The organism is Nocardia sp. AB354, assembly GCF_049538315.1.
In the GTDB taxonomy this organism is placed as follows: domain Bacteria; phylum Actinomycetota; class Actinomycetes; order Mycobacteriales; family Mycobacteriaceae; genus Nocardia; species Nocardia nova.
In genome coordinates this window covers 1-54243 of the sequence record NZ_JBMVFU010000005.1, presented here as the reverse complement: position 1 = coordinate 54243, position 54243 = coordinate 1, and the positions used below count along the sequence as shown (strand labels likewise).

At 69.3% G+C, this 54243-nt stretch carries 61 protein-coding genes and 1 riboswitch (1 of these 62 only partly in view); of the genes, 27 read left to right on the top strand and 34 right to left on the bottom strand.

Going from position 1 to position 54243, the window contains the following annotated elements; translation table 11 throughout:
- The 3 genes from ACPCUW_RS09090 to ACPCUW_RS09080 all read right to left on the bottom strand — a co-directional run.
- Window positions 1-243, bottom strand: partial view of an ABC transporter permease gene (locus ACPCUW_RS09090; protein WP_063015547.1) — the beginning only. Its footprint begins 402 nt before the window's first position; 243 of the gene's 645 nt are visible here — the first part of the coding sequence; its start codon is at window positions 241-243; its stop codon lies beyond the left edge, outside the window.
- A 110-nt stretch (window positions 244-353) separates the two neighbouring features.
- On the bottom strand, window positions 354-1286 hold the full coding sequence (locus ACPCUW_RS09085) for a TauD/TfdA dioxygenase family protein (RefSeq protein ID WP_423424301.1): 933 nt from the start codon (window positions 1284-1286) through the stop codon (window positions 354-356).
- A 100-nt stretch (window positions 1287-1386) separates the two neighbouring features.
- Window positions 1387-2058 carry a TetR/AcrR family transcriptional regulator C-terminal domain-containing protein gene (locus ACPCUW_RS09080; protein WP_423424300.1) on the bottom strand — a complete coding sequence of 224 codons (672 nt, stop codon included), beginning with the start codon at window positions 2056-2058 and terminating at the stop codon, window positions 1387-1389.
- A 213-nt stretch (window positions 2059-2271) separates the two neighbouring features.
- On the opposite strand from ACPCUW_RS09080, the gene ACPCUW_RS09075 reads away from it, so the two are divergent.
- Window positions 2272-2871, top strand: a complete 600-nt coding sequence (locus tag ACPCUW_RS09075; protein ID WP_423424299.1) for a hypothetical protein — start codon at window positions 2272-2274, stop codon at window positions 2869-2871.
- Window positions 2872-2877: 6 nt separating this feature from the next.
- Here ACPCUW_RS09075 and ACPCUW_RS09070 read toward each other — a convergent pair whose 3' ends face one another.
- On the bottom strand, window positions 2878-3639 hold the full coding sequence (locus ACPCUW_RS09070) for a 1-acyl-sn-glycerol-3-phosphate acyltransferase (RefSeq protein ID WP_423424298.1): 762 nt from the start codon (window positions 3637-3639) through the stop codon (window positions 2878-2880).
- Window positions 3640-3811: 172 nt separating this feature from the next.
- Here ACPCUW_RS09070 and ACPCUW_RS09065 point away from each other — a divergent pair, with 172 nt between their 5' ends.
- Window positions 3812-4192, top strand: coding sequence for a DUF488 domain-containing protein (locus ACPCUW_RS09065; RefSeq protein ID WP_423424297.1), 381 nt, complete (start codon window positions 3812-3814; stop codon window positions 4190-4192).
- A gap of 25 nt (window positions 4193-4217) precedes the next feature.
- Here the strand turns inward: ACPCUW_RS09065 and ACPCUW_RS09060 are convergent, their stop codons facing one another.
- From ACPCUW_RS09060 to ACPCUW_RS09050, 3 genes are read right to left on the bottom strand one after another with little or no spacing between them, the layout of a single operon-like run.
- Complete coding sequence (locus tag ACPCUW_RS09060) at window positions 4218-4775, bottom strand: histidine phosphatase family protein (protein ID WP_423424296.1); 558 nt, start codon at window positions 4773-4775, stop codon at window positions 4218-4220.
- On the bottom strand, window positions 4772-5626 hold the full coding sequence (locus ACPCUW_RS09055; protein ID WP_423424295.1) for a CbtA family protein: 855 nt from the start codon (window positions 5624-5626) through the stop codon (window positions 4772-4774). The genes ACPCUW_RS09060 and ACPCUW_RS09055 overlap by 4 nt, the downstream gene beginning before the upstream one ends.
- A gap of 21 nt (window positions 5627-5647) precedes the next feature.
- Entirely contained in the window at window positions 5648-5863 is a 216-nt protein-coding gene (locus tag ACPCUW_RS09050; protein ID WP_423424294.1) for a CbtB domain-containing protein, read from the bottom strand.
- A 56-nt stretch (window positions 5864-5919) separates the two neighbouring features.
- Window positions 5920-5994, bottom strand: a riboswitch (cobalamin riboswitch).
- 160 nt (window positions 5995-6154) lie between these two features.
- Between ACPCUW_RS09050 and ligD the strand changes: the two genes are divergently transcribed.
- Complete coding sequence (gene ligD, locus ACPCUW_RS09045) at window positions 6155-7111, top strand: non-homologous end-joining DNA ligase (RefSeq protein ID WP_423424293.1); 957 nt, start codon at window positions 6155-6157, stop codon at window positions 7109-7111.
- A 360-nt stretch (window positions 7112-7471) separates the two neighbouring features.
- On the opposite strand, the gene ACPCUW_RS09040 is transcribed toward ligD, so the two are convergent.
- On the bottom strand, window positions 7472-8551 hold the full coding sequence (locus ACPCUW_RS09040) for an NAD-dependent epimerase/dehydratase family protein (protein ID WP_064901387.1): 1080 nt from the start codon (window positions 8549-8551) through the stop codon (window positions 7472-7474).
- Window positions 8552-8556: 5 nt separating this feature from the next.
- Window positions 8557-9909 carry a cytochrome P450 gene (locus ACPCUW_RS09035; protein ID WP_423424493.1) on the bottom strand — a complete coding sequence of 451 codons (1353 nt, stop codon included), beginning with the start codon at window positions 9907-9909 and terminating at the stop codon, window positions 8557-8559.
- Window positions 9910-10164: 255 nt separating this feature from the next.
- Here ACPCUW_RS09035 and ACPCUW_RS09030 point away from each other — a divergent pair, with 255 nt between their 5' ends.
- The 4 genes from ACPCUW_RS09030 to ACPCUW_RS09015 all read left to right on the top strand — a co-directional run bounded on the left by ACPCUW_RS09030 (window position 10165) and on the right by ACPCUW_RS09015 (window position 12457).
- Window positions 10165-10515 carry a hypothetical protein gene (locus tag ACPCUW_RS09030; protein ID WP_423424292.1) on the top strand — a complete coding sequence of 117 codons (351 nt, stop codon included), beginning with the start codon at window positions 10165-10167 and terminating at the stop codon, window positions 10513-10515.
- Window positions 10516-10608: 93 nt separating this feature from the next.
- Window positions 10609-11100 carry a Dps family protein gene (locus ACPCUW_RS09025; protein ID WP_063015554.1) on the top strand — a complete coding sequence of 164 codons (492 nt, stop codon included), beginning with the start codon at window positions 10609-10611 and terminating at the stop codon, window positions 11098-11100.
- On the top strand, window positions 11079-12119 hold the full coding sequence (locus tag ACPCUW_RS09020) for a hypothetical protein (RefSeq protein WP_423424291.1): 1041 nt from the start codon (window positions 11079-11081) through the stop codon (window positions 12117-12119). Before ACPCUW_RS09025 ends, ACPCUW_RS09020 begins: the two co-directional genes overlap by 22 nt.
- Window positions 12120-12130: 11 nt before the next feature.
- On the top strand, window positions 12131-12457 hold the full coding sequence (locus ACPCUW_RS09015) for a hypothetical protein (RefSeq protein WP_423424290.1): 327 nt from the start codon (window positions 12131-12133) through the stop codon (window positions 12455-12457).
- Here ACPCUW_RS09015 and ACPCUW_RS09010 read toward each other — a convergent pair.
- Genes ACPCUW_RS09010 through ACPCUW_RS08995 form a run of 4 tightly spaced genes read right to left on the bottom strand, consistent with a single transcriptional unit; the run spans window position 12454 to window position 14823 of the window.
- Window positions 12454-12744 (bottom strand): hypothetical protein, encoded by a 291-nt coding sequence (locus ACPCUW_RS09010; RefSeq protein WP_030513829.1) that lies wholly within the window; start codon window positions 12742-12744, stop codon window positions 12454-12456. The genes ACPCUW_RS09015 and ACPCUW_RS09010 overlap by 4 nt on opposite strands.
- Window positions 12741-14231: a molybdopterin-dependent oxidoreductase gene (locus ACPCUW_RS09005; RefSeq protein ID WP_104362693.1), complete on the bottom strand. Its 1491-nt coding sequence runs from the start codon at window positions 14229-14231 to the stop codon at window positions 12741-12743. Before ACPCUW_RS09005 ends, ACPCUW_RS09010 begins: the two co-directional genes overlap by 4 nt.
- Window positions 14232-14251: 20 nt before the next feature.
- Window positions 14252-14674 (bottom strand): hypothetical protein, encoded by a 423-nt coding sequence (locus tag ACPCUW_RS09000; protein WP_063015558.1) that lies wholly within the window; start codon window positions 14672-14674, stop codon window positions 14252-14254.
- Window positions 14675-14676: 2 nt separating this feature from the next.
- Complete coding sequence (locus ACPCUW_RS08995; RefSeq protein ID WP_082857141.1) at window positions 14677-14823, bottom strand: SDR family NAD(P)-dependent oxidoreductase; 147 nt, start codon at window positions 14821-14823, stop codon at window positions 14677-14679.
- A 191-nt stretch (window positions 14824-15014) separates the two neighbouring features.
- On the opposite strand from ACPCUW_RS08995, the gene ACPCUW_RS08990 reads away from it, so the two are divergent.
- Window positions 15015-15245, top strand: a complete 231-nt coding sequence (locus tag ACPCUW_RS08990; protein WP_030513833.1) for a DUF6480 family protein — start codon at window positions 15015-15017, stop codon at window positions 15243-15245.
- 363 nt (window positions 15246-15608) lie between these two features.
- Here the strand turns inward: ACPCUW_RS08990 and ACPCUW_RS08985 are convergent, their stop codons facing one another.
- Window positions 15609-15815: a hypothetical protein gene (locus ACPCUW_RS08985; protein WP_423424289.1), complete on the bottom strand. Its 207-nt coding sequence runs from the start codon at window positions 15813-15815 to the stop codon at window positions 15609-15611.
- A gap of 19 nt (window positions 15816-15834) precedes the next feature.
- Window positions 15835-16905: a Vms1/Ankzf1 family peptidyl-tRNA hydrolase gene (locus ACPCUW_RS08980; protein WP_423424288.1), complete on the bottom strand. Its 1071-nt coding sequence runs from the start codon at window positions 16903-16905 to the stop codon at window positions 15835-15837.
- 113 nt (window positions 16906-17018) lie between these two features.
- Between ACPCUW_RS08980 and ACPCUW_RS08975 the strand changes: the two genes are divergently transcribed.
- Both ACPCUW_RS08975 and ACPCUW_RS08970 read left to right on the top strand, forming a co-directional pair.
- Complete coding sequence (locus ACPCUW_RS08975; protein ID WP_423424287.1) at window positions 17019-18125, top strand: glutamate--cysteine ligase 2; 1107 nt, start codon at window positions 17019-17021, stop codon at window positions 18123-18125.
- Between the two features lie 12 nt (window positions 18126-18137).
- Entirely contained in the window at window positions 18138-19202 is a 1065-nt protein-coding gene (locus ACPCUW_RS08970) for an NAD-dependent epimerase/dehydratase family protein (protein WP_423424286.1), read from the top strand.
- Between the two features lie 27 nt (window positions 19203-19229).
- Here ACPCUW_RS08970 and ACPCUW_RS08965 read toward each other — a convergent pair whose 3' ends face one another.
- The 7 genes from ACPCUW_RS08965 to ACPCUW_RS08935 form a co-directional block, all read right to left on the bottom strand.
- Entirely contained in the window at window positions 19230-19730 is a 501-nt protein-coding gene (locus ACPCUW_RS08965) for an SRPBCC family protein (RefSeq protein WP_082857147.1), read from the bottom strand.
- Window positions 19730-20254 (bottom strand): DUF4142 domain-containing protein, encoded by a 525-nt coding sequence (locus ACPCUW_RS08960; RefSeq protein ID WP_146098665.1) that lies wholly within the window; start codon window positions 20252-20254, stop codon window positions 19730-19732. The genes ACPCUW_RS08965 and ACPCUW_RS08960 overlap by 1 nt, the downstream gene beginning before the upstream one ends.
- On the bottom strand, window positions 20251-20688 hold the full coding sequence (locus ACPCUW_RS08955) for a hypothetical protein (protein WP_423424285.1): 438 nt from the start codon (window positions 20686-20688) through the stop codon (window positions 20251-20253). The genes ACPCUW_RS08960 and ACPCUW_RS08955 overlap by 4 nt, the downstream gene beginning before the upstream one ends.
- Before the next feature lie 16 nt (window positions 20689-20704).
- Complete coding sequence (locus tag ACPCUW_RS08950) at window positions 20705-22339, bottom strand: phytoene desaturase family protein (RefSeq protein ID WP_423424284.1); 1635 nt, start codon at window positions 22337-22339, stop codon at window positions 20705-20707.
- 9 nt (window positions 22340-22348) lie between these two features.
- On the bottom strand, window positions 22349-22810 hold the full coding sequence (locus tag ACPCUW_RS08945; protein WP_423424283.1) for an SRPBCC family protein: 462 nt from the start codon (window positions 22808-22810) through the stop codon (window positions 22349-22351).
- A gap of 113 nt (window positions 22811-22923) precedes the next feature.
- On the bottom strand, window positions 22924-24015 hold the full coding sequence (locus ACPCUW_RS08940) for an NAD(P)-dependent alcohol dehydrogenase (RefSeq protein WP_423424282.1): 1092 nt from the start codon (window positions 24013-24015) through the stop codon (window positions 22924-22926).
- Between the two features lie 3 nt (window positions 24016-24018).
- Window positions 24019-24486: a DUF4334 domain-containing protein gene (locus ACPCUW_RS08935; RefSeq protein ID WP_030513843.1), complete on the bottom strand. Its 468-nt coding sequence runs from the start codon at window positions 24484-24486 to the stop codon at window positions 24019-24021.
- Between the two features lie 82 nt (window positions 24487-24568).
- Here ACPCUW_RS08935 and ACPCUW_RS08930 point away from each other — a divergent pair, with 82 nt between their 5' ends.
- Both ACPCUW_RS08930 and ACPCUW_RS08925 read left to right on the top strand, forming a co-directional pair.
- On the top strand, window positions 24569-25117 hold the full coding sequence (locus tag ACPCUW_RS08930) for a TetR family transcriptional regulator (RefSeq protein ID WP_030513844.1): 549 nt from the start codon (window positions 24569-24571) through the stop codon (window positions 25115-25117).
- 101 nt (window positions 25118-25218) lie between these two features.
- A complete protein-coding gene (locus ACPCUW_RS08925) occupies window positions 25219-26058 on the top strand; it encodes an SDR family oxidoreductase (protein ID WP_423424281.1) in 840 nt (279 codons plus the stop codon).
- A gap of 8 nt (window positions 26059-26066) precedes the next feature.
- Here the strand turns inward: ACPCUW_RS08925 and ACPCUW_RS08920 are convergent, their stop codons facing one another.
- A complete protein-coding gene (locus ACPCUW_RS08920; protein WP_063015568.1) occupies window positions 26067-26591 on the bottom strand; it encodes a DUF4383 domain-containing protein in 525 nt (174 codons plus the stop codon).
- 177 nt (window positions 26592-26768) lie between these two features.
- Here ACPCUW_RS08920 and ACPCUW_RS08915 point away from each other — a divergent pair, with 177 nt between their 5' ends.
- The 9 genes from ACPCUW_RS08915 (at window position 26769) to ACPCUW_RS08875 (ending at window position 37932) form a co-directional block, all read left to right on the top strand.
- The gene (locus ACPCUW_RS08915) at window positions 26769-29195 is read left to right on the top strand and encodes a molybdopterin oxidoreductase family protein (protein WP_423424280.1); all 2427 of its coding nucleotides are present in this window, start codon (window positions 26769-26771) and stop codon (window positions 29193-29195) included.
- A complete protein-coding gene (locus tag ACPCUW_RS08910; RefSeq protein ID WP_423424279.1) occupies window positions 29192-29680 on the top strand; it encodes a hypothetical protein in 489 nt (162 codons plus the stop codon). The genes ACPCUW_RS08915 and ACPCUW_RS08910 overlap by 4 nt, the downstream gene beginning before the upstream one ends.
- 32 nt (window positions 29681-29712) lie before the next feature.
- Complete coding sequence (locus ACPCUW_RS08905; RefSeq protein ID WP_063015570.1) at window positions 29713-30537, top strand: BON domain-containing protein; 825 nt, start codon at window positions 29713-29715, stop codon at window positions 30535-30537.
- Window positions 30538-30566: 29 nt separating this feature from the next.
- Complete coding sequence (locus ACPCUW_RS08900) at window positions 30567-31346, top strand: metallophosphoesterase family protein (protein WP_423424491.1); 780 nt, start codon at window positions 30567-30569, stop codon at window positions 31344-31346.
- 620 nt (window positions 31347-31966) lie between these two features.
- Complete coding sequence (locus ACPCUW_RS08895) at window positions 31967-33124, top strand: AMP-binding protein (protein WP_423424278.1); 1158 nt, start codon at window positions 31967-31969, stop codon at window positions 33122-33124.
- A gap of 147 nt (window positions 33125-33271) precedes the next feature.
- Window positions 33272-33937, top strand: coding sequence for a rhomboid-like protein (locus ACPCUW_RS08890; protein ID WP_423424277.1), 666 nt, complete (start codon window positions 33272-33274; stop codon window positions 33935-33937).
- Between the two features lie 142 nt (window positions 33938-34079).
- Complete coding sequence (locus ACPCUW_RS08885; protein WP_423424276.1) at window positions 34080-36227, top strand: acyltransferase family protein; 2148 nt, start codon at window positions 34080-34082, stop codon at window positions 36225-36227.
- 82 nt (window positions 36228-36309) lie between these two features.
- Window positions 36310-37260, top strand: coding sequence for an alpha/beta hydrolase family protein (locus ACPCUW_RS08880; RefSeq protein WP_063910825.1), 951 nt, complete (start codon window positions 36310-36312; stop codon window positions 37258-37260).
- 48 nt (window positions 37261-37308) lie between these two features.
- Window positions 37309-37932 (top strand): TetR/AcrR family transcriptional regulator, encoded by a 624-nt coding sequence (locus ACPCUW_RS08875; RefSeq protein WP_063015575.1) that lies wholly within the window; start codon window positions 37309-37311, stop codon window positions 37930-37932.
- 95 nt (window positions 37933-38027) lie between these two features.
- Here ACPCUW_RS08875 and ACPCUW_RS08870 read toward each other — a convergent pair whose 3' ends face one another.
- The 4 genes from ACPCUW_RS08870 to ACPCUW_RS08855 all read right to left on the bottom strand — a co-directional run bounded on the left by ACPCUW_RS08870 (window position 38028) and on the right by ACPCUW_RS08855 (window position 40431).
- Window positions 38028-38600, bottom strand: a complete 573-nt coding sequence (locus ACPCUW_RS08870) for a hypothetical protein (RefSeq protein ID WP_146098664.1) — start codon at window positions 38598-38600, stop codon at window positions 38028-38030.
- Window positions 38601-38666: 66 nt separating this feature from the next.
- Window positions 38667-38882, bottom strand: a complete 216-nt coding sequence (locus tag ACPCUW_RS08865) for a hypothetical protein (RefSeq protein ID WP_063015577.1) — start codon at window positions 38880-38882, stop codon at window positions 38667-38669.
- Window positions 38883-39044: 162 nt separating this feature from the next.
- Window positions 39045-39710, bottom strand: a complete 666-nt coding sequence (locus ACPCUW_RS08860) for a sterol desaturase family protein (protein WP_423424275.1) — start codon at window positions 39708-39710, stop codon at window positions 39045-39047.
- Window positions 39700-40431: a FadR/GntR family transcriptional regulator gene (locus ACPCUW_RS08855; RefSeq protein ID WP_423424274.1), complete on the bottom strand. Its 732-nt coding sequence runs from the start codon at window positions 40429-40431 to the stop codon at window positions 39700-39702. Before ACPCUW_RS08855 ends, ACPCUW_RS08860 begins: the two co-directional genes overlap by 11 nt.
- A gap of 190 nt (window positions 40432-40621) precedes the next feature.
- On the opposite strand from ACPCUW_RS08855, the gene ACPCUW_RS08850 reads away from it, so the two are divergent.
- Together ACPCUW_RS08850 and ACPCUW_RS08845 are read left to right on the top strand one after the other, a co-directional pair.
- The gene (locus ACPCUW_RS08850) at window positions 40622-41542 is read left to right on the top strand and encodes a universal stress protein (RefSeq protein WP_423424273.1); all 921 of its coding nucleotides are present in this window, start codon (window positions 40622-40624) and stop codon (window positions 41540-41542) included.
- A gap of 36 nt (window positions 41543-41578) precedes the next feature.
- Window positions 41579-41734 (top strand): hypothetical protein, encoded by a 156-nt coding sequence (locus ACPCUW_RS08845; protein ID WP_169812423.1) that lies wholly within the window; start codon window positions 41579-41581, stop codon window positions 41732-41734.
- Between the two features lies 1 nt (window position 41735).
- On the opposite strand, the gene ACPCUW_RS08840 is transcribed toward ACPCUW_RS08845, so the two are convergent.
- The 3 genes from ACPCUW_RS08840 to ACPCUW_RS08830 form a co-directional block, all read right to left on the bottom strand.
- Window positions 41736-42158, bottom strand: a complete 423-nt coding sequence (locus ACPCUW_RS08840; RefSeq protein ID WP_423424489.1) for an organic hydroperoxide resistance protein — start codon at window positions 42156-42158, stop codon at window positions 41736-41738.
- A 5-nt stretch (window positions 42159-42163) separates the two neighbouring features.
- On the bottom strand, window positions 42164-42637 hold the full coding sequence (locus ACPCUW_RS08835; protein ID WP_063015579.1) for a MarR family winged helix-turn-helix transcriptional regulator: 474 nt from the start codon (window positions 42635-42637) through the stop codon (window positions 42164-42166).
- 170 nt (window positions 42638-42807) lie between these two features.
- Window positions 42808-43359, bottom strand: coding sequence for a TetR/AcrR family transcriptional regulator (locus tag ACPCUW_RS08830; protein ID WP_423424272.1), 552 nt, complete (start codon window positions 43357-43359; stop codon window positions 42808-42810).
- A gap of 109 nt (window positions 43360-43468) precedes the next feature.
- On the opposite strand from ACPCUW_RS08830, the gene ACPCUW_RS08825 reads away from it, so the two are divergent.
- A complete protein-coding gene (locus ACPCUW_RS08825) occupies window positions 43469-44899 on the top strand; it encodes an FAD-dependent oxidoreductase (RefSeq protein WP_423424271.1) in 1431 nt (476 codons plus the stop codon).
- Between the two features lie 7 nt (window positions 44900-44906).
- On the opposite strand, the gene ACPCUW_RS08820 is transcribed toward ACPCUW_RS08825, so the two are convergent.
- From ACPCUW_RS08820 to ACPCUW_RS08810, 3 genes are read right to left on the bottom strand one after another with little or no spacing between them, the layout of a single operon-like run.
- Complete coding sequence (locus ACPCUW_RS08820; protein ID WP_156511386.1) at window positions 44907-45044, bottom strand: hypothetical protein; 138 nt, start codon at window positions 45042-45044, stop codon at window positions 44907-44909.
- Between the two features lie 17 nt (window positions 45045-45061).
- Window positions 45062-46480 (bottom strand): amidase, encoded by a 1419-nt coding sequence (locus ACPCUW_RS08815; RefSeq protein WP_423424270.1) that lies wholly within the window; start codon window positions 46478-46480, stop codon window positions 45062-45064.
- Between the two features lie 13 nt (window positions 46481-46493).
- Window positions 46494-47318: a GntR family transcriptional regulator gene (locus tag ACPCUW_RS08810; protein ID WP_423424269.1), complete on the bottom strand. Its 825-nt coding sequence runs from the start codon at window positions 47316-47318 to the stop codon at window positions 46494-46496.
- A 291-nt stretch (window positions 47319-47609) separates the two neighbouring features.
- On the opposite strand from ACPCUW_RS08810, the gene ACPCUW_RS08805 reads away from it, so the two are divergent.
- Complete coding sequence (locus ACPCUW_RS08805) at window positions 47610-48080, top strand: VOC family protein (RefSeq protein WP_423424268.1); 471 nt, start codon at window positions 47610-47612, stop codon at window positions 48078-48080.
- A 119-nt stretch (window positions 48081-48199) separates the two neighbouring features.
- Here ACPCUW_RS08805 and ACPCUW_RS08800 read toward each other — a convergent pair whose 3' ends face one another.
- A complete protein-coding gene (locus ACPCUW_RS08800; RefSeq protein WP_423424267.1) occupies window positions 48200-49063 on the bottom strand; it encodes an NAD(P)-dependent oxidoreductase in 864 nt (287 codons plus the stop codon).
- A 470-nt stretch (window positions 49064-49533) separates the two neighbouring features.
- Here ACPCUW_RS08800 and ACPCUW_RS08795 point away from each other — a divergent pair, with 470 nt between their 5' ends.
- Together ACPCUW_RS08795 and ACPCUW_RS08790 are read left to right on the top strand one after the other, a co-directional pair.
- On the top strand, window positions 49534-51744 hold the full coding sequence (locus ACPCUW_RS08795; RefSeq protein ID WP_423424266.1) for a SulP family inorganic anion transporter: 2211 nt from the start codon (window positions 49534-49536) through the stop codon (window positions 51742-51744).
- A 288-nt stretch (window positions 51745-52032) separates the two neighbouring features.
- Window positions 52033-54243, top strand: a 2211-nt coding sequence (locus ACPCUW_RS08790) for a SulP family inorganic anion transporter (RefSeq protein WP_423424265.1), incomplete at its 3' end; no start/stop codon positions are given.

Sequence of the window (54243 nt, the reverse complement as noted above, 5' to 3'; positions counted from 1 at the left end):
GACGACGCCCAGCCCGAACGGCACCAGCAGCAACGCCAGCAGCGCGAGCGACGGAATGGTCAGCGCGACCCGGCTCGAGGTGAGCGAGAGCTGCGACAGCAGCGGCAGCCGGTAGACCGCCATCGCGATGAGCACGGCGACGATCGTGCCGACCAGAACCGTCTGAAACGCCAGTGACGCATGCTGATAGGTGAGGAAGGCCAGAGTGTCACCCCGCCCTCGGATGTAATTCCACAGGTTCACGGGACTCCCATCGTCAGCCCTCTGTCGGCACCCGTCCGCGCGCCGCCGCCGGACGCCGGTGTGTCAAAGACTAAATGACAGTACGGCTCCGGTTTCGCACGCCGCGCGGTTCACGCCGCTCGCGGGAGCGACTCCACACGGGAATAGGCCTGCGCGTCACCGGCGATCACCGTGCTCGCCCGGCCGTCGACGCCGACGGGTATGTCACCGGCCAGTGTGATGCGGGTGAGCCGGCGGTGTTCGGCGCCGTCGTAGTCGTCGATCGCGTAGTGCTGGGTGGCGAGGTTGTCCCAGATCGCCACATCGCCGGGCGCCCAATCCCAGCGGGTGGTGTGCTCGAGCCGGGTCACCCGATCCTGGAACAGGCGAAACAGCGCGCGCGATTCGGCGGTGGACAGGCCGACGATCTCCTTGACGAAGCAGCCCAGCAGCAGGGCGCGTTCACCGGTCTCGGGATGGACGTGCACCACCGGATGTTCGGTCTCGAAATAGCGGGACTCGAATTCGGTTCGGTACGAACGAGTTCCGTCGTCCGGTCGGTCGTCGGTGTCGGCGGCGTAGTCGTAGCGATTGGTGTGGCGGGCACGCAGATTCTCGGCCAGCGCCCGCAGCGGGTGCGGTAGCGACTCGTAGGCGGCGACGGTGGAGGCCCACGTGGTGGATCCGCCGTAGGAGGGCAGGGATACCGCGCGCAAGATCGAGGTCTTCGGTACGCGGTCGACGAAGGTGACGTCGGTGTGCCAGACATTGGAGCGGCCGTGCTGCGAATCGATGGCCAGGCTCTTCACCCCCGCCGAGGTGAGCGTGGGGTGCGCGGTGGTCGGTGTGCCGAGCAGTCGCGCGAACTCGTACTGACCGTCCTCGGTCAGATGGTCCTGGCCGCGGAAGAAGATCACCTTGTGCCGGTGCAGAGCCGCGCGGATCGCGGCGACGGTGTCGGCGTCCAGGGAGCCGCCGAGGCGCACGCCCTCGATCCGGGCGCCGACGTGGTTTCCCAGCCGGACCACTCGCACCGGGGTGCCGGTTGCCTCGTCGACGGACATCGCACGACCTCTCTTCCAGCGTGTCGGACGTCCGGTAGGTAACCACCCGGTGGCCGGGCCCGGCCAGCGTTACGGTCACCGGGATCGAAATCCGGCAGTCTCAAGCCCGGCCGCGTGCCTCGAGCTTGCGTTCCAGCCCGGCGATCACGAGCTCGAGGTCGAATTCGAACTGCTCGCCGACGCGCGCGGCGCTCTCGCGGGTGGTCGCGACCTGGCGCAGGAGTGGGAACTCTTGTCCCGCTTCCGAATTCAGGGTCCGGGCGACATGTTCGGCCTGGATGTCGACGTGGCCCCGGGTCGCCTCCGCGGCCTCGCGCGCCGCCGAGTACGCGATATCGGCGAGCAGTCGCAGCGTGCGCCCGGCCTCCATCGGCTCGAATCCGGCGCTGACCAGCGACTGGAATATCCGCTCGATCGCCGCCAGCGTCGACAGCCCGCCTCGGCCACCGAATCGCACATAGGAGATCAAGACGCCGACCTGGGTGAGGGCCTCGGCGACCGCGGCGGCGAACAGCCGCAGCAGTTGCCGCCAATCTCCCTCGGCGGGCAGGGCCAGGCGGCGGAACTCGGTTTCGAAGGCGTCCAGCGCGACCAGTTCCAGCAATCCGTCGCGGTCGCTGACGTAGTAGTTCAGCGATTTGCGGTCGACGCCCAGCGCGTCGGCGACCGCTTTCATGGTGAGTGTTTCCGGCGGCAGCGCGCGGGCGGCCGCGACGATGCGATCCCGGCTCAGCCGGGGCGGACGCCCGCGGCCGCGCCGCGATGTCTGCACGATTCCAGTCCCGGACCCGGTTGTGTTCCCGCCGCTCACCCCTCTCAGGCTACGGCTGCCGGCGGCGGGTCCGGACAACACGCCCGGTGGATGGATACGAGTTCGGCCAATATTTTCTCCCGCTGGGGGAAAATAAACTAGTCTCTGCTCGGGCGATGTGGGCCGCCCGAGGCGGGGGAAGGCAGTGGTGGTTGTGATCGGAACGGAAGTGCTATGTCTGCTGTGTCGCACCGGTACCCAACGAACGCCCACGCGGCGGAAGCTCCGCGCGAATGCGCCGTGGCCGAATCCGGCCGGCGCTCGCTGCGATATCAGCTGGTCGTGGTCGCGGACAATCCTGTCGAGGTCGTCTCGCGCGCCGGCGGCTGGCTGTTCGACCGAGCGGTCGCCGGCTGGGAGGTCACCGTCGCGGTCGATGCGCCCGGCGACACCCGGCCGCTGACGATTCTCGGGCTGGGCGTCCTGGATCTCGGATGTGTGCTGCGCTGCCGGCGGCAGGTGCCGATACCGCATGCTTTCGCGGTCGCCGGAGATCTGTCCGCACTCGGCGAACCGGCGCGCGAGTGGGCCCACCGATATCTGGGCAGCGCACGCACCGATGTCCGGTTCTGGGGCGATACGGAGTACCGCGACACATCGTTCGCGCAGGCCTCGCCGACGCAGTACGTGCCGACCCGTGCGGCACGAGCCTTCAAGGCCTACGCGCTCGAGGCGGTGGGCATGCGGCCGCCCGCCACCGATGTCGAATTCTTCCGCGCGGTGGTGGGTGCGGTGGCCGCGGGGTCGGGGGTGCGCACCCTGCCGGCCGGTTGAAGCGAATTACCGGACGGCCGCGATCGCCCCGTCGAGTGCGCGCTGCATCCGGCTGCCGACCACCCGGGTGATTTCGGCCGGTCGATCCGGGAAATCCGGCAGCGGCTCGTCGAGGTAGAACGTGGCGCGGCCGTCGGGGCCGTAGGTCAGGCCGAGGAAGACGAAAACCGGTGCCGCCCCGGCCTTTCGGGCGCGTGCGGCGATGTGGCCGATGCCGGTGCCGATGGTCTGCACGCGGGCCGGATCGGTTTCATTGCAGGTGCCCTCCGGGAACAACGCGAGGTCGTCACCGTCGACCATGCGCCCGACGCAGACGTCCATCAGTTGCTGGCCGGCGGCGTAGGCGGCGCGTGGGCCGTGGTCCTTGCCGCGGAACACCGGGATGGCGCCCATGATGTCGATGCGCGACCGCTGCTCCGGCTCGGTGAACAGTTCGTCCTTGGCCAGCACACGGATAAAGCCGATCCGCGGCCGGAACACGCTGCGCCAGGCGAAGGCGGCCACCGTGCGCGGATCTTCCACGCTGACATGGTTGATCGCGATGATCATGCGGCGGTTGTCGCGAATCAGCTGCCGGATCGCCGCGCGGGCACCGTCCGCATAGCGGACCGTGGGACGTTTGCGATACGCGGTGATCGCGTAGAACAGGCGCGCGCGGGTGCGGGGCGCGCGGTGGGTGCGGTAGTACTCGTAGACGGCATCGCGATTGTCGAATTCGACCGACGGGGGCGCAACGACGGGATCGGCGGTCGAGGTCGGGACGTTCATTCAACCTACGCTACCGTAACCTACGGCTGCGTAGGTAGAGGTGGGCGCAGCGGCCGTGGCGAGCCGGCGAAAGACGCCGCTCCCGTGACTACCCTCGAATGCGGGAAGCGGGGGACCGGCGATCCCGCGCCGCGGGTGCCGGACGATACGGCCGACCGAAGGGAGCAGCGCGATGGCGAGTGCACGACCGCGGGTTCAGGTCCGGCGGATCTACGACGATCCCGATCCCGACGACGGAATGCGGGTGCTGGTCGATCGCCTCTGGCCGCGCGGGATGAGCAAGGAGAACGCCCACCTCGACGAGTGGTGCAAAACGATCGCACCCTCGACCGAGTTGCGCACCTGGTACGGGCACGATCCCGCCAAATTCGACGAGTTCGGTCGCCGCTACCGCGAGGAGCTCCGAAATCCGGAACGCGCCGCCGACCTCGACCACCTCCGCGAACTCGCCGGGCGCGGCATGCTCACTCTGTTGTCGGCCACCAAGCGGATCGACATCAGCGAGGCGGCCGTACTCGCCGATCTGGTCGGGAAGAAGCCGGCGTCGCACTGAGGTGGCCGGGTGCACACCTGCCCGCTCACAGCGGATTCGCGGTGTGCCGCACGGTCCAGGCGGCGCCGCGGCCGTGCAGTGTGGTGGCGCTGAGTGGCGGAATGTCGATGCGCCAGAACGATTCCGGCGGCGCGGCGAGGGCGAGGAGCACACTCGCGCGGACGACGGCGGGATGGGTGATCGCGACGATCCGGCTTCGGTCGGCGACCATCGATTCGAGCCGGTCACGCACCCGTTCGAGCAGGTCGGTGATCGCTTCACCGCCGTGGTCGCGGTAGGTGGGATCGGACATCCAGGCCATCAGGTCGGCCGGGTCGAGAGAATCCATCTGCCTGCCCGCCCACTCGCCGCAGTCGAGATCCCGCAGGGCGGGTTCGGTGGTCGCCCGCAGACCCAGCAGGGTGGCGGTCGCGGCGGTCCGCAGTTCCGGCGCGGCCAGGACCCGGTCGGCCCGCGGCGCCGCGGGGGAGACGGCGTCGCGGGGAAGCTCGTCGAGTGGTTCGTCGACCGGGAAGCAGGCCGTCCGCATCGCCTCGGTCATGCCGTGGCTGATCAACGTGAGCCGGGTGACGGTCGCGCTCATACCGCCGCTGCCGGCGCGGCCGCGGCCGATTCGTCCGCCCGCCGGAACAACCGCGGCGCCAGTGTCGCGAAACCCACGCCGATGACGGACCACAGAATGACCTGCGCGGCAAGGGAATAGAAGCGGAAGTAGTACAGATCGTCGGCGGGGAAGCCCGGATAGACGATCCGCCCGCTCGAATCGGTGAGCGGCCCCGGTGTTTCGGTGGCCGCGTCGCCCAGTGCCCGGTTGGCGGCCAGATGCCCGAGTGCGGGCAGCAACGCCGCGATCGCGGTCACCACCACCACGAACGCCAGGCCCGCGGCGATGGTCGCCGTCCAATTGCCCAGGCGCGCTTGCAGTTTCCGTCCCAGCCACACGGCGCCCACCGCGCAGACCGCGGCGATCACCACCATCGACAGGTACAAACCGGTGCGTTGCCCGATCGTGTCGGGATTGCCGATCGAGGGCGGATTGGCCGGATATTTGAGGAACGGCACGGCGTACAGCACGCCGAACATGCCGCCTGCCACGCACAGCGCGAGATTGCGCGGGCTCAAACTGCCGACACGGCCCATGAACAGGCAGTACACCACCGCGAACAGCGCGCCCATCGCGGCGCCGAAGACGACCGTGCCGAAGCCGAGGCCGATGGTCGACTGCGCCGACCGGGTGAACAGTTCGCTCTCTTCCATGCCGGCCATCGAATGTCCGGCGGCCGCTTCGAGTGTCGTGTGCGCCGCGTCGCGCCCGCCCTCGTAGTCGATGGCGCGATCGATGATCGGCTCGGCCAGGATCCGCGCGAAGACGAAGGCTGCCAGCCCGCCGATCGCACCGACCAGCACACCGCGGGCGATGATTCGTTTTTCCATTGTGGGGGCTCGATCCCGCGGTCAGTGGCAGGGGTAGCCGAGGAAATGCCGTGCGTCGTGGACGAATTCGTGCACGTGCATATCGTCTCCGAAGATCGAGACCGCGCCCTGATCGATGCCGATGAAGTAGAGGGCGAGCAGAGCCACGAGCGTGGTGCCGCCCAGCCGCAGGGCCGTCGTGGGAATGGAGAGCCGAATCGACTCCAGGCCGGACCGGGGAACATAGGACGTCGCCATGTGACTCTCCTCCGGGGATTGCGCGTCCCCGCTCGATGGTGGATACCACGCGATCCGAGTATCTGACTCACATTCCGCCCGGCGAAACGCTCACAGTGGCGCGACCGTCCCGGATTTTCACCGGGTTCCTCGGATCGTCGCTCGCACAACCATACGAAATTGCCGTTCGGCTGGTCAATCGGTGGGTTGCGAGATCGGGTCGTGACTGAAATGTCAGCGTCATCGTCGCTGTAAGAGGAGGATTTCAGGGTAGTAACCGAGAAATAGCCATTGATCGAAAGGTGGGCGCTCATGAGCGGATTGCCGCGATACGCGGCGATGCTGGCGACCGCCGGCGCTCTGCCCGCCGACAGTGCGGCCTGGGCGTACGAGGTGAAATTCGACGGTATCCGCGCCATCGGTTACGTCGAGCGGGAATTGCGGCTGATCTCGCGCAACGGCAACGATGTCACCGCCGCCTGGCCGGAGCTCGCCGACCTCGCGCCCGCGGTACCGCCGATCGTCGTCGACGGCGAAATCGTCGCCTTCGCCGCCGACGGCCGCACCTCCTTCGCCGCCCTGCAACCGCGGATGCACCAGCGCAATCCGGCCATGATCCGCGCACTGATGCGCTCGGTACCCGCCACCTACCTCATCTTCGACCTGCTGCACATCGGCGACCGCCCGCTGATCGACCTGCCGTACGAGCAACGCCGCGGGCTGCTGGAACAACTCGGCCTGCGCGGCCCGAGCTGGCGCATCCCGCCGCGGCTGACCGGTACCGGCGCCGATGTGCTCGCCGAATCGGCACGGTTGGGGCTCGAGGGCATCGTGTGCAAGCGGCTCGACAGTCCCTATCTGCCGGGCCGGCGCAGTCCGCTGTGGACCAAGGTCAAGAACGTGAACGATCAGGAGATCGTCATCGTCGGGTGGCGGCCCGGCGCCGGCCGTCGCGCGGGACGCATCGGCTCACTGCTCATGGGCGTGCACGACGAGACCGGGGAATTGGTCTACATCGGCAATGTGGGGACCGGTTTCACGCAGGCCATGCTCGACGATCTCCAGGCCCGGTTGCGTCCGCTGCGACGGCAGACCCCCACTGTCGCGGCGCCGGTGAAGGACGCGATCTGGGTGGAACCCGAACTGGTGGGCGAGGTGTCGTTCACGGAGCGGACCGGCGACGGGCGCCTGCGCCACCCGTCCTGGCGCGGCTTGCGGCCGGACAAGACGCCGGACGAGGTCGAAGTGATGCATCGTGGAATCGGTTGAACCGTCCCGCGTACACAGCGCAGGTCATTGCCGTCGGCGCGCTGGCTGTGGCGTGGCTGGCGATCGGGCGGGGACTGTTCTCGGGACCGGATCGAGCTGCCGTTTCGGTCGGGTCCGCCGGCAACCGAATTGCTGCTGCATCAGCCCGGTACCGGCAGCGGGTTCGCGTTTACTCGCCTGCGTGATCCGAAGTGTGAGGACGGCAGTAGCCGGGTGGTCTCGGCGACCTATCACTATGAGGAGTACGGCGGAACGAGCGACACTCGGCTTCGGGGCAAGGTCTCTCGTAGCAAGTAACACGCGGTGCCACGCGGTGGCGAAACGCGTGGTTCAGCGTGTGGTCGGGGCGCGCGGGGACGCTCACAGGTCCGCGCCCCAGCGGTCGACCGGGTCGGTGCCGCCGACGCCGGAGGCGAATTCTCGCACCCGCAGCCGCCCGCCGGCGTCGGACGCCAATGGTGGTGTGGCGCCGCCGGATCCGTGACTCATACCGGTGAGGACTTCGCGCAGGGCGGACACGGCGTCGATGCGCGGCGTCCAGCCCAGATCGCGCCTGGCCCGGGTGGTATCCATGATCGGCAGGCGCATCATCGCGTCGAACAGGTCGGGCGGGGCGGGGACCAGGCGCAGGCGCCAGCCGACTGCCAAGGCGGCTCGCACGGCCCCAGGTGGTACGGAAACCGTTGGCGCATCGAACAATACGCCGAGTTTCGCGCGGTCGATCACCGGATCGGCCGCGAGGTTGAAGGGGCCGTGCACACTCGGGTCGACGATGGCGAGACTGTAGGCGCTGCCGATGTCGTCGGCGTGCACCGCCTGCAGCCGCAGACCCGCCGGCACGGGCAGCACCGGAATCAGCGGCGGGCGCAGCACACTGCCCGGAACCAGCGGGCCCGCGAACAGGCGGCGCTGCTGGCTCGCGGAGGCCTGCTGGAACGTGAAGGCGGGCCGCATCCGCACCACGCGCCGGTCCGGATGCTCGTTCTCGAACAGATCGAGTAGACGCTCGACGTAGGCCTTCTCTCGCATGTACCCGGCCGGAGGCCAGCCCTCCGTCGGCCAGTCCTCGCCGACGGGATCATCGTGGTGCGCAGGGGAATACGCGCCGACCGACGACGCGTACACCAGCGACGGAACACCGGCCTGCGCGACCGCGCGCAGTACGCGTTCGGTGCCCTGTACGTTCGCGCGCCAGGTCTCGAGCGGCCGATGCGTCGGCTGGAACAACCACGCGAGATGGACCACCACATCGGCGCCGCGGAATTCGGTGAGCAGATCGTCGCAGCGTATGTCGGCACGCGCCCACCGCACTCCGTCGATCGGTTGCCGCGGCAGCCGCCGGGCCAATCCGACGATAGCGTCGATCTCGGGACGCCGCGCCAGCGCGGAGACCACCGCGGTACCGACGTTTCCGGTGGCGCCGACCACGACCACACGCATGACCGTCACCTCCCTCCCGGCGAATGCGACTGCGCCGCTTGGAGCGCGCGGGCCCGCGCGGTGAAGTCGATGCGGAAGTTGTCGAAGGTGATCGGCAGCGCCGCCGCGGGGGTGGGCTGCGGGTGCGAGCGCAGCTCGAGATCCAGTTCGTCGATCAGATGCGCCAGCAGGCTCGTGGTGAGGAACAGGACCAGATCGCGACCGGGGCATCGGACGGGCCCGGCACTGAACGGCACCAGCTGCGGATACCGCTCGGCGCGCCCGTCGAGCCAGATATCGGGGTCGAAGCTGTGCGCGAACGGCAGGAGGTCGGGGTCGCGGTGGAAGGCAGTCACCGGAATCAGCAGGCCCGCACCGGCTTCCACGGTGAACCGCTCGGCGCCGCGGCCCCATTCGGTGTCCTCGGTGGTGTCGCGCAACACCGCGGGGGTGGTCGGCCACAGCCGTACCGACTCCAGAACACAGGCCCGTAGATACGGCCGCGGCATGGCGCGCTCGGGCTCGTGTGCGTCCAGCCGCGCGCGGGACAGGTGCTCGGGATGGGTGGACAGGACGGCGAGGGCGCGCAGGGTCGCCATACCGGCAGCGTCGAAGGCGAACAGCCAATGCGGGATCCGGCCGACCGGATCGACCGCCCCTGCGGCCGGCAGTTGCGCCAATGCGCCTGCGAGGCTGTCGGTTTCGGCCGTCTGCACGTAGTCGTAGAGTTGTTCGTAGAAGCGCTCGCGCAGGCGACGATGCGGAAGCGCGGCATAGGACCAGTTGCCCGCCGCGCGCAGCCGCCACAGCCGATCGGTGATCGAGTCGTCCTCGCGGGCGCGCCGGCCCAGCACGATCCGGCGCACCAGCCGCCACCAATCGGTGGTGAAGTGCGCCGCGTCGAGACCGCCGCGCTGCACCGCGGCGCGGATCTGTTCGCGGGCGGCATCGGCGACCACTCCGGCGAACGGATCGGCCAGGTGGTGCAGCGGCCGGTCGGTGTCGAGCGCCTGTTCGTTCGGGCGTCGGCGCTGTTCGCGAGCCGCACCGTCGGAGATGAGAACCCCGTGCGGCTGGAAGGTGCGCAGCGCGGCGATCTTCTCGCGATTGGCGGGATGGAACGGAGTCGGCGCGCCGTCGAGGATCCGCGAGACGTCGGCCGGATCCAGCGGCACCAGCACCCGCCGGCCGGGCAGCACCAGTTCGACCGGGCCGCTGCCGAATTCACGCCGCAAGCGATGCATCCTGCGGACCGCGCGGTCGTCGGCGCCGACTCGCTCCAGCAGCGCCATCATGCCGCGGCGCCGGGCGATCACCCCGGCGGCGACCGGTGCCAGGCCGAGGTCGGCCAGTGCCGCCGCGGCGCGCAGTCCGGTCAGCCGGTGGGGTGATCGCCCGGGGGCCGGCGGCGGACGGGCAGGGTCGGCTGGGCTGCGCGAATCGGTTTCACCGTGCGGATCGGGTTCGCGGTGCACATCGGCCTCCTTTGGTCCTCAGCGACCGCCTACCCGGGAGGACCGGGGCGAAACGACACCCCGGGTCCCGATCGAATATTCGCCGAGAGGCCGGGTAGTGCCACGGTGATCGGGTAGTGCGACGGTGACGAGCGCACCACGAACGGGCCGGAGGTGACGATGGCACGCCAGGTCGACCCCCGCTGGAGTGACCCGCCGAGTCTCCGGCGGGCGGTGCGGTATGCGGTCGGTGTGCTGGTGCTGGCGGCGATCGTCGCCGGGGTGGCCCTGGGCTGGGCGGCCTCGCGGGATCAGTGCGCGAACGCCGACCACGTGGCCTGCGATACCGCGTCCCGGCTGGCCGTGGGACTGGTGCCCGGAATCGTGTTGTTGCTGGGCGGCATCGGCGCATTCGTCATCACCGTGCGGCAGTGGCGCGGCGGGCGGCCGTGGCCGGTATGGCAGGGCGCGGGCTGGTTTCTGTTCGCGGTGATGGTCGTGTATCTGGCGATGGCGATGGCCGCCGGCTGAACCCGGCCCCTCGTTTGGAGTAGCCGGCAGCGGGTAGGTCGTGCACGCAAGCAGTCGCCTAGGTGATGACTGTCAGCGAGGAAGGAGACCATCGTGGCCAAGACCTCCACGACCACCGATCCGATCGCGACGGTGCTGGAGCCGGAACAGCAACGGATCGCCGGTGACGCGCTGTGCGCCACCGTCGTCGATCTGATCGATCTGAGCCTGATCGGCAAGCAGGCGCACTGGAATGTGATCGGCCCCCGGTTCCGCACCGTCCACCTGGCGTTGGACGAACTGGTTGAGACCGCGCGCGGCTTCACCGACGCGGCGGCCGAACGGGCCACCGCGATCGGCGTCAGCCCGGACGGGCGCGCGCACACGGTCGCGGAGAGTTCCAGCGCCGAGCCGTTCCCGGCGGGGTGGCAGCAGGACGGCGACGTGGTCAGCGCGATCGTCGCCACCCTGGCCGCGGTCGTGCGCAGGCTGCGCGAGCGGATCGACGCCTCGGAGAAGGCGGATCCGGTCACCCAGGATCTGCTCATCGATATCGCCGCCCGGTTGGAGCAACTGCATTGGATGTGGCAGGCCCAGGCCGCGTAACGCGCGCGCTGCGACGATATCTGGTTCCGGCGGCGGCCGTGCTGGCCGTCGCCGGGTGCTCGGCGCCGGGGTCGCGATTGGAAGCACCCGACGCCGTGCGGGCGACACCTATCGGGGCGATCGTGCACGCACCGGTGTGGTCCTACCGATCGGGAGCGCTCGTGGCGCTGGCGCCCGACCGCGTGGTGAAGGTGAACGGCCTGGCCGACGGCCGCGGCGACACGGTCGGTTCGGCACGCCTGCCGGGCTTGGGGCCGAACCTGCAGATCAGCCCGGTGGACGAGGGCACGGCGCTGGTCAGCGCCACCGATCGGCAGGCCGTGGCCTCGATTCGGCTGTCCGATCTGGTCGATACCGGCACGCTGTCCGCCGGACCGCGGCCGTCGTATCTCGCCCTCGATTCCGGGGAGCGGATCCTGCTGGCGCTCTCCGAGGACGGCGCCACGGTCACGCCGGTGGATCTGCACCGCCGCACCGCATGGGCGCCCACGGTCGTGAACGCGGGTCCGCAAGCCCGTCTCGACGGGGCGAACCGCAGCCGTGAAGTGGAGTTCCACATCTACGGACCGCGGGGGAGCGCGCACTACAAGGGCAGTTCCTCACCCGCGGACGAAACCGGCGCCGACGACGAACCCGTACTCGCGGCGGCGGGGGACGGCACGAAGGTCACCCGGTTGTACGTGGCGCGGCCCGGGGGCAGGCTGGTCGCCCTCGACTCCCGTCGCGACGGATCCGGAAGCGAGACGGTCGGATCCGTCGACCTGGGTGCGCCGATCCGCTATCTGGCCACCGACGACACCCGCATCTACGCCGCGACGGACCGGCAGCTGGTGGTGCTGGAAACCCGCAGCTTCGAGGGCTACGCGAACGGCACCATTCCCGTGCTGCGCCGATTCGATCTGCCGACGCGCGGAGCGCAGGGATCGGCGTGGTCGGGGATCGCCGTGGGGCCGCATCGGGTCTATCTGACCGTCCGCGACCGGCCCGAGGTAGTCTCCGTCGCCAAGCCGCAACTGTGAGAGGTATCGCCGTGTCCGAAAACCGTGCCGCCACAGTGGATGTCGGTGAGGATCTGGATATCTTGAGTGAGCAGCTTCGGGGGTTGCGAGAGTTGGCCGCCGACCCGGATCTGACCGCAGCGGACGGTGTCGTGTACGACTTCGGCATCCGGTGGGGTGCGATGATGTCGGGACGGCTGCCGCGCGTGGTGTACTACCGCGAACGTGACGCCCTGTCCGCGGCCGACCGGGACCGGTTCGACCGGCTGGCCGGCGAATTCGCCGCGGCCGCCGCGACGATCGAGCGCTTCCGGCTGGCCCCGGCGCGAACGGGCGGCCGCTCCGAGCCCGCCCGCTAGGCCACCGGTTCGAGCCACAACTGAGCGCGGCGCATCCGGATTCCGGTGTGCGGCACCGGACATGCGGGATTCGCGCAGGTCAGCGCGACCATATAGGAGTCGAGTTCCTCGTCGAGAAACAGGAAACCCAGATACAGCGCATCGCCGACACGGAAATCCGTTGCGCCACAGGCCGGGCAGCGTGCGCGCCGTCGGTCGAGGTAGGCCAGGACGCGATCGCGTTGCCGTTCGGTCAGTTCGATGTTCTCCGGTCGCCGCGGCGGGGTCGTGGTCTGCTGCGTCGTCATATCTCGACGTCCTTGTCGTAGTAGATGTTGTCCTCCCGCCAGCCGCCCATCCCGCGGCCGATATGGGAGTAGTCGGAGACGAATTCGATCCGGTCGATCCATTTCGCCATCTTGAAACCGACCTGGTTCTCCACCCGAAGCCGAAGCGGCGCACCGTGTTCGATGGGTAGCGGCTCGCCGTTCATGCGATAGGCGAGCAGCGTCTGCGGGCTGTCTGCCAGCTCCAGATCCAGCACCTCGTAGAACTGGCCGACGCCGTCGGCGCTCGGATCGTCGCGACCGGTGTCCTGCATGGTGAGGAAGCACAGATACTTCGCGTCCGGCAACGGGCCGGCCCGGGCGACGAGTTCGCGCAGCGGCAGTCCGGTCCACTCGCCGATACTCGACCAGCCCTGTACGCAGTTGTGCAGCACCCGCTGGGTCTGCGGTTCGCCGATCGCGCGCAGATCGTCCAGGCTCAGGTGCATCGGGTGCTCGACCAGACCGCCGACGTCCAGGCGCCAATCGGCGAAATTGTGCGCGGCCATCACCTTGTACGGCAGCGCCGTGGGCGGTTTGCCGTTCACCCGATGTTCCGGCGAGAGGGCGCGGGTCGAGTAATCCTGTCGAGGTGTCAGCGGCCGGAGCAGGCCCAACCGCAGCCGGCGCACGAAGGCGCCCAGCACGCGCTGCACCGATCGCGGGTCGCGCAGGCTCCACACCGTGGCCGCGATATGCAGCAGCACGATCGCGCCGATGATCACGAACGACAGCGCGATCGCCCAATTGATATTGCGCACCTGTCCGAAGATCATCAAGGCGCTGAGCTGGCCCCAGCTCCAGAAGAACACCATCGACACGTGGATGACGATGAACACCGCGAAGGCCAGCAGACCCAGGAAATGCAGGCTGCGCGCCGACTGCCGGCCGCCGAACATACGCACGAACCACGGAAAGCGTGCCTCCACGGCCGGTGATTGCGCTGCGCCGGTGAGTATCTGGAACGGGGCGAGCACGAAGATCACGCCGGCGTAGGCGAGTTTCTGCACCGCGTCGAACGGCTGCCCCGGCAGCAGCGGCGGCAAATTGAAACTCATGTACGTCACGATGTCGTGCCAGGCCGCGGGAAACAGCGACCACGAGGTCGGGATGTAGCGCCGCCACTGGCCGGTCGCGAACAGCAGGATGTAATAGGCGAGGCCGACGAGTATCCAGCCCGCGACCGTCGCGAAATGCCAATGTCTGCCGAGACCCAATTTCTTGTGGCCGGGCAGCGCGATCAGGGAGGGGTAGCTCTCCTCCTCGTCGAGAGTGTCGTAGAGCTTGTCGGTCGGCATCCGTTTACGGGTGAATCGCGCCCATTCGGTGCCGGGTTTGCTGTCGTCGCGCCAGAAGAGTTTCGGGTAGCTCGACAGGATCTCCACACCGCTGCGCATCGCGAAGGTCAGAAACAGCACGTTGAGCCAATGTTCGATGCGCAGCCAGGCCGGAAAATCCAAGGTGGTCATCGTGTTTCACCCCGTTCCGTTCAGTCGTGCCAGTGCTGTGCCCGCGGATGCGCCACGGTGATACCCAGCACGATCGCGGTGATCACCGCCAGGAAGGTCAGTGCGCAGACTCCGGCCACGCTGCCCGGAGCGCTGTCCCACCAGCCTCGGACCTCGGGCAGGCCGGGGAGCCCGGCGAGCCTGCTGACCACGTAAACGACCAGGAACGCGAGGCAGACGAGCCCGCCCAGGGCCCAGCCCGCGCGTGCGGTGCGGGACCCGCACACCAGCGCCGCGGCGACGACGCAGCAGGCGATCAGGAATCCGAAACCCACCCGCAGGTAGTTCGGCAGCCCCGCCTCGCGCAGCAGCACGTAGAGATGCACCCCGCCCAGACCGAGCAGCAGTGCCGCCCCGGCCGCGGTGGTGGTGCGGGGCAGGTCGACGGCGGCGTAGCGGTCCACGATCAGCGGAAGGCCACCGCGTCGAGGACGCGGCCGTCCTCGGCGGCGATGACCACCTCGTAACCGCGTTCGGTCAATCCTCTGGCGAGCTCGAACCCGATACCGCTGGACGCGCCGGTCACCAGGGCGAGGGGAGGTGTGTCGGTCATATCTCACGCCTACCCGGACAGGGCGAACACATACCTGTGCGTCGCGATCGCGGCCGTCTGTCGCCGCGCCACAGGCCCAGGTTTCGCCCGATTTCCCGCACCGGCGTGGTTGCCCGCGCCGGTGCGGGGTATGGGCTGCAATGAGAGCCGACGACGATCAGGGGCGCTTCGCCCCGGACAGGACGCCGAACATGTCTGCAATGGATCCGGACCCGGCCAAGACTCCGGACCTGGAACCCGGTGGTGGCGTAGCCCCCGGTTCCACCCCGCCGGATACGGCACAGACCTCGGGCCTCTCGGCGCCCGAGCCGAGCACCCGTCACCATTTCCCCGCCAGCGGGGCGATGTTGATCGTCATCGTCGCGGCGATCGTACTGGTGTTCGTCGCCGTCGCGATCGCGCTGATCGTCTCCCTGGCCTGACGCTCAATCGAATTGAGGGAGGGCGCGACAGCCCGAAGCATGCGTCACCACCCGGTTCGGATGGGACGACCTCACGAAAAATCTTTTGGCACAACATCATCGGAGAGATCGGCCGGCACCGTCCGTAAGGTCGGTGCCGGCCGTCGCGGCAGTCTCCATGCCTGCTGTGACTACCGCCCCGTCCGGAGAGACGATCCGTCGCACGCCTCGCACCGGTGCACTCCGTTGTGCGGGACCGAATTGCGGGTATCCGTCGCCGTTGACGAATAGGGCGCTACGTGCGGATCGTTCTCGGTACAGGAGAAGTACCCCGGCTGCTCGGCCGTAACCGGCGCAGTGATCGCCGATTCGAGGTGCACGCGATCAGTCGACCTCGCCGGTCCGGTCGTGCTCGGCGCCCTCCGGCGTCGTGGTGTGCGGGGGTGTGAGCTCCGGGTCGTCGTCGGCGGGTGGTTCGGGATCGCGCCACTGTTCGGCGCGGCTGGAACGGTTGCCGCGAAAGGTCCCCTGTAGTTCGTGCCGCAGTTGATCGTCCTCGCGCGCACCGTGTTTGGTGTTTACTCGGTCCATCGTCCTCTCCTTTCGCGGATCACCGGTGTCGGAGCAGGGCAGCGACGCCGTCGGGCGGAACGGGATCTCGATCGATGGTCACGATGCCGGCGCCGGCCGCGAGCGCGGCCAGCGGCAGCGCCTCGTCGGCGCGACGGAGGTTGCTGTGGCCCGAGGGCAGGTCCGACGCCTGCACCGCGGTCGAATCCGGCCCGGCGTGCACGGCCCGGTCGCCGATGACGGCGGGGTCGATCAGCAGTGTCTCGACGTTGCGTTCCGTGAGCGCCGCAGCGACCCCGGGCAGGCCCTGCACCGCGAGTTCGTGCGCGCGGCGTTGTTCGTATCCGTCCACCAGGTCGCGAAATCGGGCTCGCGCCCGGTCCTGCAGCACCTCGGCGACCCGCCGGTCGAGGTCGGCCCGGTCGTCGTTCGCCTGCCGGGTGAAGCCGTCGAGCTGTACGACCTGCCGGTGATGTGAGGCCAGCGCGCCGACCAGCGCGGTGCGCGCGCTGATCTCGCCGGCCACCACGATCAGCCCGGCGGCGGCCCCGTCGGCCAGGCGCACCACCTCCTCGGCGGTGGCATCGATGGTCCGGCGCACCGTCTCCTCGACCCGGCTCTGCATCGAGCGATGCGACCATCCGCCACCGCGCACCTTGTGCTCCGGATGATGCGCCCCCTCGGTCCGGCGGTCGGTGCGGTGACCGTCGCCGTCGACCGTGTACAGATCGGCGCCGCGATCGTCGACCACCACGACGACGTGGGCGACGGCGGGCGGGCGCAGCTGCAGCAGCGGCAGCAGATACGGCATGTCCGACAGTCGCACGGTGGTGCGAGCGGGCGGCTCCGGCAGCGCCGCGGTGAGCAGGACACCGTCGGCGTCGGCGATGACCGCCTGTCCAGCGCGCCCCGGCGGTGGATCCGACAGACCGCGCTCGACGGCGTCGAGGACGGCGCTTTCCGCACCGTCCTCGTCCAGGGTCTCGCGGACCGCGCGGCTGCGCAGCCGCTGCTGGTGCGCGGCATCCTCGGTATCGCTGACGGTCTCGATGTAGACCGATGCGAAAGGCCCTGGGCGCTCGGTCAACTCTCGTAGTCCTGAAATGGTCACGTGCGGCGGCTACCCGCACCCGCCGAGTGAAACCTCGATCCGCGCCGGAATGCGTTTGCGGGTCCGGTCGCCGGGCATCTCCGAGCCATGAACTGTGCCGGGCGGGTGAGCCGATGGATGCCGCCGATGTGACGTTCGGGGTCGAGGAGGAGTTCCTGCTGGTCGATCCCGTTTCCGGAGCGCCGGTCCCGAAGAACTGCGAGGTCGCGCGGTCGGCATGCGACGCCGGTATCGATCTGCAGTTGGAGCTGACCAGTTGTCAGGTGGAAACCAGTAGTTCGGTGCATACGCGCGCGGCCGATCTGCTGCGGGAATTGCGGCAGTTGCGCGCCGCCGTGGTGCGCGCCGCGGCCGGCAACACCGCCCGACTGCTCGCGACCGGAGTGCCGCCGACCGTGCCCGACGCCTATCCGGTCACCGATACGCCGCGCTACCGCCGCATCGAGGAGCATTTCGGCATGCTCGCGCACGAACAGGGACTGTGCGGTTGCCATGTGCACGTCTCGGTGGACGATCCGGAGACCGCGGTGCAGATCAGCAATCATCTGCGGCCATGGCTGCCGGTATTCCTTTCGCTCACAGCCAATTCCGCGGTCTACCGCGGCACCGACACGGGATACGCGAGTTGGCGCAATGTGCTGTGGCGGCGCTGGCCCAGCGCCGGCCCGCCACCGTATTTCCAATCCTGCGCCGACTACGACGCCGCGGTCGACATGATGCTGACCTGCGGCAGCATCCTCGATACCGGCATGGTCTATTGGGATATTCGCCGCTCCACGCATTTCCCGACGCTGGAGATCCGCATCAGCGACGTTCCCGTGACGGCCGAGGAATCGGCATTGCTGGCGAGCCTGGTACGTGCCGCGGCCGTGGTCGGCCGTGCGGAGGTGCGGCGCGGCCGGCGGGCGCCCGCGGTACCGGCCGCCACCCTGCGCGCCGCCTACTGGAAGTCCGCGCGCGAAGGACTCGACGGCGACGGCGTCGATCCGCTGGACGGCCGGGTGGAACCGGCCCGCATCCGGCTGGCCCGGCTCGTCGACCATGTCACCCCGGCCTTGCGGGAACTCGAGGAGGAGCAGTTCGTGACCGAGACGATCGCCGCGGTGACGGCCCGCGGCAACGGAGCCCGGCGGCAGTCGGCCGCGCTGCGCCGCCGCGGAGCGATCGCCGACGTGGTGGACGAACTGGCCGAGGCGACCGCGGACGGCTGTTCGGTGTAGGGGAGGGTGCGTATGCGTATCGCGATCACGGGCGCGAGCGGCAATGTCGGCACGGCACTGTTGCGCGCGTTGCCCGACGCCGAGGTCGTCGCCATCGCCCGGCGGCCACCGCTCGCCGACCGGGAACCGTATGCGCGCGCACGCTGGCTCGCCTGCGATATCGGAGATCCCGCGGCCCGTCCCACGCTGGCGGCGGCCTTCGACGGGGCGGACGCGGTGGTGCACCTGGCCTGGGCGGTGCATCCGCGCCGCAGCGACCCGCCGCTGGAACGCACCAACCGGATCGGCACCGACCACGTGCTGGGCGCGGTGGCCGACAGCGGCGTGGCGCATCTGACGGTCGCGTCGTCGGTGGCGGCCTATTCGCCCGCGCCGCGCTGGACCCGCGTCGACGAGCAGCAGCCCCGCGACGGCGTACCCGGCGGTGCCTACAGTCAGGGCAAGGCCGAACTGGAACGGCGGCTGGACGCCTTCGCCGGCGAACGACCGGCGGTCGGTCTCGCCCGGATCCGGCCGTGCGGCATCGCCCAATCCGACGCGGCCGCGGAACTCGGCGACTGGCTGCTCGGGCCCTGGCTGCCGCGTTCTCCGGTGGGGCGCCCGTGGTTGCCGGTGCCGCTGTGGCCGCGGCTTCGCCTGCAGCTCGTGCACGCCGAGGATGTGGCCGCGGCGATCCGGGCCATCCTGGTGCGGCGGGCCACCGGCGCGTTCGACCTGGCCGCCGAACCCGTGCTCACCCCACCCACGCTGACCGAGATATTCGGCGGATTCCAGCTGCCCGTCCCCCGCCCGGTGCTGAGCGCCGCCGCCTTCGCGGGCTGGCGAATCGGACTGCTGCCGTTGCACCCCTCCTGGCTGAAGCTGGCCGACCGGGCCTGTCTGGTCCGGGCGGAGCGGGCGCGGCGTGAACTCGATTGGCGGCCGGCGCATTCCGCGGTCGATGTGGCGACGGAGCTTGCCGCCGGTTTGCGCGAGCACACCTCCGGCGGCAGCCCGCCGTTGAATCCGGAGCCGATGCGGTTTCGCCCGGGCCGCCCGACGCACCAGGATCAGCGGCCGGACCATCGGCCGCGATGAACGCCGGTGACTGCGGAATGCCGGCGACTACGGCTCGGGGTTGTCGGGCGCGAGGGTGCCGGGCCGAGGGGTATCGATCTTGCGGGTGTCGACGTAATGGGACGCCACCAGATCACAGAGGCGCGCCAGCGACTGTTTGTTGCGGGGCTTGAGGGCCAGGGTCTGCAGCACGTCGGGGATGAGCCGGCCCGGCCCGCGAATCACCTCCTCGCTCATGCTCACCTCGGTGGTGTCGGCATCGATCGGCGTCATCGCCAGCCGGATCCATGCCACTCCCAGCGGCCACAACTCCGCCTCCAGTTCGATGCTGTTCGGCGGGTCCACGGCCACCACCCGGGTGGCCTGCTGAGCCATCAGCGGCCATGCGCCGACGCTGTGATGAATCCGGGAGCCGATTCGCGGCCAGTCCTGGTCCACGTCGCGCATATGGGTGGACCCCACCACCCAGTGGCCGTAGGACCAGCCGTCGGCCAGCACGGCGAACACCTGCTCGGCCGAGCCGGGAACTCCCATCGTGACCTCGCCCATCAGCACACCGCCAACGCGTCGCGAATCATGTCCAGATGGTGCTGAACCACGGGCGCGGCGTTCTGTGCCAGCGCCGTGACCTGCGGGCTGCTGCCCTGCGCGGTCTCGGTGGCGCCCGCCTGCAGCGTCTGGACGTGGAAACCTTCCTGCATGTGCAGCCAGGCCAGGTCGTAGTCGCGCCCGGTCTTCATCGCCGTGTCGCGCATCTGCTGCGACTGGTCGGCGGTCGGCATCAGCGGCAGGGCGACGCCGTTCGGTATCGCGACCGCGGCCCCCATCGCCTCCAGCCGGGTGTGGTCGGCGACCAGAACGGGACCGAGATCGCGGACCTGCTGACACGTACCCATGGCCGCCGCGCCGGCCCCCGACAGCATCTCGGTCATATTCCCCTGGTGGACGGCGACGAGAAAATCACTGTCCTGTGCCGACAACGCGGCCGGTTGGGCCGCGCCGACCGCGGTCGCGCCCAGGCCGAGGCCGATCGCGGCGGCGGTGGTGACCAGCAGACGATGCGGTGATCTCATGATGTGCTCCTGTTCGCCGGGTATTTGCAGGCCGGATGCCCAGCGCGGCGCGTCGTACACGTGCCGATGGCGCTCACAGCACGACGGTTTCGCCGCGCGCGATCTCCCACGATCCGGTCGGCCCAGCCGCGCCGGCCCATCCGGTCCCGGAAATCGCCGAGCGGGGAGGCGAAGACGGTGTAGTCCTCGTAGTGCACCGGCACCGCGCGCGGCAGTCGCAGCAGGTCCACCAGTCCGGTTCCCTGCGCCCCGTCCATCGTGACGGTGAGTCCGAAGGGCAGTCTCGGCCCGGCGGGCAGCCGCCGGGAGATCAGCCCGTAACCCGGATAGGCGTGCTTGTTGCGGTGCAGGAAGTTCGGGTCGGTCAGCACCGTGATCTCGCCGAAGGACAGCAGCGTCTTCGCGTTGCCGACGAAGGTGCTCGACAGGTCCACAGCTGTCTCTGTCCGGTCAGCGGTCGGTGTCGTAGAGGGCGTTGTGCAAGCGGGACAACAACTTTCGCCGCGGCCATCCGGTGGGCCGGGAATCGGCCAAGGCGGCGCGGGCGGCGTTGGCGCCGCAGGTGCCGTGCACGCCGCCGCCCGGATGTGCCGACGCCGAGCCCAGATACAGTCCCGGCACCACGGTTTCGGGGCGGCCGAGCCCGGGAACCGGGCGGAACACCAACTGCTGATGCAATTGGGAAGTGCCGCCGTTGACCGCGCCGCCGACGAGATTGCCGTCGGCGCCGTGCAAATCGCTGGGCCGCTGCACGATTCGTGCGTGAATCCGGCTGCCGAAGCCGGGGGCGTAGGCCTCGAGCACGGCGTCGACCCGTTCGGCCAGCAGGTCGGCCGAGGCGTCGTCGGTGACCCCGCGCGGCAGGTGGGTGTAGGCCCACGCCGATTCGGTGCCGGGCGCCGACCGGCTGGGATCGGCCGTGGTCATCTGACCGAACAGCATGAACGGCGTGTGCGGTACCACGCCGGTGCCGATATCGGTGGTCCACCGCGCCAGCCCCGCCCGGTCGGCGCCCAGATGCACCGTGCCCGCCGCCCGAAGCTGCTTCGATCGCCACGGAATCGGTTCGGAGAGAGCGTAATTCACCTTGACGGTCGGCGCGTCCCAGGTGAATCGTTCGAGATCCGCGCGCAGCCGTTGCGGCAGATCCGCGTCGGCGAGCAGCCGGGTGTAGAGCGTCGGCGCGTCGATGTCGGCGATGACGGCCTTGCGTGCCCGCACCACCTGGCCGGCGGCGGTGATCACCCCGGCGGCGCGTCCGTCACGGATGAGGACGCGGTCCACCGGCTGGCCGCAGTGCACCCGGGCCCCCGCCGATTCGGCGCGGTGGACCAGGGCCGCACTCAGCGCCCCGGCTCCGCCCACCGGAACCGGAAATCCGCCGTCCTGGGCGAGCATGGTCAGCAGATAGCCGTAGACACCGCTGCCGGGGGCGTCCACCGGGACATCGGCATGCATCGCGTTGCCCAGGATCAGCAATTTGGCGGCTTCGTCGTGGAACAGTTCGTCGACCATCCGCCCGACCGGCAGCATCAGGAACCGCAGATAGCGGAACAGTTCGGCGGAGCCGAGATCGCGCCACAACCCGGCCGTGCCGCGCACGGGCGGGAACGGGCCGAGGAACGACCCGAGCAGATGTTCGCGCACCTGCCGCCACTGCTCGACCAGCCGCAGCCAGGTGCGGCCGTCGCGGGGATCGCGCCGAGCCAGCGCCTCGGCCGTGGCTTCGGCGTCCGGATGCACGACGGCGGCATCCGTATCCTCGGGGCTCGACGGGTGGCCGTACACGATGGGCGCTCGGCTCCACCGCAATCCGTGATCGTCCAGACCGAGGTCGCGCAGCGCCGGTGAGGCGCCGACCATCGGATAGAACGCGCTGAACAGATCCATCCGGTAGCCGGGCACCAGCTCGGCGCTGCGCACGGCGCCCCCGGCGGTGTCCTGGGCTTCCAGCACCGCCACATCCCAGCCGTGATCGGCGAGCAGCGCGGCGCTCACCAGGCCGTTGTGCCCGCCGCCGATGATCACGGCATCGACCGGCTCGGCGTCGAGCGGCGTCGAACCACCGGGGGCGGGCGAGGTCACGGGCACTCGCTACGGCCGGGGCCGGTCGACGTCCCCACGCCACGCACCGGATTCCTGTGGGCGCGCCTCGATGAAGTCGCGGAAACGCTCGAGGTCACCCTTGACGCGGCGATCGAGTATGCCGAGCTTGTCGGCGACGTTCTCCACGAACCCGTCCGGATCGATATCCATCTGGGCGGTGACGCGCGTGGTGTCCTCGTCGAGCCGATGGAAGGTGATCACGCCCGCATGCCGGGGACCGGCCTCCGTGGTCCACGACACCCGCTCGTCGGGGTGCTGCTCGGTGATCTTCGCGTCGAATTCGCGCGTCATGCCGGCGACGTGCACCGTCCAGTGGGTGTGCGTGTCGTCGCGCTGCTCGACCCGCTCCACGCCCTGCATGAACTGCGGGAACGATTCGAACTGGGTCCACTGGTTGTAGGCGGTGGTCACCGGTACGTGCACATCGACCGATTCGGTGACTGTTGTCATGCTGCGACCTCCTCGTGGTCTCGGTGGGCAACGCTGACGCCATACCCGCGCCACGCGCTCGTACACGGATCACTCGGTGGTGGCGCCGAGTGCGTGCGGCGCCGCGTCGCGGGTTACCAGGTCAGAACGGGTTTGACGACGCGTCCCGTGTGGTGGTCGGCCAGGGCGGTGCCGATCTCGGTGGACGGGTAGGACCGGACCAGCCGGTCGAGCGGTAGCCGCCCGGCCGTGTAGAGCTCCAGCAACTGCGGGATGAACCGCTGCGGCACGGCGTCGCCCTCCAGGCAACCGTGAATGGTCTTGCCGCCCAACACGATCTCGCGCATGTCGAGTTGCGGGACGCCGACGCCGAGGCCGACCACCGCCACCGCGCCACCGGTGGCCAGGGCCGCCACCGCCGCGGCGAGCACCTCCGGGCGGCCGGTGGTGTCGAGGGCATGGGTGGTGCCGCCGCCGGTGAGTTCGGCGATCGTGGCGGCGGTCTCGGCGTCGGCCGGGTCGAGCGCGGCGGCCGCGCCGAGTTCGAGGGCCAGCGCACGGCGATCGGCCGAGGGTTCGACGACCAGCACCGTGGTGCCGGGCAGTGTCCGCGCGGCCAGGAGTCCGGCCATACCGACCGCACCCGCGCCGTAGATCACGATCTGCGAATCCGGTTCGGGGGCGAGCACATTCAGGATCGCGCCCGCGCCGGTCTGGAAACCGCAGCCCAGCGCGGCGGCGACGACCGGATCGGTGTCGGCGGGGACGACGATCGTGTTGTCCGCGGTGCTCAGCGCGTACCCGGCGAAACTCGACTGCCCGAAGAAGCCGTCGCGCACGCGCGTGCCGTCGACGGTGATGCGGGGCGAGCGGTCGGCACGGCCGCTGAACTGGTTCAACGCGGTGGATCGCGCACAGTACGGCAGCCGGCCGAGACGGCAGTTGCGGCAGTTCCCGCAGTGCCGGAAGGTCAGCACCACCCGGTCGCCGGGCCGCACACCCGTCACCTCGGCGCCGACGGTCTCCACCACACCCGCGCCCTCGTGGCCGAGCAGCACCGGGCGGTCGGACGCGCCGGCGGCGCGGGAGACCAGATCGGTGTGGCAGATGCCCGACGCCTCGATCCGGACCAGGATCTCGTCGGCGCGCGGCTCGTCGATCGCGACGGATTCGAGGCTGAACGGAGCCCGCGGATCACGCGACAGCGCGGCAGTGGTCAGCGGCACGGCTCAGACCCGCTCGAGCAGGAAGTAGAAGAATTCGCCGCCGGCCAGCACCAATTCGGGGCGGCCGTTCATGATGCCCATCAGCGTGTTGTCGTCGAGGCGCTTGAAGTGGTCGAACACCGCGCGGCCGTCGTAGACCATGGTCGCGGTGACCTCGCCGCGGAATTCGATATTCCACAGCGTGGCCTTGCCGCCGCCCAATTCGACATCGGAGAACAGCGTGCCGTCCTCGGCGCGGCAGATCAGCGGTTCGGCATCCATCGTCGAATGGAAGGTCTTGCCGTACCAGCCGCTCTTGTCGAGTGCGCGGCACAGCGGATGTCCGGTGCGGAAGGCGGCGCCTTTCCATTCGCCGAGGATGTCCTCGGCGCGTACCACCGCGAGGTCGGCCCACAGCCGGTCCAGCTCGTCCGTCGTTACCCCGCTCGATTGCGCCGCCAGCTCGCGCCAGCGTTCGGTCGTCCCGGTCATCGATTCCTCCACAGTTTCCCGAACCAGCTGGTTCGGCAACCTACACCCGAACCAGCTGGTTCGGCAAGATAGGATCCGCGGCATGCGCGCAGCAGGCCATGCCACCAGGGAGCGAATCCTCGCCGCGGCCAAGGCGGAGTTCGCCCGCTACGGCGTGGCCGGAGCCCGGATCAACCGGATCGCGGAGGCGGCCAATGCCAGCAAGGATCGCCTGTACGCCTATTTCGCCGGCAAGGACGATCTCTACGCGGCGGTGACCGAGCAGTGGGCGACCGAGACCACCGCCGAGACCGCCCTGGACGCGGGCGATCTGCCGTCCTATGTCGGCAGGCTTTTCGATCACTATCTGCGAAACCCCGACAACGCCCGCCTGCAGGCGTGGGCGGAGATCGAACGCACCGACATCCCGGGCGCCGACGAGGCGATCCGCCGCGCGGTCGCACCCAAGATCGCCGAGATCCGCCGCGGTCAGCGCGCCGGAGTCATCACCGGCACCTTCCATCCGCTGACGCTGCTGACCCTGCTGACCGATCTCGCCCGCACCTCCGCGGTCCACGCCCTGCACGACGACGACGCCGAGGACCGGCGCGCGGCCACCGTTCTCGCGGCCCGGCGGCTGATCGCCCCCTGAGCGTGGCGCCGGTTTGCCCGCCGTGGTCGCGGGTAGCGCGAGTGCTGAGGCTTCACGCAAGCGCGGGGCTTCCACCGCCGCCACGTCGACAGGAGATCGCGATGGGTTTTCCGGAGCAGCAGCAACAGGTCCCCGGGGTGCAACAGCAGATGTCTCCGCGACCGGACTGCGGGGAGGACAGCTATCAGGGATCGGGCAAGCTCACCGGAAAGGCAGCGGTGATCACCGGCGCCGACAGCGGAATCGGCCGGGCCGTGGCCATCGCCTTCGCGCGCGAGGGCGCCGATGTGCTGATCTCCTACCTCGACGAGCACGAGGACGCCCAACAGGTCGTCGCGCTGGTGGAGCAGGCGGGCCGCAAGGCGGTCGCGGTACCGGGCGACCTCTCCGATCCCGAACACTGCAAGGCCGTCATCGACCGCGCCGCAACCGAATTCGGCAAGATCGACGTGCTGGTCAGCAACGCCGCGTATCAGATGACGCACGAAAGCCTCGACGAGATCTCCGGCGAGGAATGGGATTACACGTTCAAGCTCAATGTCGGCGCGCTGTTCCATCTGGCGAAGGCGGCCGTCCCGCATATGCCGGCGGGCGGCTCGATCATCGGCAGCTCCTCGGTGAACTCCGATATGCCCTCACCGACGCTGGCGCCCTACGCCGCCACCAAGGCGGCGATCGCCAACTTCTGCGCCAGTCTCGCGCAGATGTTGGGGGAGAAGGGAATTCGCGTCAACAGCGTGGCGCCCGGTCCTATCTGGACGCCGCTGATCCCGTCCACCATGCCGGTGGAGAAGGTGCGCAACTTCGGCGACGACGTCCCGCTCGGGCGGGCGGGGCAACCCGCCGAGCTTGCCGCTTCCTATGTGCTGCTGGCCTCCGACGACGGCAGCTACATCTCCGGCGCGCGGCTCGCCGTGACCGGCGGCCGGCCGATCCTCTGATCGGCCCGTCAATCGGTCCGGCCGTGGCCGGTCCCGGGCGGCGGAGCGGACTCCGGCCGTCCCGGCTGCGGAGAGCCCTCGAACAGGATGGGACGGTCGGCCGGGCCGAGGAACAGGCCGAACAGCAGCATCGCCGCGCCGAGGCCCAGATGCAGCCAGTTGTCCGCGGTGTTGACCGGAATGACGTTCGCGGTCGACTCCTTGTCCACGACCAGTCCGTACACCCACAGCGCGAGATAGACGACACCGCCTGCGATGAGGTAGGTCCGCGCGGTCATCGTCGTGCGGCCCATCGCCAGACCCGCGACGCCGAACACCAGGTGCACGGTGTTGTGCAGCCCCGAGACCTGGAACACCCCGAACAGTTCGGCGCCGGAATGGTGCCCGCTCCAGGTGAGCATGTCGTAGTTCGTGGTCACGCCCGGAATGAACCCGAGCACCCCGACCACCAGGAACGCCGCCCCGACCAGATAGGCCGCGGCCTGCACCGGGGAAACCCGCGCCCGATGCCGAGGTACAGATGCGGTGGCCATCGCTGCTCCCTTCGAGTGCCGACGATTCGCCCGTATCTTTCGAAGGTAACCGCACCGGACCGCCGCAAACAGCGCGAAGCAGTTACAACCCGGTGAGCGCGGGTATGGCGCACACAGACCTGGGCTATCGCCAGGACCGGTCCGCTTCGTCCGCCACTCTTCGTCTCCGAGGTGACCATGCATATCCGATCCGGCACCGATACGGCCGGGACGAGTGAACACGACCGCATCGCACACCCGTGGGGAACACGAACTCCGTACGGCCCCGGCCAGGCGTGGCCGGAGCGCGTGGATATGTTCCTGGCCGAAGGTGTGCGCGAGGACATGGTGGAACGCTGGGTGCCGACCGCCTCGGTGCTGCACTCCAACGGCGACGCCATGGATATCGCCGTGCACGAGGGACGCATCGTGGGAGTGCGCGGCCGCGCCGGGGATCGGGTCAACCGCGGGCGGCTGGGACCGAAGGACCTCTTCGGCTGGCAGGCCAACAATTCACCCGACCGGCTGACGGCCCCGCTGGTGCGCCGGCGCGGCAAACTGGTCGAAACCGATTGGGACACAGCCGTGTCGATGGTGGCCGAGCGGACCCGCGAGCTGCTGGGCGAGCGCGGGCCGGGCTCGATCGGCTTCTACACCACCGGGCAGTTGTTCCTGGAGGAGTACTACGCGCTGACCGTCCTGGCCCGGGGCGGCATCGGCACCAATCATCTCGACGGCAACACCCGGCTGTGCACCGCCACCGCCGGTGAGGCGTTGAAGGAATCCTTCGGATCCGACGGGCAGCCCGGCAGTTACGCCGACGTCGACCACGCCGACGTGATCGCGCTCTACGGCCACAACGTCGCCGAAACCCAGACCGTGCTGTGGGCGCGCATGCTCGATCGCCTGCGCGGCCCTAACCCGCCCGCCCTCGTCTGCGTCGATCCGCGCACCACGCAGGTGGCGCGCGCGGCCACCGTCCATCTGGCGCCCCGCCCGGGCACCAATGTGATGGTGATGAACGCGCTGTTGCACGAGCTGATCCGCAACGACTGGATCGACCGCGACTACATCGACGCGCATACGGTCGGATTCGACGAACTGCGCAAACAGGTCGCCGACTGCACGCCCGAACGCGCGGCACAGGTCTGTGATGTGCCGGAGGCCGATCTGCGGGCCGCGGCGCGGATCATCGGCACGGGCGAGCGGGTGCTGTCGACCGTGTTGCAGGGCTTCTACCAATCCCATCAGGCCACCGCGGCCGCGGTGCAGGTCAACAACATTCACCTGATTCGCGGCATGCTCGGCCGGCCCGGCTGCGGCGTCCTGCAGATGAACGGCCAGCCCACCGCGCAGAACACCCGGGAATGCGGGGCCGACGGCGATCTGCCAGGATTTCGCAACTGGGCCAACGATTCTCACGTCGAAGAACTGGCCCGGCTGTGGAATGTCGACCCGCAACGCATACCGCACTTCAGCGCGCCGACGCATCTCATGCAGATCCTGCGCTTCGTCGAGGACGGGTCGATCCGCTTCCTCTACGTCAACGGCACCAATCCGGCGGTGTCGCTGCCCGAACTCGCGCGCGTTCGCGCCCTGCTGTCGCAGCGGCGGCTTTTTCTCGTCGTGCAGGACATCTTCCTTTCCGAGACAGCGCAACTGGCGGATGTGGTGCTGCCCGCGGCGACCTGGGGTGAGAAGACCGGCACCTTCACCAATGCCGACCGCACCGTGCACCTGTCGGAGAAGGCCGTCGAGCCGCCCGGGGACGCCCGGCCCGACCTGGACATCTTCCTCGACTACGCCCGCCGCCTGGATCTGCGCGACGCCGACGGCGCACCGCTGCTGCCGTGGCGGACGCCGGAGGAGGTGTTCGAGCAGTGGAAGCGGTGCAGCGCGGGGCGCCTGTGCGACTACTCGGCCATGACCTACGCGAAACTTCGCGCGCGCGGTGGCATTCAATGGCCGTGCACCGAGGAGCATCCGGACGGCACCGAGCGGTTGTACGCCGACGCGACATTCCGTGCGGCGCCGCAGGATTGCGAAACCTACGGTCGCGACCTGATCACCGGTGCTCCGCTGGAGCCGACCGAGTATCGCGCGCTGAACCCGGAGGGCCGCGCCGTGATCAAGGCGGCGCAGTACCTGCCGCGGCACGAGACGCCGAGCGAGGACTATCCGTATGCGCTGATCACCGGTCGTACGCTCTACCACTTCCACACCCGCACCAAGACCGGCCGCGCGCCGCAACTGCAGGCCGCCGCGCCGCAGGTGTGGGTGGAGATGGCGGCCGAGGACGCCCGGCGGGAGGGATGGGACGACGGCGACCTGCTGCGCATCCGCACCGCGCGCGGGCAGGTGACGGCCCGGCTGCGCACCGGCGCCATCCGCTCCGGCGTGGTCTTCCTTCCGTTCCACTACGGCTATTGGGATACCGCGGCCGGGGATCGCCCCGCCGGTAAGGACGGCACCGCCGCCAACGAGCTCACCCCCACCGAGTGGGATCCGGTCTCGAAACAACCGCTGTTCAAGTCCGGCGCCGCCGCTGTGGAACTCGTCCGGCCCGCCCGGCGATCCGAACGTGTCACCACACCGGCGGTCGAACTGGAGCGGAGTGCGCGATGAACGACCTGGACGCCACGCTCGCCGAGATACACCGCAGCGAGACCCATCTGGGAAAGCTGCTGATCCGCACCGCCGACCGGCACCGCACCGATCACGAGGTCCACCACGTGTGCCGGGACCTGCTGGTCTGGACCGACGACCATCGCCGCAAACTGGCCGCCGTCGGGGAAGACCGCGGTCTGCATCTGGACCCTTCGCCGGTGACGGCCGCCGGATCGGTGGAATCGGTCCGGAGGGCTCTCGGCACCCTGGTGGGGCGCCGCCATGCGCCCGCCCTGCTGTTGCTGCGCGATCTGCGCGAGATTCACAGCCACGCCGCGGTGGTCTCGGTGAACTGGGAAATCCTGGCGCAGGCGGCACAGGCGGGGCGAGACAGAGAACTGCTGGAACTGGCCTCCGACTGCCATCCGGAGACGTTGCGGCAAATGCGCTGGGCCAACGCCAAGATCAAGGAGACCGCGCCGCAGGCCGTCGCGACGCCGTGAATACCGCTGCCCACGGCGGGTATGCGCCCGCTATGACTGCCTCGATAGAGCAGTTGCTCCACACGCTCACCAAGGTGGTGAACGCGCTGCTGGCCCACGAGATCGACTTCGCGGTCGGCGGCGGTTGTGCGGTCTACGCGCGCGGTGGTCCCGCGAGCGACCACGATGTCGACATCTACGTCAAACCCGTCGACGCCGGTCGCGCCCGCGACATCCTGACCGCATCCGGGCTGCACGCCGTCGACCCGCCCGAGGACTGGCTGACCAAGGTGTACGACGGAAATACGCTGGTGGACTTGATCTTCCGGCCCAACTACCGCAACGTCGACGACGATCTGCTGGGCCGGGCGACCTGGATGCGGATCGGCCCGGCGGCGGCTCCGGTGCTCAGTGGCACCGATCTGATGGTGGACAAATTGATGGTCCTCGACCCGCACCGGCTCGACTTCACGCGGTTGCTGGCGATCGCCCGGGATCTGCGGGAACAGGTCGACTGGCGGCGCGCGCGGGAAGAAACCGCGGTGTCGCCGTACGCGCGGGCGTTTCTGGCGCTGATCGAGGATCTCGGAATCGGAGGTGAGGTCATGGCTCAGGACTCGGGCGACGAGGTGTTGCCGCAATATCTGGTCGCGAATCTGCGGCGGGCTTTCGCGGAGGACCCGCGCACCGCCGAACTCGGCGTGCAGGTGACCATCCGCGGCGCCGTGGTGGTGCTGTGCGGGGAGGTCGGCAGCGAACAGCAGCGCAGCGATCTGGAGGACATCGTGCGCGAGCACGCGCCGAAACTGCGCATTCACAACGATATTCGGGTTACCTCCACGCAGGCGCCCACCGTCGATCACGAACGGCTGAGCTGATGACGGGCGCCGAACGGACGACGGACGGGGTGGTACGCATCGCGGCGGTGGCCGATATCCACCTCGGCGCGGAATCGCAGGGGACCCTGCGCCCCGCATTGGAACGACTGCCCGAGGAGGCCGACGTCCTGCTGGTCGGCGGCGATCTCACCCGGCACGGCACTCTCGACGAGGCGCGGGTGGTCGCGACCGAACTGGGGGACCCCGGTGTGCCCGTGATCGCGGTGCTCGGCAACCACGATCACCATTCCGATCGGCAGGACGACATCACGGCCCTGCTGTGCGATCACGGGATCCGGGTCCTGGAAGGGGCCTCCACCACGGTGACCGTGGGGCCTCACTCGCTGGGCGTCGCGGGCACGAAGGGATTCGGCGGCGGCTTCGCCGGAAAGTGCGCGAGCGTCTTCGGCGAGCGGATCATGCGCGAATTCGCCTCCTACACCGTCGATCTCGCCGACGCGCTGCACGTCGCACTGTGCCGGCTGGACACCGATGTGAAGGTCGCGCTCACCCACTATTCACCCTGCGGGGACACCCTGCACGGCGAGCCGCCCGAAATCTATCCGTTCCTGGGCTCGTATCTGCTCGGTGAGGCGATCGACACCTGCGGCGGCGCCGATCTGGCGATCCACGGGCACGCCCACGCCGGATACGAGCGCGGCACCACACCGGGTGGGGTGCGGGTGCGCAATGTGGCCCAGCCGGTGATCCGCGCGGCGTACACGGTCTACGATCTGGAGGTACCGGAGCGGGCGGCGACGTCCGGTGTGCCGGCCGAGTCGGCCGAGGCCGCGCGGACTCCGGCTTGACGAGCAATTGCGGTGTTATCCGGTTGGGAAGTGCCGCCGAACTTCTGGCAATTCCCTCCGGGCTGCGGAATCATTTGTGGAGAATACTCATCGGCGGGTGCGGGCAACTGCCGCCCGAGCGGCAGGAATTCCCTTCCCGCCGATGCGGGGAAGGATTGTTCCGGGCGATCGCGAGGCGAATTCGCGCGGCCGCCCGGCCCGGGAAGGTGGAGGCGGTCCCGTTCGGGCACCGGCCACGACGCACCCCGGAGCCCGGTGGGAAGGCTGCTGCCGCGGAGGGTTTCGCAGTACCGCTGAGCTCGCCGGACCACACCTGATGAAGATCGACGAGCGGGCCGCCGCACGCACAAACTCACGTACATTCGACTGTGCAAATGTGCTTGCATCCGTAAATGTGTCCGTAAATCACGTAACAATGCGCGCGGTTGCGCATTGTTGTTGTTCTGGCTAATGTGTCCGCATCCCGGTGGCGTACATGTGACGTTTTCCTTCGCAGGCGATGTGTCGCTGCCTGTGTCCACATGTGATCGGGTGCGAGCGTGTACTGCGGGGAGGAATGCGGTAGATATCGGACAAGGGGGAACAAAGATTGGTATTCGATGACAATAAATTCTGCATCGGTGAATATTCGAGGATATCGGGGCAGGGATATCGCGACCGGTGCCGGTAGACCCGCGCTGCTGTTCAGCGCGGTCACGACCGCCATGCGGATGCGTCCGTACGCGACGGTGTCGAGCATGCACGACAGCCGGACCTTCGGCGACCTGCTCGCCGAGGTCTCGGACAAGGCCGCGCGATTCGATACGGTGTTGCGCCGTCCGCGGGCGAGAGTCCTTGTGGCCCTCGGGAATTCACCCGGATACATTTCGACGATGCTCTCGCTGCTCGCCCGCGGCGACATTCCGGTGCTCGCCAATCCGGCACTGCCGCTCACCGCGATGCGGGAGCTGATCGAGGAGTGCGGAATCGACGCCGTCGTCGCCTCCGGGCAGGCCGGCGGAATCCGGCTCGACGAGCGATCCTGGGCGCAGCGCACCGATTTCGACGGCGACCGCCCGGCCCTGCACCGCGACACCGAACTGTGCCGCGTCGCCTCCGCGCCGTCGCGGCGGCTGGTCTGTCTCGAATACTCCGCGACCGCGGTCCTCAACGCCGCCACCGCCTGGGTCGGTGCGAGCAAACTGCGGGAATCCGATCGGACGCTGTGTTTCGCAGGCCTGTTCGGGCGCTTCGGATTTCACACCGCCACCGTCGCCAACCTCGTCGCCGGCGCCGATCTGGTATTGCCGGCCGGAACCCACGCGCCGGGCAACATTCATCGTCACCTGGCCGCGGAATCGCCGACGGTCCTGGTGGCCGAACCCGCCGTCTATCAGGCCATGGTGCAGGGCACCCGGGAGGATCTGTCGGCCGATGTCGCCGCGGCACTGCGCCGGATCCGCCTGCGGCTGTCCCCGCATTCGGTCGCGTCCTCGGTGGCAGCACGGGTGCGGGCGGTATCAGGGCCGATCACCATCTGCTACGGCCTGGACGAAACCGGTCCGGTCGCATACGGCTTCGACGCCGCGGACGGGGAGTCCGGTGTCCATCTGCTGTCCGGGGTCCGCATGGAGGCCCGCTCCACCGACGGCGAACAGTACGCGCACGTGCACACCAAATCCCTGGCGACGACCTACCTCAACGATCCGGTCGAATTCGAACGCTGCCTCACCGGCGACGGCAGCTATCTCAGCCGCAGCCTGGCCGGCCTGCCCGCGTCGGTCGTCGACGCCGGCTGACCGGCGGCGGCCGTAGTTCATCCGCGCCGGGTGATGCCGTCGTCGCGCGGGCGATACACAGTCGATGCGCCGGTGCTCGACGTCTCGTGAGCACCGGGACCGATCGGCCGGTGAGGAGCCACGGTGGCGAATCGACGATCTGAGCGGATGCGGGGTCGTGCCGCGGCGGCGTGGCGCTACGTCCGCACGGCGCCGTGGACGTTCTCGTGGTTGGCGCTGCTGCTGGTGACCACGATCGTGCAGCATGCGGTGTCACTCGACGATTTGAAGATCATTCTGGGTGAGCGCTCGACGAACCTGTCGAACCTGAAGAGCGATCCGCTCCACGCCCTGGTGACGAGCCTGCTGTGGGTCGCCGGCTACTTCTGGCTGCCGTATCTGGTGCTGTACTGCGTATTCCATGCACCCGCCGAGCGGTGGCTGGGCGCCCTGCGCTGGGCGATCGTCGGATTGCTCGCCCATGTGGGCGCGACCTACATCAGCGAGGGACTGCTGGGCTGGGCGATCCGGCACGGATACGCCGACCCCGCCCTCGTCGATGTGCGCGATATCGGCGTCAGCTACTTCCTCGCCGGCATCATCGGCGTGCTGACCTACCACATCGCGTATCCGTGGCGGTGGGCGTATCTCGTGGCGGCTACGGCCTGTTTCGCCGCGCCGCCGCTGATCCATTTGACCTTCACCGGAATCGGCCACTTCTCGGCCTTCCTGATCGGGCTGGCGTGCTACCCGCTCACCCGGAGCCGCACCGCTCCGACGTGGAATCCGGCGCAGGCCCGGCGCGAGCGCCACCGTCGCGCGCGCGCAGTCTAGTTCATCGGCGCGCGTCCGGAAGGCGAAGTGGCGCTGAGTGTTTGCGGCGTGCTAAGAGAGTGGACGTGTTGTGGTCTGCGCGTGTTCATCTCCACCCTCGTGTGTCGGTACCGGCGCCCCCTCGCGGGAACCGGCGTTTCGCGTGGTGACCGGAGATATCGCGCGCACCCGGATCGCCGTGCCGGCCCGGTCGGCCTCGGACACCGCCGACACCGCGACGAGGACGACCGCCTACCGCGGCGACCTGGACGGGTTGCGCGGTGTGGCGATCGCGCTGGTGGTGGTGTTCCACATCTGGTTCGGCCGGGTGTCGGGCGGCGTGGACGTCTTCCTGGTGCTGTCGGGATTCTTCTTCACCGGACTGCTGGTGCGCCGCGCCGGACGGGGAGCCGTCGGCATCGGATTCACTGTGCGCCGGACCGGGCGGCGGCTACTGCCGGCAATGGTCGTCGTTCTGGCCGCCGTCGTCGCCGCGACCGTGTACACGCGGCCCTACACACAGTGGTCGGATCTGGCGGGACAGACCCTGGCCTCGTTGTTCTACTACCAGAACTGGCGGCTCGCGACGAGCTGGTCGGATTATCTGGCCGCCGACCCGTCGGTGAGCCCGCTGCAGCATCTGTGGTCGATGGCCGTGCAGGGGCAGTTCTATCTGCTGGCCCTCGTCGTGGTGGCGGCGGTCGCCACCGTGCTGCGCCGCACCGGCCGCACCGCCTTGCTGCGCCGCACCGGCCGCACCGCCTTGCTGCGCCCGGTCCTGGCCGCTCTGATCGCACCGGCGGCCGCCGCGTCGCTGCTGTACGCGACCCACGGGGCGGCCACTCATCAGGGCTGGAACTACTACGACAGCGGCGCGCGGCTGTGGGAACTGCTCGCCGGGGCGGCGCTGGCACTGGCCGGACCGGCCCTGCAGCTGCCGCGGATGCTGCGGGCGGTGACGGCGCTCGCCGGCGTGCTGGGCGTGCTCGCGTGCGGCTGGCTGATCGTCGACGGCGCCAACCGCTATCCCGGTCCCGCGGCGCTGGTGCCGGTCCTGGCTGCGGTGGCGGTGATCGTCTCCGGCAACAATGTCGCCGCGGCACAGATGCCGTGGCCCAATCGAATTCTCGCCTCGCGGGTGGCACAGTGGCTCGGCGAGGTCGCCTATCCGCTGTATCTGTGGCACTGGCCGATCCTCATCTTCTATCTGGCCGAATCGGGTCGTCCGCACGCCGGGCTGCGCGACGGCGCGCTGGTGGTCGCGGTGTCGCTGCTGCTGGCCTGGGCGACGCACCGGCTGATCGAACAGCCGTTGCGGTTGGGTACGCGCGGGATGCCGGTGCCGATCGCCTCGCGGCTGTATCGGCGCGGCGCGGGCACGGTGGTGTGCGTAGTGGCCGTCGTCGTGGTGGGGGCCACGGGTGCGTGGCAGTTCGGCGTGGTGCGGATGCACCCGGCGCAACCGATGCGGCCGCTGGATCCGGTGCTGTATCCGGGTGCCGAGGCGCTGGCGGCAGGGGCGCCGACACCGCAGGCCCCTATGCGGCCCACCGTCCTGCAGGCTCCGGGCGAACTACCGCCACCGACCCTCGACGGATGTATCGCCGACTGGGACACCCGCGAAGTGGTCACGTGCACCTACGGCGATGCGAACGCCACCCGCACACTGGCGGTGGTGGGTAGTTCGCATGCCGAACACTGGGTTCCGGCGCTCCAGGAGCTCGCCGCGCAGTACTCGTTCCGCATCCGGGTGTATCTGAAGATGGGCTGCCCCCTCACCCTGGCCGACGACGCCACCTACAAGGGGGAACCGATTCCCGACTGCCGCGACTGGTCGCGCGCGGTGCTGGACCGCCTGGCCGCCGACCGGCCGGAGTGGGTGTTCACCACCGGCAGCCGGCCCCGCGCCGGAACCGGGGACGAAACACCGCCCGAATACGTGGACGTCTGGTCGGCACTGGCCGAACGCGGCCTCGACACCATCACCATCCGCGATTCACCGTGGTTGCGCCACAACGAGATTCGCTACGCGGCGGCCGACTGTCTGGCCGGCGGTGGCGACCCGGTCAGCTGCGGTATGCGCCGGAGCGATGCGCTCGACCCGGTCGATCCCCAGCTCGAACCGGCCTCGCGGTATCCGAATATCTTCCCGATCGATCTGAGCGATGCGTTCTGTGACGCGTCGATCTGCCCCGTGGTCGCCGGCAATATCCTGATCTACCACGACGAACACCATCTGACCTCGAGCTATTCGCGCTCGCTGTCCGGGGCGCTGGGCCGGCAGTTGCGGCCGTTGCTGCATTGGTGGTAGTGCCGCGCGTCACGTGGGGCGACAGGGCGGCTCGATTGCCAGTACGGTATTCGCGAGTGGCTCGAGCAGGAGGTGCCCGCACGTGCTGGGCGTTGGACAGGGTGGGGCGCGCCGGTGGGTCATGGCCGGGGTTCTCGCGGTCGTCGTCGCTGGGATCGGTTTCGGTTCCGTGGAACCGGCGGCACCGGATGGGCATGCCGGCCCGGCGGTGCCCGGTCTGATCACTCAACCGGCCGAAGCCGGTGTGCCGATCCGGATCGCGTACGGCCGCGAGGCCGATACCTTCGGTGACCTGTATCTGCCCGCCGGTGGGCCGTTGTCCGGATCCTCCGGCCGGTGCCCGGTGGTCGTGCTGATCCACGGCGGCGGCTGGGCGCAGTACCGCGACCTGACCCAGTTCGCCGCGCAGGCCCGGCAGCTCGCCGAATCCGGTGTCGCCGTGTGGAATATCGAGTATCGGCGGGTCAACGGCGCCGGCGGCTGGCCGGTGACGCTGACCGACGTCGACGACGCCGTCGGCGCTCTGGCCACGGTCGTCCAGCAGCGCGCCGGCGGACGGCTCGATCTGGACAACGTCCATCTCGCCGGTCATTCGGCGGGCGGGCAGCTGGCGGCGTGGGTCGCGGGCCGCCGGACCGACGGAGCCGCGGCCTCGCGCGGGCTGCACATTCGCAGTGTGACGTTGATGGCGGCCGTACTGGATCTCGACTACGCGGTAGCCCACGGCAACGACGGTTTCGCGCGCAAACTGCTGGGCGGTCTGCCCGACGAGGTGCCCGACCGCTACCGTTACGCCTCTCCGATCGTCAATCTTCCCAGGGGCGTGCACATCACGGCCGTGCACGGCGACGCCGACCGGGTGGTACCGGTCGAACAGAGCCGCCGTTACGCCGAGGCCGCTCGCCGCGCCGGCGACCCCACCGACCTGCACGTCCTGCCCGGCGTCGGGCACGCCGAATTCACCGATCCCGGGTCGGCGGCATGGGCGGTGGCGCGGGTGGCGATTCTCGCGAGCATCGCGGAATCGGCGTAGCCGGGCACCGTCCCTGCCCCCGGTCGCCGCGACCGATAGTGTGGGTTCGTGACGATCGCGGACAGACAGTACGGCGGCCGTGCGGTGACCGAACGCCGGGCCGAACGCCGTCAGCGCTTCGTCGTCGCGGCGACGAAGGTGTTCGCCGAACGGGGCTACGCGAACTGTTCTCTCGCCGATGTGTGCGCCGCGGCCGGGCTGTCGAAACGACAGTTCTACGAGGAGTTCCAGACCCGTGAGGATGTGCTGACCGCCGCCTACGACCGGGTCCAGGACGAGGCCGCCGCGGCGGTTGTGCGGACGCTGGGCACGCTGTCGCCGGCCGATCCGGCTCGGGCGATGGCGGTGGTGCTGTCGGCCTATCTCGACTCGATCACCTCCGACCCGTACCGGGCCAAGCTGGCGTTCATCGAGGTGGTGGGCGCGAGCGACCGGATGGAGCAGCATCGCCGCGAACGCCGGCACGGCTGGGTCACCCTGCTGGAGATGGTGGTGGTCCCGATCGCGGGCCCGGGCGCGCGCCTGCGGGGTGACGCCGCCCTCTCGGCGAGTGTGCTGATCGGGGCGGTCAACGGCCTGGCCCACGAATGGTTGCTGATGCGGCCCCGACCCGACGTGAGCGAGCTGACCGACCTGCTCATCCCGGTCGCCCTGTCGTTGATCGAGACGTAAATCGCCACGACGGTCGTCGCGCCGTGTGTCGCGACTGTTCGGCGGTGCGTTCCGTTCCAGCACTCAGCCGCCGTCGCGCATCGACTGATCCGGACCTAGCGCGCGGGATCGAGTGAGTCGAGTTCGGCGCGCAGCCGGTCGACCTCCGCGGCGACCTCGTCGCGCAGTTCTTCGCGTTCGGCCAGGCTCAGTCGCAGACTCTCGATGGTCTCGTTCATCGCCGCGAGTCGCCGGTCCGCGCCCTCGAGATGCCATTCGAGCACCGACCGCCGGTCGACGTCGGTACTGGCCGAACCCACCCACTCGACCAGAAAGTCCAGCCACTGCGGTTGCTTCGGCATCGGCTCGTCGTCGTTCCAGCCGCGGCGCAGCGCGGGCTTGGGGGAGAGCACACGCTCACTGTCGCCGCCGTCGGCGGTGGGGGCGTGCAGCTGGATGAGGCTCAGCTTGCCGGCGCTGGTCACCACCGCGGTCACCCGATATCGCCCGGCGAGATGCATTCTGAGTTCGGCGGTGCCGCGGCCGTCGGCGTCCATCGCGCCCAGCCACGGCCCGTGGGCCGCGCTGAGAATCGATTCGAGGATGCCGAGCTGACCGACGCCGCGTCGCAGCCGGGTCGCTCGCTTGCGCAGCTCCTCGGTCGTGGCGGTCATCTGATCCCAGTGCATACCCACGAACATAGTGGCCCCGCCGCGCCGGTTCCCCACCTCCGGTGAAGTGGGGAACCGTCCCGATTACTCCGCAGGCGTCGCGGCCTGCGCACTTCCGCTGGAAAGCGCCTTCACCAGATCGGTGATGCCGGACGAGGAGCCGGTGCCCGTGGGGTCGGGCTCGCCGGGCGCCACCACCGGCGTCGCCGAGGTGGCGTCCGCCGCCGCGACGCCCGCGCCGCCGCACAGCACGGCCGCCGACGCGGCACCGATCAGGGTGAGAGTTCCGAGTTTCTTCATTCGGATGAGGTCCTGTTCCGTGGATGTCGTTGTGAATGCGGCTGCCGCATCGTCCAATTCACTACATCCGGGTGGATCCGGACAGCCCCGAGTGTCCGGGGCAGCAGCGCCGGGGGCCGGCACGCCTCGGTGCGCCGCAGGATTCGGCCGATGCTCGGGCGTTCAGCGACCGGTGCCGTGCAATGCCGTGGCGGTGCGGGAATTCGGTGTCGACGCCGGATCCGGGTAGGTGCCGAGCAGCCGGTCGGCGGTGCCGGAGCTGGTGACGGTGAACCAGTAGTGCTCGTTCTTGAAGTGATGCAGCCGGTGGTTGCGCCGGACCGCGGTGTAGAGGCGAGTGCGGGGCTGATAGTCGGTGTGGATCAGGTAGTGGGTCCACTCGTAGCCCAGGCCCAGTACGCCGACCACGGTGAGGAAGGTCAATCCCAGCCCGATGCGTGGAAAGGCCAGTGCCGCAACGACAACCAGCGCAGGGAAGAGCCAGAGGAAGGTCTGCCACGGGATGAAGATCAGATCGACCCGGCGTGGGTCGGCATGGTGTTCGCGATGTTTGCGCGCGAGCAGGGAATCCAGGGTGAGACGGCCGATCCGGCGGGGGCGCCAATGCAGAATGCAGACGTGGATCACCCACTCCGTCACCGGGAAGAACGCCAGCATCACGCCGGCGACCAGAGCATCGGTGAGCTGCCAGTCGCGCACCGCGATCCGGGCGGCGAGTGCGCCCGCCAGCAGTGTGGTGATGATCCACGGCGAGGGACGGCGCACGAAGACGCCGAAGGCGTCGGGCAGCGTCGTGGTCCGGCGGTGGGAGCGGGTCTCAGCGGTCATCGTCCGCACCTTCCATCGTGCGTACTACAGTGTCGAATTGTGTTGCGGCCACCCGCAACAGCGTGTCCGCGGCGGCGCGGGCCGCGGCCGGGTCGCCGCCGACGACGGCGGCGGTGAGCCGGCGGTAGTGGTCGATGCTGCCGACCTCGGCGGCCATCACACCCGCCAGCGCGACGATCGCGGGCTCGTAGACCTCGCGCAGTGTATTGAACAACAGCCGGAACACGATCGAACCGGTGCCGTCGACGATGTGGTCCCAGAACTTCAGCGCCTCGAGTTGCTGCGCGACCGGTTCCTGCTGTGCGGCAAGCGATTCCAGGCAGTCGCCGAGTTCGGCGTGCAGCTGCGGGCCGCCGTGTTCGGCGGCCAGGGCGGCTACCTCCCGGCCCAGGACCAGCCGCGCCTGCAGGATGCTCGCTACCACGGTGTGGTCGAACTCGCCGTTGCGCACGATCAGCCGCGGCAGTAGATCCAGTCCGGCCGCGCGGCGGAAGTCGCGCACCGTGGTCGCCCCGCCCTGACGCACGTCGATGAGGCCGGTGTGCGCGAGTTTGCGCAGCGCCTCGCGCACGGTCGGCCGCGACACTCCGAGCGCCTCGGCGAGCTGCCGTTCGGCCGGCAGGGTGGCGCCGGCCGGAAGTTCCCCGTCGAGGACCTCGGTCACGAGTTGGTCGAATACCGCGTCGGGCACCGTCTGCCGGTCGATCCGCTGAAAGGCCATGAACGGACGGTAATCCCGACCGCGGTCAGAGGTCAAGTGGTCAGACCAGTTGAGTTCCGAGGAAATCGTCGCGCTCCCGCTACGATCGAGCTGTTCCGATACGTGCAGTGCTTCCGAGTTTCACCCGGTGGCGGCCGCCGGGCCGGACCGGCTTTCGTACGCCGCGCAGTCGACCACGAGGAGGATGTCCGTGACCACCGAGGAATCCGTGACCGAGCAGTCCGCGCCCGCCGGGCAGCCGGAGACCGCGACGGGACCGATCGTCGTCGCCGTGGACGGTTCACCGACCTCGCTGCAGGCCGTGGCATGGGCGGCCCGCGATGCGGCGCTGAGCGGATCACCGTTGCAGATCGTGCATTCGATCGCGATTCCGGCGAGCTTCGGCCCCGGCTTGGCCGCCGGCACCGCACAGCCGGATTGGCTGCGCACCGACGGTGAGCAGATCCTGACCCGCGCCACGGAGGTGGCTCGCGACATCGGCGGACCGGATCTCGATATCGACGCCGAACTGGGCTTGGAGTTGATCATCGGCGACATGCTGGTGCGATCGGAGACCGCCGGCAAGCTGGTCGCGGGCAGTCGCGGGCGGGGAGCGCTGCAACGCGGGCTGCTCGGGTCGGTCAGCTCGGCGTTGGTCCATCACGCGCGATGCCCGGTGGTGATCGTCAAATCGCATGCGGCCACCGACCCGGTCACGGCGCGGCGTCCGGTGCTGGTCGGTGTCGACGGCACCGAGAACAGCGAACCCGCCGTCGAGAACGCCTTCGCGGAGGCGCACCGGCGTGGTGTGGAGGTGGTGGCACTGCATTCGTGGAGCGACACCACCGGTCTCGACATCTCGATGTTCGGCTGGGATACCATCGTGCGCGCCGAACACACCATGCTCGCCGAGCGGCTCGCGCCGTGGCGCGAACGGTATCCCGATCTGCCGGTCACTCTGCAGGTGGTGCGCGACAACCCCGCGAAATCGCTTCTGGAGCAATCGGATTCGGCGCAACTGGTGGTGGTGGGCAGCCGCGGCCGGGGCGGATTCGCCGGGATGCTGCTCGGTTCGACCAGTGCGGCGCTGATCGGTTCGGTCGAATGCCCGATCATGGTGGTGCGCCGCTGAAGGCGCACCACGACGCCCCGACCACGAGGAGATGTCATGTGCGTCCCGACCACCTGCACGACCTGCGGTAAGACCACCTGGTCCGGCTGCGGCGCCCACATCGACGAGGTGCGCGCGACGGTGCCGGCCGACCGGTGGTGTGGTGGCCACACCGAACCGGCGCCGGCGAAGCGCTGGTGGCAGCGCGGCTGATTCAGTCCTCGGCGACGATCACGTGGACGTCGATGTTGCCACGCGTCGCATTGGAATACGGGCACACCTGGTGGGCCTTGTCGGCCAGCGCCTGAGCCTCCTCGCGGGGCAGGTGCGGCAGGGACACCTCCAAGGTCACCTCGAGGCCGAAGCCGCCGTCGTCGTTCGGGCCGATGCCGACCTTCGCGCCGACCGCGGAATCGCTGACATCGGCCTTTTCCTGCTTACCGACCAGACGCAGCGCGGAGTGGAAGCATGCGGCGTACCCGGCGGCGAAGAGCTGCTCCGGGTTGGTGCCCGCCCCGCTGCCGCCCATTTCCGGCGGCATGGCGAGGGCGACGTCGATCTTGCCGTCGGTGGTGCGGGCGTGGCCGTTGCGGCCGTCTCCGGTGGCCAGGGCCTCGGCGGTGTAGAGGATTGCCATATCGGTCATCGCTTTCTCTCGGTGGATGCGCCTGCGGCATCCGGTTCGGTGTTCAGCGCGGCAGTCAGCCGGGCGAGGGTTTCGCGCAATGTCACCAGCTCGTCCAATGACAGTCCGCCGCCGAAGGTGGCGGCCATGCGCGCCGGAATGTCGCACGCGCGTTCCCGCAGCGCGCTTCCGCGCTCGGTGAGCCGGATCTCGACCCGGCGTTCGTCGTCCGCGGCGCGCCGGCGCTCGACGAATCCGGCGGCCTCGAGGCGCTTCAACAGCGGTGAGAGCGTGCCGGAATCCAAAGCGAGGGCGGAGCAGAGATCGCCGACGCCGCGCCCGTCGCGCTCCCACAGCGCCAGCATGACCAGATACTGCGGATACGTCAGGCCCAGTGCGTCCAGCTGCGGCCGATAGCGGGCCGTCATCGCGCGGGAGGCGGCGTACAGCTGGAAGCACAGCTGCTGGTCGAGCGCCATCGGATCGGTCATGGCTACAAATGTAGGACGCAATAAAATTGCGCACAACCTAAATTGCATGTGTGCTGGATCACCGGTCGGGGGACGGTCGGCAGATCGGTCGACGCGCGTGGTCCGCCGCCGAGGCCCTAGGGCGGAACAGTGATACTCGATCTGAAGACCGTCTCAGACCGGAGGCGTGCTCATACCGAAATCGCCCGTGCGACCATTTCCGCGATCTCGTCGTCGCTCAGGGTGCTGCGCTCGACGAGTATGTGCGACAACACGGTGCGCACGATGATCTCGGCGGCCTGTTCCGGTGTCACCCGCAGCTCGTCGGCGCGCCGCAGGGACAGTAGTGGGGTCAGAAGCGTGGCGACGGTTTCGACGAGGTTGCGCTCGGCATCCACGTGCGTGACGGCGGCATTCAGCAGCCACTGCGGTTCGTGCGTGCGGATGTACCCGAACGCGGCGTGGCCCCGAAGGTAGCTCAGCGCGAAAAGCGTTGCCGTGCGGGTCAACTCGGGTGTCGGTGCCGTCATGTCGACGACCTGGTACGCGGCGGCGATCATGGCGCCGATCTCGCGCCGGACGAGGGCGGCCACCAGTCCGTCCTTGTCGCCGAACTCCCGGTAGGTGGTCGCGCGCGAGACGCCCGCGCGCCGCGCCACGTCGGTCAGCGTGAGGTCGGTCAGGCCGGATTCCGTCACGAGTTGCAGTGCGGCATCCATCAGTTCGGTCGCGGACCTGGTCACCGCCTCATTGTGCCCTCTCGCGCGCGTTGGTACGGACCGGCTGTTGTTTCCCCGACGTTCTGAGACTAATTTGTAGTTCAGTCTCACTGATTCCGACGAAGGTGGCTCGATGGCGAGAATTGGCGAACACGCGGTGGTCGTGGGGGCCGGCATGGGCGGTCTGCTCGCGGCCCGGGTACTGAGCGACCATTACGACCGCGTCACTGTCGTCGAGCGCGATGCGCTGCCCGACGGTCCGCAGGCGCGCAGGGGCGTGCCGCAGGGCCGGCATGTGCACGGGTTGCTGCCGCGTGGAAAGGATCTTCTCGAGGAGTTCTTCCCGGGATTCGAGGCGCAGATGCGCGCCGCCGGGGCGATCGACTGTGATGTGCTGGGGGAGGTCAACTTTCAGATGGCCGGGCGCACTCTCGCGCAGGTCTCCACCGGGTACCGCGGCCTTCAGGCCAGTCGTCCGCATGTGGAACACCATGTGCAACAACGTATTCGGTCGCTGCCCAATGTGGTCCTGCGCGATCGTACCGAGGTATCCGGCGTCACCACGAACCCGTCGGCGTCGCGCGTCACCGGCGTGACGGTGCACGACCCGGGCGGCGTGGACGGGCTGGCCGCTGACCTCGTGGTCGCCGCCACCGGACGCGGCGGCGTCGTCCCGGGCTGGCTGGCCGCCCTCGGCTATCCGCGACCGCGAGAAGAGGGCACCACCATCGACATCGTCTACCGCAGCGCCTTCGTCGAACTCGAGCCGGGCGCGCTGGGGACCGACAAGTCGTTGACCGTCGGCGTGCGAGAACTTCCGCCGCGCGCCCTGGCGCTGTTCGCGGTGGAAGGCCGGAATCGCTACGTACTCACCCTGATCGGGCACGCCGGCGAACAACCACCCGCGGATCCGGCGGCCTTCCTGGACTTCGCGGCGGCCCTCGCTCCGCCGGGCGTGCGTGCGGCGTTACGACGGGCCGAACTGCTCACCGATGTCGCCACCTTCCGCTACAAGGCCAACCTGCGCCGGCGCTACGAACGCCTCGACCGGTTCCCGTCCGGACTGCTCGCGGTCGGTGACGGCCTGTGCAGTTTCAGTCCCGTCTACGGACAGGGCATGACGATCGCGGCGATCCAGATGCGGGTGCTGCAACGCTGTCTCGCCGCGGGCGGCGACCGCGATCTCGCCCGCCGCTTCTACACCGCGGTGACACCCGACATCGATATCGCCTGGCAGCTCACCGTGATCGCCGACAGCGCGATGCCACATGTCGGCCCACACCCCGATCCGGCGATCCGTGCCGCGGTCGCGGCCCTCGACCCGGTTCTGGCCGCCGCGGAGCGCGATCCGGTCGTCGCCGCGACGCTCTATCGCGTGATGGGGCTGACGCAGCGGCCGGCGGCACTGTTTCGTCCCGATCTCGTCGCACGTATCGCGGTCGGCGCGGCGCGTGCGGCCGGCGCGGCGGCGGTGGCGGAGGCCGCACGCCGGGCCGGTCGAATCGGTGGCATCGCCGCTTCGCTGGGGCCGGCCCGATGCCTCCACGTCGTGAAACGGCGGTGACGCAACCTCAGGTGAGATCGAAACCGCCTGCCGGGTCGGCCCAGCGGGTGGCGTCGACCGCGGCGAGCAGGTCGGCCATCGCGCGCACGGCGGCGCGCATCGCGTCGACCGCGGTGATTTCCTCGGGGTCGGTGGTCCAGGTCATGATCGGCTCCTGACGGTTCAGCGGAGAGCGGTGGGGATCTCGGTGTGATGGGTGGTGCGGCGCTGGTAGGCGTCACCGGCGCGCAGGACGGTGGCCTCGTCGAAATGGTTGCCGGACAGCGACATCGACAGCGGCAGACCGTCGGCGGTCGTGCCGATCGGCAACGCGAGGGTGGGATTGCCGAGCGGGTTCCAGTACGGCGTGTGCAGACTCGACAGCACACCCATCGGTTGCCGCTGATCCAGATCGGCGATCGCGGGGGCGCCGAGGTGCCCGGTCGGTGTCACCACCAGATCCACCTTGCTCAGCAGTTCGGTCATCCGCTGCCGGCCGATGCGGCGAACCCTTTGGGCCTGAACATAATCCGGGCCGCTGACCGCATCGCCGCCCGCGAGGATGATGCGGGTGGCCCGGCCGTAGTCCGCCCAGCGTTCGCGCAGTGTGGTCCGGTGGTAGGCGTGTGCCTCCGCGAGCATGACCACGACGTCGACCGCGGTCAGCTCCCGGTACATCGGCACCTCCACGGGCACGATGCGGGCGCCCGCCTCGGCGAGCACGGCCACCGCGTCGGAAAATCGCTGTGGCTGAGCGGGATCGATACCGCCGTCGGCGAACCGGTCCAGGGTGTCCACGCCGATGGTCAGTCCGGTCAGATCGCCGATGAGCGCGCCGGGATAGTCGTCGACCGGCATGTGCGCACTGTAGGGATCGGCCGGGTCGTAGCCCGCCAGTACCGATAGCAGCAGGGCGCAGTCGGCGGCCGACCGAGCCATCGGGCCCGGATGGTCGAGGGTGTAGCCCAGCGGAACCACACCGGACTTCGGGACGCGGCCGAAAGTCGGTTTCAATCCGGTGATTCCGTTGAAGGCGGCCGGGATCCGGATACTGCCCGCGGTGTCGGTCCCGACGGCGCCGAGGAACATCCCGGCGGCCACGCCGCTGCCCGATCCCGAACTCGACCCGCCCGCCCAGCGGGACGAATCCCATGGATTACGCGGCACCGGAAAGGGTTTGGCCGGATCCGGGATGCCGATGGCGAATTCCATCGTGGTCACCTTGCCGGTGACGACGGCGCCCGCCTCCTCGAGCCGGCGGACCACCGCGCAATCGCCCTGGGCGGCGCCCCAGCCGGGATCGAGAACCAGGCTCTGCGCGGTGGTCGGTGCGGCGGAATGGGCGAGAATATCCTTGATTCCGATCGGGATTCCGGCCAGCGGCCCGACCGGAACGCCGGCGGCCAGCTTCTCGTCGATGCGCGCGGCCTGTGCGACGGCACGCTCGTCGAACCGCGACAGGTAGACACCGAGCGCCGCGTCGTGCGCGTCGGCGGCGGCGAGGGCCTGTTCGACCAGCCGGGTGGCGGTGGTCTCGCCGGAGCGCAGCGCGGCGGCGGCCTCGGTCAGGCCGGAGAGTACGGGTGGATCGGCGAGTGTCATGGTCGTCCTCACATCAGCGGGGCAGGGTGGCGGTCATGTCGAGGCGGGGGATGGCGCCGAGTTCGAGCTGCATCTCGGCGCGGCAGGAGCCCAGGGCGTAATCGACGGCGACTCCGTCGCGGGTGCGGATGGTCTGTTCCACCAGCAGCACCGGCTCACCGGGCAGGACGTGCAGCAGTGCCGCAGTGCAATCGTCGGCGCGCGCGGCTTGGACGCCGACGTCGCTGCCACCGACATCCACCCGGCCGCCGCGCAGCAGGCTGTAGAAGTCGTCGCCGAATGCGGCCTGGTCGATGCGCGCCGCCTCCGGCGCGCGCAGGTAATTGGTGAACACCGCGAGCGGGCGATCGTCGAGCAGCAGAACGTATTCGACGCACAGACAGTCGTCTCCGGGCCCGACGCCGGCCAAATGGGCGGCGATCACCGGCGGTGCCGGGATCCAGGCCCAATACAGCAGGCGAGGTGAGATCCGGCCCAGGGCCAGGTGGTGCTCGAGCGTCCGGCCCTCCGGCGGCAGCGCGCCGGAGACGACGTAGTGCTCACCGACCGCCACCGTCCCCACGCCGCGGCGTCGCTCGATCAGACCATCGGCGCGCAGCATGCTCAGCGCGGCGCGGACCACATCACGCGGGAGATGGTGGCGCGCCATCAATTCCGGCTCGCCGGGCAACCGCCCGGTGCCGAACGCCCCTGCCCGCAGATCGGCGCGCAGCAGATCCCGCAGCCGCCGGGCGGGCAGCTGCGCTGCGGCGGGCAGGATTTCGCGCATCTGATCGTCGAAGGCCCGGCGGTCGCGGGCGGTCCGATCGGAGTGGAGCTGTTCGGAGCGGTGGTGCATGCCGGTAGCGTGCAGAGAATCCGCGTTACGCGACAAGGGCTTGCGGTAAAGACCTGGTTACGCGGCCGGCCGGCCTGGACCGCACCGGCGTGACCAGCGGTTTCAGATGCGGCTGGACGGCATTTCGCGGTCGCGCCGCGCTATGCGATCCGGTCCGCGACATCGGCGCCGGGAGTTGTGCGGGGCGTGCGGCAGTGAGACCGAGCGCGCGACGTGTCCGATCCGTTCAAGACATCCCCGGCGCCTCGGGGTTGACTGCGTGCGGACAACGACGAGAACGGAGGTATCGGGGTGCGAGCACAGATCCACGCGATCACGCTGGGCGTGCGCGATCTGGAGGTGTCGCTGCGGTTCTACCGAGCGCTCGGACTGGAGTCACCGGGGATCATCGGAACCGAATTCCGGCCGGACGCGGAGAATCCCGGTGGGGCGGTGGTCATGTTCACGCTCGGCAACGGGGTGACGCTGGCGCTCTACGGGCGCGACGACCTGGCCAAGGACGCGAGTATCCCGCCGGAACGTATGCGCGGTTCCGCGATGAGTCTGGGCTGGTTCGTCGACAGTGACGCCGAGGCGGAACGAGTTCTGGAACTCGCCGGCGCGTCGGGCGGCACCGTGGTGCAGCCCGCGCGCACGCGGCCGTGGGGGATCTACGCCGGCTACTTCGCCGACCCCGACGGGCATCTGTGGGAAGTCGTGCACTTCGCCGAGTCCGGGGCCGCCGAGTCCGGAGCTGCCGCGTCCGGATCGGCCCAGTCCTGAGGGCCCGGGTGAGGGCCGAGCCCTGACCGGCCCGGCCCTGACCGGCGCAGCCCTGAGAGGCCCAGCCCCTGAGTTGCCGAGCCTCGCGTCGCCCCGCCGGGAGTCGGCGAGGCGATCGCTCACCCCTGCGCCGAGTCGCCGCCGTCCCGGTACAGCGCGGCGATGGCCGCGATATCGGCGCCGGGATTCGTTCGTGCCGCATCCTCGTAACGCTTGCGGACGATTTCCGCCAACGGTAGGTGGGCGCCCGCCTCCGCGGCGAGGTCGAAGGCGAGTCCCGCGTCCTTGGCGCCCAGGACGGTCGTCCACCATCCGTCCGGAGAGGCGGTGAGCACGGCATCGAAGCGGTTGGCCAGGGCGGGCGCGACGACCGGCGCGCCGGCGAGTAATTCGCGCAGCTGATCGTCGCCGAGTCCGCCGGATCGCCCCACGGCGAACGCCTCCGCCAGCGCCGCCACCCCGGTGATCAGCAGGAAGTTCGTGGTCACCTTGGCGGTCAGCGCATGGGCCGCCGAGTCGTAGTGGCGCACCCGCTCGGAGAGCGTGCCGAGCAGAGGTGCGAGCCGGTCCCGCAGCGGTGCGGGCCCACCGGCCAGCAGTGTCGCCTTCCCGGCTGTGACCGCGCCGGGCGCGCCCACGATCGGAAGGGCGAGGAACCGGTCACCGAAGGCGTCGGCGAGGGCGGCGCCCAATGCGGGGGAGACGGTCGAACAGTCGATATAGGGGGTCCCGGAGTCGAGGGATGTCTGCAGCTCGCCGAAGGCCACCGAGGTCACCGCCGCGTCGTCGGCGAGCGCGGTGAGGGCCGCGTCGACTCCCGACACGGCTGCCGCGACGGTGCGGGCCTCCGTCGCTCCGGCCGAAATCAGTTCGGCCGCTTTGCCTTCCGTGCGATTCCACACCGTCACCCGATGCTCGCCGTCGAGCAGGCGCCCGGCCACGGCGCGGCCCATCCGTCCCATGCCCAGTACCGCGATATGCACTGTTGCCTCCTCGTCTCGGTCCCGGCCGGCGCCCGACACCGACCCTGCCTTCCCACTGTCCCGCAGTGTGCAGCGGCGGTCGCGATCGCCCTCGGTGATAGGCGAATCGTACAAGTGACCAGGAATGCCGCTGCGGTAGTATCGCCCGTGGGCGACGCGAAGCGATTCTGCGCCAGCTGTTTTCGACGCTCTCCTCCGCTCCGGAGGAGTGTCGATGGGTTGGAGACCCCGAGTCGAGTTGTGATATAGATCACAATTGGGTCCCGGTACCGACTTTTGTGCTGAAAACCCTTTCCAACTGCTTTGCGTTGTCTTTACTATTAAGCGCGTTGTGCCGCTGCCGGGCTCGCACGTCCGGATGCGTCGCAGGCGCAACACATCTCGCGTTATCCGCTTCGCCCGCCCCCTCTCGATGCCAGTACATGTTCCACCGATGGACCGAACCGACACCGGTTCGGCGAAGGAGAAATATGTCCACCGACACCGACTCGGTCCGACGGACGTCACCTCGGAGCTTCTCGGTCGCTGTACGACATGATCTACCCGCCTCCGTGGTGGTTTTCCTCGTCGCGTTACCCCTGTCCATCGGTGTGGCCGTCGCCATGGGCGCGCCGGTCGCGGCGGGGCTGATCGCCGCTGTCGTCGGCGGTCTGGTCGCCGGGCTGTGTGGCGGTTCGGTCCTGCAGGTCAGCGGGCCCACCGCCAGCCTCACCGTCGTGGTGGCCGAGTCCATCCACCAGTTCGGCTGGGCGACAACCTGTTTCATCACCGTGTGTGCCGGTGCGCTGCAGGTGGTGTTCGGCCTGAGCCGCATCGCGCGCGCCGCGCTGGCCATCGCGCCGGTGGTGGTGCACGCCATGCTCGCCGGCATCGGCGTGGTGATCGCACTGCAGCAGTTGCATGTGCTGCTGGGCGGGCAGACGCTGAGCTCGTCGTGGGCGAGCATCGTGCAGCTGCCGCATCAGCTGACCGTGATGCACGCCGGGGACGCGCTGGTCGGCGGGGTGGTGATCGCGATCATGCTGGGCTGGCGCTATCTGCCCGGCCGAGTGCGGGCGGTCCCGGCGCCCCTGGCCGCGGTGGTCGCCGCGACCGCGCTCGCGATGGTGGTCCCCACCAGCGTGGAGCGCATCACCCTGCACGGCTCGCTGTTCGACGCGATGTCGTTACCGCAACTGCCGCACGGCAATTGGAGCGCCGTCGTGCTGACCGCGTTCACCATCGCGCTGATCGCCAGTGTGGAGACGCTGCTGTCCGCGGTGGCCGTCGACCGGTTGCGGCCGGAGTATCGCACCGACCTCGACCGCGAACTGCTCGGTCAGGGCGTGGCGAATATGACCTCCGGCATGCTCGGCGGCCTGCCCATCGCCGCGGTCATCGTCCGCAGCATCACCAACGCCAAGGCCGGCGCGCGAACCAAGGCCTCCACCATGCTCAGCGGCGTGTGGGTGCTGGTGTTCTCCGTCGCGCTGGTGGAGGTGGTGCGCCAGATTCCGAAGGCCGCCCTGGCCGGTTTGTTGATCGTCATCGGTATCGGGCTGGTGAAACTCGCGCACATCCGCCTCGCGCGCCGGGCCGGCGATCTGATCGTCTATGCAGCAACGGTTCTCGTCGTGATCTTCGGGAATCTGCTGCTGGGCATGCTGATCGGGCTGGTGCTCTCGTTCGCGCTGCTCATGTGGCGCGTGGTGCGGGTGGTGATCGTGGCCGCGCCGGTCGGGGACACCGGGCGCTGGCTGGTGACCGTGGACGGTTCGGCCACCTTCCTGGCTCTGCCGCGGCTCACCGCCCAGCTGGCGCAGATCCCCGAGGGGGTTCCGGTCACCGTCGAGATGACCGTCGACTTCATCGACCACGCCGCATCCGACGCCCTGCACGAATGGGCGCAGCGGCACGAAAGCCTGGGCGGCACAGTGCAATTCGTCGAACTCGGCGCCGTCCGGATCGCCGACCTCACCGCGGGCCCGCCCGCGCGCGGGCACGCCCGGCGCATGCTCGACGACGTTCTCGCGCCCTGGCGTCCCACCACCCGCTCCGACCGGATCGCCGCCGGGATCGCGGCCTACCACCGCGGCCACGCGCACATGATCCGGCCGCATCTGGACGAACTGCGACACACCCAGGATCCGGAATCGCTGTTCGTCACCTGCGCCGATTCCCGCATCGTGCCCAATGTGATCACCAACAGCGGCCCGGGCGACCTGTTCACCGTGCGCAATATCGGCAATCTGATCCCCGCCGACGGCCGCGACACCTCGGTCGAGGCCGCGCTGGTCTACGCGCTGAACAAACTCGACGTGCGCTCGATCGTCGTCTGCGGGCATTCCGGCTGCGGTGCCATGGACGCGCTGCACCACGGTCTGCACACCGACTCGGGTCTCGACGACTGGCTCGCGCACGGACGCCCGGCGCTCGAGCGCTTCCGGGCGGGGCATCCGGTCGCGGCGGCGGCCGCGGCCGCCGGCTACGGCGAGGTCGACCAGCTGGGCATGGTGAACGTGGCCGTGCAGATCGAAACATTGTCCGCCCATCCCGTCGTGCGTCGCGGGATCGAGGCCCGCGGTGTGGTGCTGTCGGGACTGTTCTTCGATATCGCCACCGCCCGCGTGCTCGCGATCACGCCCGACGGTATCGCCGACATCGACGACCTCCGGCACCCGGTGCCGGTCCCGGTTTCCTGAAAGGAGCATTCCCAGTTTTGGCAATTCCACGGGTGGAAAACGCGCGCTGAGCGGGCGCACAGTGGTGCCGGTGCAGGTCACAGCTCCAGGGCGTGAGGGCCGTCACATCGAATCGGGAACGTGTGCGAGGCTAAATATCCTTTTCTAAGGCTTTGCTTAGTCTTTACTATTAGGGTTGCCCTCGCTTCCGGCTCACTGCTGGACAACGAAGTCTCGCAGCTGAATTCGATGCCTGGAGAACATGTTCGACCGACCGGACCGCCGCGGCGGCTCCGGTGAAGGAGCAATATGTCCACCGACACCGTCGCTACGTCCAGACCCTCGGCCCCGCCGGGCCCCAGCTGGTCGGACCGGATGAACTCGGTCCTTCGACACGATCTGCCCGCTTCCGTCGTCGTCTTTCTCGTCGCTCTGCCGCTCTCGATCGGCATCGCGGTCGCCACCGGCGCTCCGGTCGCGGCCGGACTCATCGCCGCCGCCGTCGGCGGCATCGTAGTGGGAACTCTGGGGGGCTCCGTCCTGCAGGTCAGCGGCCCGGCCGCCGGACTGACCGTGGTCATGGCCGAGACCATCAATCAATTCGGCTGGAAGACAACCTGTTTCATCACCGTCGGCGCCGGCCTGCTGCAGATCGTGTTCGGTCTGAGCCGGATCGCGCGCGCCGCGCTCGCCATCGCCCCGGTCGTCGTCCACGCCATGCTCGCCGGCATCGGCATCACGATCGCCTTGCAGCAGGTTCATGTCCTGCTCGGCGGATCGTCGCAGAGCTCGGCGTGGGAAAACGTCACCGAATTACCGAATCAGCTGCTGCACCTCAGCGGTATCGACGTCGTGATCGGCGGTCTGGTCATCGCGATCATGCTCGGCTGGCGCTACGTGCCGGCCAAGATCCGGGTGGTGCCCGGACCGCTGGTGGCGATCGTGGTCGCCACCGCGCTGTCGCTGGTGCTGCCCGGAGACCCCGCCCGCATCACGATGAGCGGTTCGCTGTTCGACGCCATCGGCCTGCCGAGCATGCCCAGCGGAGACTGGAGCGGCGTCGCACTCGCGGTGCTGACCGTGGCCCTGATCGCCAGCGTGGAGAGCCTGTTGTCGGCGGTCGCCGTCGACAAGATGCACACCGGCCCGCGGACCAACTTCGACCGTGAGCTCATGGCCCAGGGCGCGGCCAACGTGACCTCGGGCATGATCGGCGGCCTGCCGGTCACCGGCGTGATCGTGCGCAGTGCGACCAATGTGACCGCCGGTGCGCGTAGCCGGGCCTCGGCGCTGCTGCACGGCGTCTGGGTGCTGCTGTTCTCGATCGCCCTGGTGGGTGTCGTCGAGCAGATCCCGAAATCGGCCCTGGCCGGACTGCTGGTGATGATCGGTATCCAGCTGGTGAAGCTCGCGCACATCAAGATCGCCCACCGCACCGGTGAACTGGTGATCTACGCGGTGACCATCGCCGCGGTGGTGTTCCTGAACCTGCTCGAGGGTGTGCTGATCGGCCTGGTCGTCGCCTTCGCCCTGCTGCTGTGGCGCGTGGTGCGCGTCTCGGTCGAGGCCGCTCCGGTCGAGGGAACCGACCGGTGGCTGGTGAGCGTGGACGGCACCTGCACCTTCCTGGCCCTGCCGAAGCTGACCGGGCAGCTGGCCAAGGTGCCGGCCGGCGCCGACGTCCTGGTGGAGCTGACGGTCGACTTCCTCGACCACGCGGCCTACGACGCCATCCACTCCTGGGCGCAGCAGCACGAAAGTACCGGCGGCACCGTGGAATTCGTCGAGATCGGAACGGTGCGGATGGCCGATGCCGCAGAGCGCCCGCCGCGGCGCGCCCGGGCCCGCGGGCTGCTCGACGACGTCCTGGGACCGTGGCGTTCCGAGGGTGGCAATCCGGTCGCCGCCGGTGTCGCCGCCTACCATCGCAGCCACGCGCACGTGATGCGGCCGCATCTGGACGAACTGCGCGACGGGCAGGACCCGGATTCCTTCTTCCTCACCTGCTCGGACTCGCGGATCGTGCCGAATGTGATCACCAACAGCGGCCCGGGTGACCTGTTCACCGTCCGCAATATCGGCAATCTGATCCCGGCGCGCGGCACCGACGTGTCGGTGGACGCCGCGCTCGGCTTCGCGCTGCACAACCTGTCGGTGCGCAACGTCGTGGTGTGCGGACATTCCGGCTGCGGTGCGATGAACGCTCTGCTGTCCGACCGGTCCGCGGGCCCCGATATCGACGATTGGCTGGCCCACGGCGCCGCGGCCCTGCAGCGCTACCGAGCCGGCCATCCGGTGGCGGCGGCCGCCGCGGCCGCCGGGTACGGCCCGGCCGACCAGCTGAGCATGGTCAACGTCGCGGTCCAGCTCGAGACGCTGCGGGAGCATCCGGTCGTCGCCTGGGCCGTCGAGGAGCGCGGCGTTGCGCTTTCGGGCCTGTTCTTCGATATCGGAACCGCACGGGTCCTCGAGGTCACCACCACCGGCATCGCCGAGATCACCGATGCCGAGCGACCCGGA

What these genes read in the sequence shown, in the direction of transcription:
- ACPCUW_RS09085 (WP_423424301.1), bottom strand. Translation starts at nt 1,286, where the DNA reads ATGTCCGTCGACGAGGCAACCGGCACCCCGGTGCGAGTGGTCCGGCTG.
- ACPCUW_RS09075 (WP_423424299.1), top strand. Translation starts at nt 2,272, where the DNA reads ATGTCTGCTGTGTCGCACCGGTACCCAACGAACGCCCACGCGGCGGAA.
- ACPCUW_RS09070 (WP_423424298.1), bottom strand. Translation starts at nt 3,639, where the DNA reads ATGAACGTCCCGACCTCGACCGCCGATCCCGTCGTTGCGCCCCCGTCG.
- ACPCUW_RS09065 (WP_423424297.1), top strand. Translation starts at nt 3,812, where the DNA reads ATGGCGAGTGCACGACCGCGGGTTCAGGTCCGGCGGATCTACGACGAT.
- ACPCUW_RS09060 (WP_423424296.1), bottom strand. Translation starts at nt 4,775, where the DNA reads ATGAGCGCGACCGTCACCCGGCTCACGTTGATCAGCCACGGCATGACC.
- ACPCUW_RS09055 (WP_423424295.1), bottom strand. Translation starts at nt 5,626, where the DNA reads ATGGAAAAACGAATCATCGCCCGCGGTGTGCTGGTCGGTGCGATCGGC.
- ACPCUW_RS09050 (WP_423424294.1), bottom strand. Translation starts at nt 5,863, where the DNA reads ATGGCGACGTCCTATGTTCCCCGGTCCGGCCTGGAGTCGATTCGGCTC.
- ligD (WP_423424293.1), top strand. Translation starts at nt 6,155, where the DNA reads ATGAGCGGATTGCCGCGATACGCGGCGATGCTGGCGACCGCCGGCGCT.
- ACPCUW_RS09040 (WP_064901387.1), bottom strand. Translation starts at nt 8,551, where the DNA reads ATGCGTGTGGTCGTGGTCGGCGCCACCGGAAACGTCGGTACCGCGGTG.
- ACPCUW_RS09030 (WP_423424292.1), top strand. Translation starts at nt 10,165, where the DNA reads ATGGCACGCCAGGTCGACCCCCGCTGGAGTGACCCGCCGAGTCTCCGG.
- ACPCUW_RS09010 (WP_030513829.1), bottom strand. Translation starts at nt 12,744, where the DNA reads ATGACGACGCAGCAGACCACGACCCCGCCGCGGCGACCGGAGAACATC.
- ACPCUW_RS09005 (WP_104362693.1), bottom strand. Translation starts at nt 14,231, where the DNA reads ATGACCACCTTGGATTTTCCGGCCTGGCTGCGCATCGAACATTGGCTC.
- ACPCUW_RS08995 (WP_082857141.1), bottom strand. Translation starts at nt 14,823, where the DNA reads ATGACCGACACACCTCCCCTCGCCCTGGTGACCGGCGCGTCCAGCGGT.
- ACPCUW_RS08990 (WP_030513833.1), top strand. Translation starts at nt 15,015, where the DNA reads ATGTCTGCAATGGATCCGGACCCGGCCAAGACTCCGGACCTGGAACCC.
- ACPCUW_RS08985 (WP_423424289.1), bottom strand. Translation starts at nt 15,815, where the DNA reads ATGGACCGAGTAAACACCAAACACGGTGCGCGCGAGGACGATCAACTG.
- ACPCUW_RS08975 (WP_423424287.1), top strand. Translation starts at nt 17,019, where the DNA reads ATGGATGCCGCCGATGTGACGTTCGGGGTCGAGGAGGAGTTCCTGCTG.
- ACPCUW_RS08970 (WP_423424286.1), top strand. Translation starts at nt 18,138, where the DNA reads ATGCGTATCGCGATCACGGGCGCGAGCGGCAATGTCGGCACGGCACTG.
- ACPCUW_RS08965 (WP_082857147.1), bottom strand. Translation starts at nt 19,730, where the DNA reads ATGGGCGAGGTCACGATGGGAGTTCCCGGCTCGGCCGAGCAGGTGTTC.
- ACPCUW_RS08960 (WP_146098665.1), bottom strand. Translation starts at nt 20,254, where the DNA reads ATGAGATCACCGCATCGTCTGCTGGTCACCACCGCCGCCGCGATCGGC.
- ACPCUW_RS08945 (WP_423424283.1), bottom strand. Translation starts at nt 22,810, where the DNA reads ATGACAACAGTCACCGAATCGGTCGATGTGCACGTACCGGTGACCACC.
- ACPCUW_RS08935 (WP_030513843.1), bottom strand. Translation starts at nt 24,486, where the DNA reads ATGACCGGGACGACCGAACGCTGGCGCGAGCTGGCGGCGCAATCGAGC.
- ACPCUW_RS08930 (WP_030513844.1), top strand. Translation starts at nt 24,569, where the DNA reads ATGCGCGCAGCAGGCCATGCCACCAGGGAGCGAATCCTCGCCGCGGCC.
- ACPCUW_RS08925 (WP_423424281.1), top strand. Translation starts at nt 25,219, where the DNA reads ATGGGTTTTCCGGAGCAGCAGCAACAGGTCCCCGGGGTGCAACAGCAG.
- ACPCUW_RS08920 (WP_063015568.1), bottom strand. Translation starts at nt 26,591, where the DNA reads ATGGCCACCGCATCTGTACCTCGGCATCGGGCGCGGGTTTCCCCGGTG.
- ACPCUW_RS08915 (WP_423424280.1), top strand. Translation starts at nt 26,769, where the DNA reads ATGCATATCCGATCCGGCACCGATACGGCCGGGACGAGTGAACACGAC.
- ACPCUW_RS08910 (WP_423424279.1), top strand. Translation starts at nt 29,192, where the DNA reads ATGAACGACCTGGACGCCACGCTCGCCGAGATACACCGCAGCGAGACC.
- ACPCUW_RS08905 (WP_063015570.1), top strand. Translation starts at nt 29,713, where the DNA reads ATGACTGCCTCGATAGAGCAGTTGCTCCACACGCTCACCAAGGTGGTG.
- ACPCUW_RS08890 (WP_423424277.1), top strand. Translation starts at nt 33,272, where the DNA reads ATGCGGGGTCGTGCCGCGGCGGCGTGGCGCTACGTCCGCACGGCGCCG.
- ACPCUW_RS08870 (WP_146098664.1), bottom strand. Translation starts at nt 38,600, where the DNA reads ATGCACTGGGATCAGATGACCGCCACGACCGAGGAGCTGCGCAAGCGA.
- ACPCUW_RS08865 (WP_063015577.1), bottom strand. Translation starts at nt 38,882, where the DNA reads ATGAAGAAACTCGGAACTCTCACCCTGATCGGTGCCGCGTCGGCGGCC.
- ACPCUW_RS08860 (WP_423424275.1), bottom strand. Translation starts at nt 39,710, where the DNA reads ATGACCGCTGAGACCCGCTCCCACCGCCGGACCACGACGCTGCCCGAC.
- ACPCUW_RS08855 (WP_423424274.1), bottom strand. Translation starts at nt 40,431, where the DNA reads ATGGCCTTTCAGCGGATCGACCGGCAGACGGTGCCCGACGCGGTATTC.
- ACPCUW_RS08845 (WP_169812423.1), top strand. Translation starts at nt 41,579, where the DNA reads ATGTGCGTCCCGACCACCTGCACGACCTGCGGTAAGACCACCTGGTCC.
- ACPCUW_RS08840 (WP_423424489.1), bottom strand. Translation starts at nt 42,158, where the DNA reads ATGGCAATCCTCTACACCGCCGAGGCCCTGGCCACCGGAGACGGCCGC.
- ACPCUW_RS08835 (WP_063015579.1), bottom strand. Translation starts at nt 42,637, where the DNA reads ATGACCGATCCGATGGCGCTCGACCAGCAGCTGTGCTTCCAGCTGTAC.
- ACPCUW_RS08825 (WP_423424271.1), top strand. Translation starts at nt 43,469, where the DNA reads ATGGCGAGAATTGGCGAACACGCGGTGGTCGTGGGGGCCGGCATGGGC.
- ACPCUW_RS08820 (WP_156511386.1), bottom strand. Translation starts at nt 45,044, where the DNA reads ATGACCTGGACCACCGACCCCGAGGAAATCACCGCGGTCGACGCGATG.
- ACPCUW_RS08815 (WP_423424270.1), bottom strand. Translation starts at nt 46,480, where the DNA reads ATGACACTCGCCGATCCACCCGTACTCTCCGGCCTGACCGAGGCCGCC.
- ACPCUW_RS08810 (WP_423424269.1), bottom strand. Translation starts at nt 47,318, where the DNA reads ATGCACCACCGCTCCGAACAGCTCCACTCCGATCGGACCGCCCGCGAC.
- ACPCUW_RS08795 (WP_423424266.1), top strand. Translation starts at nt 49,534, where the DNA reads ATGTCCACCGACACCGACTCGGTCCGACGGACGTCACCTCGGAGCTTC.